This is a genomic window from Hwanghaeella grinnelliae, from assembly GCF_004005845.1.
GTDB classification, from domain to species: domain Bacteria; phylum Pseudomonadota; class Alphaproteobacteria; order UBA8366; family Aestuariispiraceae; genus Hwanghaeella; species Hwanghaeella grinnelliae.
Genome location: NZ_SADE01000001.1, coordinates 1,768,020 through 1,823,256 on the forward strand (window position 1 = coordinate 1,768,020; position 55,237 = coordinate 1,823,256).

The following is a 55,237-nucleotide window of genomic DNA, read 5'->3' on the forward strand; positions in this document are numbered from 1 at the left end:
GGTTGGACTGTTCAGGGCCGGTCGGAAATAGGCAATCATCCGTCCGTCCGGCCCGGCTTCCGCATTCTCGCCCCAAGGGGTCATGCCATGCAGGATGTGGCGGTGCGCCAGATAGGCCTCGCCAGGCTTGGCGTGGATTGTGATCCGTTCGCAGGTTTCAAAAACCTGTTTACGAATGCGTTGGTAGCCTTCGGTGATGTCGACCTCGCCCCATCGCTCCGGTGGCACGTCCAAAAAAGTGTCGCGGAACCAGTTCCCGAAGATGATGTGAGACCCTTCCCAGAGCGAGAAGGGGGCGGCATTCTCGGAATACTTCACAACGGGAATACCGAGGATGAAGGCGTGAAATTCCTTCAGCCGCCGTCGCCTTTCCGTGCCCTCGCGCAGTAATCCATCGACATGGGCGGCGTCCCGGTTCCGGCGGAAATCGAAGACCGCTTTCGACTCACCGTCCATCGGTTTTGGGTAACCGGGATAGCAGACAGATATCTGCGCCCGGTCCCAAGGCATGTCTGCCCCTAGATTGGCCATCCCCAATGCGTCACGGATGAAATCGACGGCTTGTCCCGAGATCGGCGGTCCGCCGGGCACCGCGCCAGTCGCATCGTTCGGCAAGGCGTTGACGCCTGCGAACCAGGTCCCGCCATAGCGGTACCACTCTGCAAAGGCGGGGTCGGTCACAGTCGCCCGCGCATGGGGGAGGGCGAAGTCGATCCAGTCCGCAAGGTGCTTGTCGTACGGGAACTTGCACCATCCTTTTTGACGAAAAGAGATCATGAATTCGGAAGGCGCCGTCACGGTTGGATCACCTGTAACCGGTCTGTGGTGTTTGCCTGCGCGGGCTGGGTCAGGCCGTGCTCAAGCCATTCTATAAAACGCGCAATCTTTCGGACGCGGCGGCGTTCCGGCAGGCACAGGATTTTGTAGGAGCGACCGGGCACGGTCACATCAGGCCGGAACGGGGCCAACAGGTCGCGCGCGACGAGATCGTCGGCGAGAACGTTGCTGAGAAGCGCAAGGCCCTGTCCGGCCACCGCGCATTGGACCACGTGATGCTCCTGTGCAAATTTTCGGATTGTGGTTCGCCCTTTGAACTGTGCCGCTTGCAACCATTCGTCGAGACGCACGGGCGCCAAATCCGGCTGTTCCCATTCGGTGCAAAGGATGGTGGCGTCGTCAATTCGTCCGTCCATCTCTGAAACCAGTTTTTCTGACCCAAACAGGCCGATGCGCTCATGCGGCAGCGTTTGTGCCAAAAGCGGTCCATCCCCGCCGCCATATCGGATGGCAAGGTCAATGCGCCTATCCCGCATCAAGTCGACCGGCGCGGTGCCGGTTTCAAGGCGAACTGTTATTTCCGGATGGGCCTTTTGAAAGTCTTCCAGTCTGGGGGCCAGCCACAATGCGCCGAAGGCCGGTGTGGTCGTCATCGTCAGGACGTTTTCCGAAACCCGGACATCCGCCAATGCATCGGAAATCTCCGTGAAGGCGATCGTCAAGCGTCCGGCCAATTGCTTGCCTGTGTCCGTCAATCGCACGGCGCGGGTTTCCCGCACGAAGAGTTGCAGATCCAGCGCTTCTTCCAAGCTGCGGATATGATGCGAAACGGCAGTCGGTGTGACCGAAAGTTCTTCGGCCGCTTGTTTGAAGCTTCCAAGGCGCGCGGCGGCCTCGAAGGCGCGCAGCGATATCAAGGATGGCATGGCGTGGATCATGTCGATTTATACATTCATAGAGATTGGCCTGGAAAGCCAAATATCCCCGATCATGGGCACTTTATGTTATCAATAAATAACAATGACTCATCTATAGATGATGAGGATGATTTTGTATTCCGACCCGTTTCGCCCCTAGTTCGACCCGCCATAACGCAACTAGCAATCCCGGATCGGAGACCCTTTCATGCCCACACTACTGCACATTGACGCAAGCGCCCGACCCGGGCGGTCGGATGAGACACCGCATGGTTCCCACAGCCGCCGGTTAAGCGCCGTCTTCGCGGATGCCTGGCGCGCCGCACGCCCGTCGGACACGGTCGTCTACCGCGATGTTGGTCAAAACCCGCCGGCCCCGGTAACGGGAAGATGGATCCACGCGGCCTTTACACCTGAAGGGGACCGTGAACCTTGGATGCGGGAAGAACTGGCCGAGAGCGATACGCTTGTCGACGAGTTGCTTGCCGCGGACGTGATCGTGGCGGCTGTGCCGATGTACAACTTCGGTGTTCCGGCCCAGTTCAAGGCCTATATCGACAACATCGTGCGTGTCGGGCGCACATTCGGTTTCGACAGGGGGCGCCCCGGCGTACCGTATTGGCCAATGGTTCCGGGCGGGAAGACCCTGATCACCCTGTCGTCACGCGGGGATTACGGTTATGGCCAAGGTCAGCCGCTGGAACACATGAACCACGTGGAACCCGGCATTCGAACTCCAATGGCGTATATCGGAATCACGGAAATGCACTCGATTGCCGTTGAATACGACGAATTCGCGGACGACCGTCTCAAGGCGTCACTTGAAGCCGCTGAAATCGAGATTTCCGATCTTGTCAGCAAACTTACCGGTAGGGCTGAAGCGGCCTGACCGTGATATCGGTGGCGTCCATTCCGGAGGGGGCTGATCACCGGGACGGCTATTTATTTGACGATCAATGCAACTGTTTCGGATTGCGTCTTGGCGGCGATGGCCTAACCTCGCTGCGTTTCGAAACGTTGCACAAGGGATTTTTCCATGCGTATCGCCGTCGGTGGATTTCAGCACGAGACCAATACATTCGCGCCGGTGAAGGCGGACTTTCAGGCATTCGAACGCGCTGACGCCTGGCCGCGCCTGATCGTCGGTGAGGAGATATGGGATGAGATCGAGGGTGTTCATATACCGATTGCCGGTGCTTGCGACGTTCTGAAAGCGGCTGGCGTGGATCTCGTGCCGCTGGCTTGGGCGTCTGCAACCCCAAGCGCGCATGTGACCGAAGATGCTTATGAGCGAATTGCCGGTTTGATGCTGGAACGCCTGCGGAGTGCGATGCCGGTCGACGCGGTCTATCTGGACCTGCATGGCGCTATGGTCTGCGAGCATCACGAAGACGGGGAGGGGGAATTACTGCGCCGGGTGCGTGAGGTTGTCGGCCCGGACAAGCCAATTACCATAAGCATGGACCTGCACGCCAATGTGACGCCTGAAATGGTCGAGCATGCCGACCTGATCGAGATCTACCGGAATTACCCTCACACGGACATGGCGGAAACCGGCGCGCGCGCCGCGCGGCACTTGCTGACGATTCTGGCGATGGGGACGAAACCCGCCAAGGCTTTCCGGCAAGCGGACTTCCTGATTCCGCTGCAATGGGGATGCACGTTTCACGACCCCGCCCAAACGCTCTATGAAAAGAACCTTCAGGACGGTCTGGAGAGTGGCGTTATGTCCCTGTCCTTCGCCTGTGGTTTTCCCTTGGCCGATATCCATCATTGCGGCCCATCCGTCGTGGCCTATGCGAACAACCAGAAGGACGCGGACGAAGCGGCGGATGTCATGATGGCCGCCGTTCAGGCAGCGGAACCGGACTTCGCGGGCAAGATCTATCTGCCGGATGAAGCGGTACGCCTCGGCCATAATGTGGGGAACGGGAAACCTTTGGTCGTGGCTGACAGCCAGGACAATCCGGGCGGCGGCGGTCCCGGTGATACGACCGGCATGCTGCGGGCGCTTTTGGAGGCGGGTCGGCAGGATGCGTTGATCGGCGTTTTCACCGATCCGGAAACAGCCGACAAAGCCCATGATACCGGAATTGGCGGGACCTTCACCGCGAAGATCGGTGGAAAATTGTTCCCCGGCGACGAGCCGGTGGAGGTGGAGGCAACGGTTCTTGCCCTGGGTGATGGTGTCTTCAAGGGCACCGGTCCGATGTGGGGCGGTGCGAAATTCCAGATGGGCAGAATGGCGTTGCTCGACTGCAAAGGCGTCCATGTCGCGATCATGTCCAATTCCATGCAGGCTGGTGACCAGTCGATGTTCCGGCATCTGGGTGCTGAGCCTTCGGACTACGACTTGGTGATCGTCAAAAGCTCCGTCCATTTCAGGGCGGACTTTCAACCCATTGCCCGGGATGTCTGGGTCGCCGCTGCGCCGGGCCCTGTCTATGCGGACCCCGGCGGTCTGGAGTTCAACAACCTTCGGGCCGGTGTCGCGACACGGCCGCGCATTTAACGGGGTGCAGGTGCGGCTGCGGTCCCTCGCGGGCCCTCAAACAGGGACGAATCCCTTTCCCTCATCTCCGCATTTCGGGCGGCGAAATCGCCCTTGCCACGCTCGATTGGTGAAAAATGGAAAAGGTGAAAAATCAAATTGCAGCGTCGCGGTAATGAGGGATGGAAAAACGCTGAATCTGACACGAACGGTTAACATTAATGATGAATATGCAAATTAATGCATATTTCGTGCATGGACTTTTGCGAGCCGTTCGCACTAGTTTGAGCCAACCGTACCGGGGGGTACGGGAGCATGGGCGGCACTCAAAGGCTCGACTTGGACTTCGTTATTCCGAATCGCCGTGCCGCCCATGCGCCTTGCTTCATTGAAAATCGAATCCGGCGGGGTCCTCGCCGCGTACCGACACTGTGCCGGCATCGGCGTCGAGGATTGCCATTTCTCCAAGCGGGACACTCAAGGCGTGCGGCCCGTGGCCACAGGGAAGTCCGCCCAAGATCGGCACGCCTAGCGCCATGAAGTGCTGGCGCAGCATTTCGATTTGGCTGCCCTCCCGTCCCGGGGGGCAATCGGTGAAACGGCCGATGGCCAATCCGGCAACGCCCTTCAGATGTCCTGCCTGGCGCAGCATTGTCAGAGGACGGTCCATCTGACCGGGATGCAGGCCGACGGCCTCGATCAATAAGATTGCACCGTTCAGAGGGGGCAGTGCCCAGCCGGCGGTTGTCGCGATCATATCCAGGTTTCCACCGATCAATGGCCCGCATGCCTTGCCGGAAGTCGTCAGCGCAGCTGTCGGGTCGTCGGCGGCGCTATGCAGGATAACCGGATCGCGGGACATTAGAATTCGCCGGAGAGACTCCGCGGCAGAGGGGCTAAGGCGCCCCGTCTCGTCCTCGGTAAGAGCACCATGGACACAGGGAACACCGGCATTCTTCCAAATACTGAGATGAAGTGCCGTGATGTCGCTGAAACCGATCAATGGCTTCGGATCACGACGGATGGCATCGAAATCGAGCAGGTGGGCTATCCTGTAGGAGCCCTTTCCGCCGCGTGTGGTAATGACGGCGCGCACCTTGGGGTCGCGAAAGGCGTCGTTCAGATCTGACAGTCTGTCGCCGTCGGTTCCAGCCAAGAAACCTTGCCGGTCGAAGGCGTGCGGCGCAATTTCGACAGACAGGCCCCAGCTCTGAAATGTTTGCCCTTGAACCGTCACGGCGTTCCTGTCCGGCGTGCTGGCAGGGGAAACGAAACGAACCGTATCGCCCTGTCGCAAGGGCGTGGTTTCGGCGATCAATGCAGGTCGTCTTCATCCGGATCGCCTAAGCGGTCCGGCAGATGGGTGTCGAGTTTAAGCCAGGGTAGACGGCTTTCGGTCCAGATATGCATCTGGGCGGCAAATTCCTCGGGATGGTCCAATGTCGCCAATGTGACGTCTATCGTGTCGGGATACTTTGAGGACCAGAAGCTGATCGGCGTGTGACAGGTGGGGCAGAAGCCGCGCTCCACCTCGGCTGACGATTTGTAGATCTCCAGCGGCGTGCCCAGCATCTCCAAGCCTTCCGTCGGCACGGTGAACCAGGTGACGGCGACGGCGCCGGCCGCACGGCGGCACATGCTGCAATGGCAATGGGCGATCTCGCCCTCTGAGGGCGTGGGGACGCGATAGCGCACGGCGCCGCAGAGGCAATGGCCGGTGCGATGGTTGTTTGTTTCTCCGCTCATCGATTGCCGCTCCGGACGGTCAAGAGAGCCGGCACCAGACCGGGGTGTGGTCGCTGGGCTTTTCCTTACCGCGCGGGGTCTTGTCGATCTCGCATTCCTCCAGCCGGTCGGCCGCCTGGGGCGACAGCAGGAAATGATCGATCCGAAGGCCTTCATCCTTCTGCCAGCGGCCCTGGACATAGTCCCAATAGGAATATTGATGCGCGGCGTTCGGGTGCAGCGCCTTCCAGGCTTCTGTCAGGCCCAGATTCAAAAGGGTGCGGAATTTGGCCCGGCTTTCCGGTTTGCACAAAGCGTCATCGACCCATTTATCGGGGTCGTAGACGTCATCGTCGGTCGGCACGATGTTGTAATCGCCGCCCAGCACGATGGGCTGTTCCGTCGGCAGCAGCGTATCGCGAACATGCGCGGCCAACCGGTCCATCCAGGCTAGTTTGTAAGGGTATTTCGGGCCGTCGACCGGGTTGCCGTTGGGCAAGTAGATTGACGCGACGCGGATGCCCTGCACCGTGCCTTCGATATAGCGGGCGTGATCGTCGTCATCGTCGCCGGGAAGACCGCGCTTCACGTCCTCGATCGGATGTTTCGAGAGGATCGCGACCCCGTTGTAAGTCTTCTGTCCCTCGACCGCCGCCTCATACCCAAGGCTCTTGAACTCCATGGCAGGGAAGTTCGCTTCCTCGCATTTCAACTCCTGCAGCAGGGCGACGTCTGGCTTGGCGTCCTCCAACCATTCCAGCACGCGGTCCAGCCGCGCCTTGACCGAGTTGACGTTGAAAGTCGCAATTTTCATGGGGCGTGCTCCGAAAATACAAAGGCCTGCCGGAAGGCAGGCCCAAGCATAAAGATAGGACGCGGAAATCTAAACCGCGAAAGACGTGCCGCAGCCGCAGGAGGAAGAAGCGTTGGGGTTGTTGATGGCGAAATAGGCGCCGACCAACTCGTCCTTGAAATCGACTTCCGACCCGGCCAGCAGGTTCATCGACATTTCGTCGGTCACCACACGCACGCCGTCCTTCTCGAAGGTCAGGTCATCCGGTGTCGTCTTGTCGTCGAATGAAAACCCGTATTGGAAACCGGAGCAGCCGCCGCCGGATACCGTGACACGCAGCATCAGGTCCTTGCCGCCTTCGGCTTCGATCATCGCGTTCAGTCGTTTTGCCGCGGCATCGGAGATATGCAGCACGCGGTCGGCGGCGGTCATGTCGAGGGCAAAGGGATCGGTACTCATGGTATTTTGCGTTGAATCCTGTTGGGTCATTGCGTCCTTCAAACTAGGACCTTAGCGGTCCTCTATCCAGGTTAATATGTAGGGTGCCGGGATTTCCTGTCAATTGCCGCCATAATAATGAGGGCGTTCCGGGCTTTCGTTGAATGCCTCTCGGTTGCGCCTGAACGCGCAAAGCGGTACCTAGCCGACCATGACACAGAAGAACGCACATGACCTGAATGCCCCCGAACTGAATGCCCCTGAACTGAATGCTCATCCAAGGGCGCCTTACGCCACTTTGTGGGAGGAGAGCAGGGGGCGTCTTTATCCCGAAGACCCATCCGCGACGCGGACGCCGTTTCAGCGCGACCGGGACCGGATCATCCATTGCGCGGCTTTTCGGCGTCTGATGCACAAGACGCAGGTTTTCGTCGCGCCGGAAATCGACCATGTGCGTACCCGGCTGACCCATTCCCTGGAAGTCTCACAGATCGCACGGTCCTTGGCGCGCACTTTCCATTTGGATGAGGACCTTGCCGAGGTTCTGGCGCTGTCCCACGATCTGGGCCATCCGCCCTTCGGACATTCGGGAGAGGATGCGCTGGACGATGTCATGGCGCCCTATGGCGGCTATGACCATAACGACCAATCGCTGCGCGTCGTCACCCTGCTGGAAAAGCGCTACCCGGATTTCGACGGGTTGAACCTGACTTGGGAAACCCTGGAAGGCCTCGTCAAACATAACGGTCCGTTGCTGGGCGGCGGGCCGCGCGCCGTGGCGTCGGAACAGGATCTGCCGCCGACGATCCGCGCCTATAACAAACGCCACGACCTGGCGCTGTCCGCCCATGCGGGTCTGGAGGCGCAAATGGCCGCCATTGCCGACGATGTGGCCTATAACCATCACGACATGGACGATGGGCTGCGGTCCGGCCTGTTCAGCATTGAGGAAGTGTCGGAGGCCGTCCCGCATGTCGGCGAAGCCTTTGTTCAGGTCAGGCGCGATTATGGAGATCTGGACCGCCGTGTTGCCATTTCCGAAGCGGTTCGCCGCCTGATCGGGGAAATGATCGGCGATATCGGCCGGGAAACGCGGTCCCGTCTGAACGATCTGGCCCCCAAGACGGTCCAGGATGTGCGCGATGCCGGATACACCATGGTTGCCTTTTCCGAGGCGATGGGGAAGAAGGAGGCCACCCTGAAGTCCTTCCTTTTCGAGCGTATGTATCGCAACGAGCGGGTCAACGCGGCGCGCGCCGCGGGCAAGGCCACCGTGCGCGGGTTGTTCGCGATTTTCATGAACGACCCGGAACAGATGCCGAAGGAATGGGGCGTTGGGGTCGAGGATATGGATGCGCCGCAACGGGCGCGGGTCATCGCCGATTACATCGCCGGAATGACCGACCGCTATGCGCGGCGGGAATGGAAGCGGATCGGCGGCGTCCTTTAGCAGGTTTTGGAACGAGGAATTTATGAGCGTATTCAAGGAACTGCTCGACGACCTTTCGGGCGCGTTGAGTGGATTGGTTGCCGATGGCGTCCTGCCGGCTGAGGCGGATCTGACGCGGGCCGGGATCGAACCGCCGCGCGATCCGTCCCATGGCGACGCCGCGACCAACGCGGCCATGGTGCTGTCCAAGCCTGCTGGCATGAAACCACGTGACCTGGCCGAGAAGATCGCCGACAAACTGCTCGCCTCGCCGCGGATCGCCTCCGTCGACATCGCCGGCCCCGGCTTCATCAATCTGCGCCTGAAGGACAGCGTCTGGCAGGACGAGATGCGGACCATCCTGAAAGCTGGCACCGCCTATGGCGGGACCGATATCGGCAAGGGGCAGAAGGTGAATGTCGAATACGTCTCGGCCAACCCGACCGGGCCGCTTCATATTGGACATGCCCGCGGCACGGTCATTGGCGACGCGCTCGCCTCTCTGCTTGCCAAAGCCGGCTTCGACGTCGCGCGGGAATATTACATCAACGATGCCGGCACCCAGGTCGATACGCTCGGCCGGTCCAGCTATCTGCGCTACCGCGAAGCGCTGGGCGAAGATATCGGCGAGATTCCGGAAGGCCTGTATCCGGGCGAATACCTGAAAGCGGTCGGCGAGGCGCTGAAACAGGAACACGGCGACAAATTGCTGGCGCTGTCAGAAGAGGAATGGCTGCCGATAACGCGCAAGGCCGCGATCGACGGCATGATGGACCTGATCAAGGCGGACCTCGCCGCGCTCGGCGTGCATCATGATGTCTTCACCTCAGAACGCGCGCTTGTCGAAGCGGGTAAAGTGGACGAGGTCCTGACGGTCCTGGAAGGTCGGGAGCTGATCTATACCGGTGTGCTGGAGCCGCCCAAGGGCAAGAAGCCGGAAGACTGGGAACCGCGGCCGCAGCGGCTGTTCAAGGCGACCCAATATGGTGACGACGTGGATCGTCCCTTGAAGAAATCGGACGGTAGCTGGACTTATTTCGCGTCCGACATCGCCAATCATCTGGATAAGTATCAGCGCGGGTTTACCCAGCAGATTGATATCTGGGGCGCGGACCACGGCGGCTATGTGAAGCGGATGAAGGCGGCAGTGAAGGCGGTCACGGCGGAAAAGGCCGATTTGGACGTAAAGCTGTGCCAGATCGTGCGTTTGATGGACAAGGGTGAGCCGGTTAAGATGTCCAAGCGGTCCGGATCGTTCGTCACCCTGCGCGATCTGGTCGATGCGGTCGGTAAGGATGTGGTTCGCTTCTTCCTGTTGACCCGCAAGAACGACGCGCAGATGGACTTCGACCTGACGGCGGTAACAGAACAATCCCGCGACAATCCGGTCTTCTATGTCCACTACGCCCATGCCCGCTGCCATTCGGTGATGAAAATGGCTGTTGAGGCCTTCCCAGGCGTCGATTTTTCCGACCAGGCGGTTGCAGGTGCGGACCTGTCCGTTCTGTCGGAAGAGGGCGAGCTTGCCCTGATGCGCCTGCTGGCCGAATGGCCGCGCACGGTGGAGGCGGCCGCGCTGTCGCATGAACCGCATCGGCTGGCTTATTACCTCTACGATCTGGCCGCTTCCTTCCATGCACTGTGGACAAAAGGTCGCGAAGATACACTGCTGCGCTTCGTTGTGCCGGGGGACGAATCACGTACCATGGCGAGGATGGCGTTGGTGGGCGCCGTGCGGACGGTGATCGCGTCCGGCCTGGATGTGTTCGGCGTGGAGCCGAGGGCGGAACTGCACTAACAAAGGCAGACGCACGCACGGGACGGATCTTTTCACGGATTTTCAGCACGTAGCCTGACCGCCACGAGCAGCCCCATATATGGGGTTACCCTGGATAGTGGTGGAGTGAGCCGGTGACTTCGGAACTGGATGCATTGGAAAAAGAACTTGCCGACCTGGAAGACGGCGGCAAAGACGGTGGAACGCCGAAGCGGAAGCTCGGAACGGCGCCGCTGGTCGTGGCGGTATTGGCCGTGTCCGCCTTAGGCGGGTTGATCTACTACGCCTATGACCAAGGCATCCGGGAAGGGACCGAGGTTGCGGCCCCGCTTTTGTCTCCGGAAGGTCCGGCCAAGGTGAAGCCGGAGGATCCGGGCGGCCTGGCCGTTCCCCATCGCGACAAGACGGTCTATGACGTTGTTCAGGGCGGGGCATCGGAATCCTCGCATGAAAAGGTCGAAACCCTGCTGCCCCCGCCGGAAGAACCCATGGTGCCGCCCGTGTCGCAGCCTGCGGCTGGCAACGGCGCGCCCGCGGGCGAACCTTTGGTGACCGCCACCAACAAGTTGAACGAAGCTGAAAAGCCGGCGGTGCCGAAGATTTCCCCACCGCCTTTGCCGGCGGAAGAGTTAGCCGCGCCTGAAGCCCCCGTGACGCTGAGCGAGCAGAGCGAAGAGAAAATCGAAGAGGCTCAAGAAGAGGTGAGTGAGGCAGCGCCGGCGGCACAGGAAACTGTTGCAGCGATCACACCGCCGCCTGCTGAGCCAAAGGCCGAGGCAGCCGCAAAACCAGTTGCCGAACCGACCAAAGTTGAAACCGCAGCCAAGACCGATACGGCTGCCGCCGGGACGGATGCGGCCATTTCCAAGAAATGGCGGGTCCAGGTTGGTGCTGTGCGAACGCAAGAAGCTGCGGTGCAGGAATGGTCCCGCCTTTCCCGTACAAACAAAGACTTGCTTGGCTCTCTTACCTTGCAGGTTCAAAAGGTGGAAGTGACGGGCAAAGGGACTTTCTTCCGAATTCGCGGCGGTCCGATGGCTGATCGATCCGCGGCGGAAAGGCTGTGCGGGAAACTCAAGGCGCAAAAGATTCCGTGTATCCCCGTTAGGCCCGATGCCTAAGGCGGGAATCGAGAGTGAGGGCTGATCGGAGAGTTTCCGCGGACTAGGCCCTTGTTCTGTTTCGCCCGATCGCAGGAAATCCAACCGGCTGGGACCTGGGCAGGCTTGCTAGGGCCGCGCCGGGAAGGTAAGTCGGGCTGACCATGAGCGACGAACTGACCAGCCCAGAAACCGGCCCCGAAACGCCTGAGGGAGAGACGCCTGAAGCGGCGTTGGAGCCTGTGCCCGAAACGGCGCCGAAATCCGATGACGGGTTCGAGAACGCGTCGCCGGACTACGTGATGACGGACGATGCGCTGGTTTTGGCCTTGGACGGGTTCGAGGGCCCGATTGACCTTTTGTTGACCTTGAGCCGCGAGCACAAGATCGACATCACCAAAATCTCCATTTTGGCCCTGGCCGAGCAATATCTGACCTTCATCAACCGGGCGCGGGAACTGAAGCTGGAGATCGCGGCCGACTACCTCGTAATGGCCGCTTGGCTCGCCTATTTAAAGTCGCGGCTGCTGCTGCCTGTTCAGGGCGATGACGAAGACGGTGAAGACCCGGCCGAACTGGCTGCCCGCCTTGCCTTTCAGTTGCAGCGGCTAGAGGCGATGCAGAATTCCGCCCAGGTTCTTCTGGACCGACCGCGTCTGGGACAGGATTTCTTTCCGCGCGGGATGCCGGAAAAGGTTAAGATAAATACGATAACAACTTGGAACGCCACGCTTTTCGACCTTCTCAAGGCTTATGGTAATGTGAAGCAGCGGGCGGATATCTCGACCCTTCGTATCACGCCGACAGCGCTGTATTCGATGGATCAGGCGGTTCAGCGCCTGCGCTCTATTTTAGGCAACATCCCTGAATGGTCGACATTGGAACAATATCTTCCCCCGGATCTGGGCGACCCGTTGGTGCGCCGGTCAGCCATGGCGGCGACGTTCGCGGCGACGCTGGAATTGGTGCGGGAAGGGCTGCTGGATGTTCAGCAAAGTGCCGTTTTCGCCCCAATCATGATCCGCAAAGCACCGTTGCAGCGCTTGCCGGAAGGCGGTTATGCCCCAGCTGCGGCCAATGATGCCGCTGGGGACGGGGCAATCATCGATATCGACGATGATCTGGATGATTTGGATGACTTGGACGGCCCAGATGAACTGGACGATCCAGACAAATTGGACGATGAGCCATTGCTCAAGGATGAGGACTGAGGACCCGGATGGACCGTTTTCAACAACTCCGCCTGCTGGAAGCCATACTGTTCGCCAGCACTGAGCCCGTAACCGTCAAACATCTGACGGGACGGATGCCGGAAGATGCCGACCTGAACGGCCTGCTGGAGGAGTTGCAGGGCATGTATGCGAACCGCGGCGTCACCTTGAACAAGGTTGGCGACGCCTATGCTTTCCGCACCGCCGCGGATATGGCCGAATTCATGACGGTAGAACGCGAAACCCCCAAAAAGCTCTCGCGTGCGGCGATCGAAACCATGGCGATCATTGCCTATAACCAACCGGTCACCCGGGCCGAGATTGAAGAAATTCGTGGTGTCGCCGTCAGCCGGGGGACGATCGACCTGCTTCTCGAAGCGGGATGGATCAAGCCCCGTGGGCGCAAGCAGGTGCCGGGACGCCCGGTAACCTGGGGAACGACGCCGTCTTTCCTGGATCAGTTCGGGCTGGAAGACCTTAAATCCTTGCCGGGCGTGCAGGAATTGAAGGCCGCCGGATTGCTGGACAGCCGACCCGGCGTCGGGGCGATTTCCATGCGTGAGAGCGATGCCGACCTGACGGATTCCGAAACCCTCGAGGAGGAGGAAATGGACCTCTTCGACGAGGAGACGGATTACGAGGCGGTGGAGACGGAAGACGCCATCGCTATCGACGAATAGGGGCCGACGAATAGGGGCCGACGAATAGGGCCAGACAAATAAGGGCCTAAGAATAGCAAGAACCGTACGCCGGCTTTCTTTGATCTTGTGATTGATTTTCAGCCGCAATAGACAAGATTGGTAGCGGCTCAACACCTTACCGGGCCGGGGATCGTGAATGACGGATATGTCGAACGTGATGGAAACCGGAAACGATCCGGAAGAAAGCGCCGAAAAACCGGCGCTGGAATTCCGGAATATCGTGCATGCCTACGGTTCCGTTGTGGCCGTAAAAGATCTGTCCCTTTCCATTGCGCCGTCTGAGACGGTGTGCCTGCTCGGCCCATCCGGCTGCGGTAAGACAACCGCCTTGCGGGTCGCGGCCGGATTGGAAACTCCTTCGACCGGCGAAGTCTGGATGGGGGACCGCCAATTGAATGGCGGCGCCCGTGACGTGCCGCCGGAAAACCGCCATATCGGCTTGGTTTTTCAGGACTATGCCCTGTTTCCGCATATGGACGTTTTCCAGAACGTGATGTTCGGCTTGGAGCGCATGGCGGAACGCGAACGGCGTGAGCGCGCCTTGGACGCGCTTTCCCTGGTCGGCATGGCTGATTATGCGGAAACCTATCCTCACACGCTGTCAGGCGGCCAGCAGCAGCGCGTCGCCCTGGCGCGGGCCCTGGCGCCGAAGCCGGCCGTTGTTTTGTTGGATGAGCCTTTTTCCGGCTTGGACGCACGGCTTCGCGATTCCGTTCGCGACAAGACCTTCCACGCGCTGCGGCAAAGCGGCGCGGCTGCACTGATGGTGACGCATGATGCAGAGGAAGCCATGTATATGGCCGACCGGATTGCGGTGATGAAAGAGGGACGTTTGGTTCAGGTCGGCGCGCCGCGAGAGCTGTATCAGCAACCAAACACGCCCTTCGTCGCTTCCTTCTTCGGCGAAGTGAACAGAATTCTGGGCGTGGTGCAGGGCGGTTCGGTCGAAACGGCGGTCGGGGTGTTGCCCGCGCCGGGCCTGAGCAATGGCGCGCCGGTGGAAGTATTGGTTCGTCCAGAGGCGTTGCGCCTGACGCCCGCGACCGTAGATTCAATCGGCCCCGGTTATGCAAAAGTGCTGAGCGCCCGGCTTCTGGGGCGGACCAGCCTGGTTCATCTGTGCACCTGCAAGACCACGGGCGAAGAGCTGCATTTGCATGCCCGCGTACCTGGATCCTACCTGCCGGTGGAGGAAACCATCCAAGCCATCGAACTTGATCAAAGTCAGGCCTTTGTTTTTCCGGGCGGAGCCGCTAAATAGGGCTTAAATCAAGAACGCGCCGATTTGTTAGCGGCGGGACACCTCCGACACGGGGCGCATCTGACATGGTGCGTGGATTTTGAGGACAAGGGAATGGGTGCATTTAGTATTTGGCATTGGCTGATCGTTCTGGCGGTTGTGCTGCTGTTGTTCGGCGGCCGAGGCAAGATTTCGCAGCTGATGGGGGATTTCGGTAAGGGGCTCAACGCGTTCAAAAAGAACGTGAAGGACCAGGCCGACGACGACACGGCAGAAGGTGAGTCCAAGCAGTTGAAGTCCGATGCCAACGCGGAGTCCTCGGACGAAAAAGTTAAGGACAAGGCCGCTAACGGCTGATCGGCCGTTTCGGCGCCGCCGCGGCGGTCGCGGCCGGCATTCGCTTAATCGCCCGCGGGCGGGGATCCCTCGATGTTCGACCTTGGCTGGAGTGAACTGCTGATGATCGCGGTGATAACCGTGATCGTCGTTGGTCCGCGGGAACTCCCGCGCGTCCTGCGCACCGTTATGCAGGGGATGAAGAAGCTGCGCAGTATTGCCGGCGAGTTTCAGTCCAGCATCGACGAGATGGCGCGGGATGCCGATCTCCACGACCTCAAGAAGAAACTCGAAGACACGTCCAAGAGCGATTGGGAAAAGGAAATCACTGATACGGTCGACCCGACCGGCGAAGTGGGGTCCATCCTGAAAGATACGAAATCCGACCTGGATAAGGAAAAGCAGGGATTGGATGACGCGGGAAAGCAGGCGCAGTTCTCCGCAAAGGACGCTCTGTCATCCCATAAAAAGTCCGACGAACCCGCCCCCAAGTCAGCCGAAAAAACTGTGGATAAACCCGCAGAGAAAACCGCTGAAACAGTTGCCGAGACGGTTTCGAAGGCGCCTGCGAAGTCCGCTTCCTCCAAGTCCGCGAAAACGGCATCGGCTAAAAAGTCCGGTACCGCTGCGAAGTCGAATTCCACCGGGGGCGACGCATGAGTAGCGCGGCTGAAAACGAAAAGGACGATCTGGACCAGTCCAAAGCGCCGCTGATGGATCATTTGATCGAGCTGCGGCAGCGCCTGATGTATTCGGTCGGCGGTTTATTGATCGGCTTTTTCGTCTGTTTCGCTTTTGCCGATAATATCTTCAACTTCCTGGTCGCGCCCCTGGCGGAAATCTGGAAGGAAGAAACCGGCCGTCGGTTCATCTATACCGCCCTGCACGAGAAATTCTTCACCGACATCAAGATCGGGTTCTTTGCCGCGTTCTGTCTGGCCTTCCCGGTGATCGCCGGGCAGATCTACATGTTCGTCGCGCCCGGGCTTTATAAGCACGAGAAGAAAGCTTTTCTGCCGTTCCTGTTCGCGACACCGATCCTGTTCTTCATCGGCGCCGCCTTCGTCTATTACCTAGTCCTTCCGGTTGCCTGGCAGTTCTTTATCGGCTTCGAACAACAGGCCGGTGAGGGGACGGTGGCGATTACCCTGGAGCCCAAGGTCAACGAATATCTGTCGCTTGTGATGCGCCTGATTTTTGCCTTTGGCATCAGCTTCGAATTGCCGGTCATCCTGTCATTGTTGTCGCGTGCGGGCATCGTCACGGCGAAAACATTGCGGGAAAAGCGCCGGTATTCGATTGTCATAGCCTTTGTTGCCGCCGCGGTTTTGACGCCGCCCGATCCGCTGAGCCAACTTGGCCTCGCGATTCCGATCATCCTGCTTTACGAGATTTCGATCTGGTGTTCCGTCTTTATCGAAAAGCAAAAGGCTGAGCGTGAAGCGATCCTGAATAAGGAAGCGGGCGTCGACGGAGACGATGATTAGGGTCGGCATATTGCTCTTGCCGTATCATTGGACTGCCTGACATTCTTTCTTCGACAGATTTTCTCAGCGCACCGAATGTCTTTTCGGATCGGTTTCCACGCGTATCGGTATTTTTTTTCGGATAATTTAGTTGCGTTTTTCCCACGTTGTGGGCGTGTTACCGGAATATTACTTGTCGGTGACAACTGTTAATGATAAGTGTTTATCCCAGGGAGATGTTCGAATGAATGCAGATGGTGTCAAAGGAGAGGGCGAGGAGAAAAGCGCGGACGATCCGGACATTTTCGAAGAAGACGGCCTGGAATCACTGGCCGATCTGATGAGTTTTCATATCCGGATCATGAATATGTGGATCAGCCGGTTTTTGGAGAAGCATTTCCAAGGCACCCCATTGGCCGGGGGAACCGGCAAGGTGACAGCCTTGATGATGACTCAAGGGCAGCCTGGGATAACAGCCTCGGAATTGGCGATCTTCACAGGCAAGGACGCCCCCGCAATGGCCCGATTGGTCGACCGTTTGATTGCGGATGGATTGATCGAACGCAGGCCGGATCCCGCATCCAAGCGCAGACAACTTCTCTTCACGACACCCAAGGGGGATGAAATGGTCGTCTTGATCAAGGACACCATTGCCAAGGAGCGGTCGGAAGTTTTTTGGATGCTGTCGGACGAGGAGCATGACCTTGCGGTCAAGGTGCTGCGCAAGTCGGCTGCGGCCTATGCCGCTCGCCGGGCCGGCAGCTCCAGCGACTGGGTTGCGCCCTGGGCGCGTTATTGATGCCTGCTTTTCATCCCCGCCAACATGTCTTCGGGAAAGTATTTCGGTTTCCGGAATTCCCACGTCGCAATTCGTAGCAAAAGGTGTTTTTGAATGCCCGGTCCCACAGTCGTACCCGTTCAGGGGGATCCTAAACTTCCAGACAGAGTCGATGTCGTTGTCATCGGCGGCGGTATCATCGGCACGTCCACCGCGTTGGAACTGCAAGAACGCGGTTTGAGAGTCGCCCTTTGTGAAAAAGGCGGGATTGGCCAAGAACAGAGCTCCCGCAATTGGGGGTGGGTGCGTATTTCGCGCCGGGATGTGCGCGAAATTCCCTTGATGGTCGAAGCGCTTCGTATCTGGCCGGGGCTGAATGACCGGACCCAGCGGGATACCGGGTATAAACGCGCAGGCATCGCCTTTGCCTGCAAGTCCGACGAGGAAGTCGAACAATACGCCGACTGGGCCGAGAACCTGAAGCCGTACCAGATCCAAAGCGGAGTCGTCGCACCCAGTAAGGTGGCCGAATTGATCCCCGGACTGAATTATCCGGTGAAGGGAGCACTCTATACCCCGATGGACGGCCGGGCCGAACCGCAGAAGGCAGCCCCTGCCATTGCTGAAGGGGCGCGGGCAAAAGGGGCGGCGGTGCTGACCGAATGTGCCGTTCGCGCGGTAGAGACCACCGCCGGGCGGGTGTCCGGCGTCGTTACAGAGCGTGGGACGATCGCCTGCAGTGCAGTGGTGCTGGCCGGAGGTGCCTGGTCGCGCTTGTTCAGTGGCAATTTGGGGATTGAACTGCCCCAGTTGAAGGTCATGAACACGGTTCTTAGGACAGAGCCGCTGGAGGGCGGACCCGAGGTTGCCTACTGGACCGAAAAGGTTGCTTTCCGGAAACGGCAGGACGGCGGCTACACGATTGCCGACGGCACCCGAAACATTGTCGATATCGTGCCGGATAGTTTCCGCTTGGCGATGAAGTTTTTCCCAGCGCTTTTGCACCAGTGGCGGGACTTGAGGCTGCGTGTCGGCCCGCGTTTCGGGGTTGAGGCCGGATATGCGCGGCAATGGCGGCCAGATGAGGTCACGCCTTTTGAGCAGACCCGTGTGCTTGACCCGGTGCCGCATCAAGGAACGGTTAAAAAGACGCTGGCCAGCGCCGCGGAGGTCGCGCCGATCTTCGCAAAGGCCAAAGTTGCGCAGACATGGGCCGGCCTGATCGACGTGACGCCCGATGCCGTGCCGGTGATTTCGGCTGTGGACGAGGTTCCTGGTTTTCACATCGCCACGGGCTTTTCCGGTCATGGTTTTGGGATCGGGCCGGGGGCCGGCCGATTGATGGCCGATATCGTTTCCGGCGCTACGCCTTGCGTGGATCCGCATGACTTCAGGCTGACGCGGTTCTTCGATGGATCGAAAATCGTGATCGATTCGGGGTTTTAGCCCGCCGCTTTTTTACGGGAGACAAGATGACCACCTTTTCGCCTTTCAATGAAACCTTGTGGCACGCCACGGCCATTCCGGCCCCGGCAATGACGCCCTTGGAGGGCGAAGTCTCAACCGATGTCTGCATTGTCGGCGGTGGGTATACCGGCATGACGACGGCGATCGAACTGCGCCGTCGCGGGGTTGAGGTCACGTTGCTGGAGGCTCAGGAAGCGGGTTTCGGCGGGTCCGGACGGAATGCCGGGCATTGTACGCCGACCTTCGTGTTGGCCTCCCTTGACGGGTTGCGACAGGCATTGGGACGGGAGCGGGGCGACAGGCTGATCGCGCGCCAGACCAAGGGCGCGGACATGGCCGCGGAATTCATCCGGGATTACCAGATCGACTGCGAATGGAAACAGAACGGTTTCTTTCAGGGCGCGCTGATGCCGTCCACCATGGAGGCGCTTGAACAAAAGGCCGAGAGTTATGCGGCCGCCGGTTGCCCGTCGAGCTTGATCGACGCGGCTGAGGCGGAGCGTTTGACCGGATCCACCCGCTTCTATGGAGGCTGGCTGTTGAAGTCCGGCGGACATTTGAACCCACTCAGCTATTCCCGGGGCCTGGCCCGGGCCTGCATTCAGGAGGGGGTACGGCTCTACACGGAATCTCGGATGATCGACGCGGTTCGGGAAGGGGCGAAATGGCGCCTGAAAACCGCCGAGGGCTCGGTCCTGTGCGATAAGTTCGTCATGGCCACCGGCGCCTATACAGATGGCGGCGGCATGCAGGTGGAAAAGACCTATAAGATTTGGCGCCCCTTGTTGGCGGCGACCAATCCGCTGCCGGCAGATGTCCGCAAACAGGTCGTTCCCTTCGACGGCACCATGCATGACGGCCGTGGGGACATCTTTGTCTACAAGTACAATCGAGAAGGCCGGCTGGTGGTCTCTATGTTCCCGCGCGGGAAGCGGGGGCACGACATGCCATTTACCCGTCAGATGTTGCTCGACAGGTTGCGCTGGCTGCACCCGCAAGTGCCGGAACACACCGTCTGGGATTATTACTGGATGGGCGAGTTGGACATGCAGAAGACGACCATTCCACGGCTCTACGCGTTGGGGCCTGGCGCGGTCGCTTGCACGGGGCTTTCCGGTCGGGGGGTGCCGACCGGCACCATGTTGGGCGGGATTCTGGCGGATTGGGCCCAAGACGTACCCGAGACAGAGCTGGCCCTCCCTGTGGAGAAACTCTCCAAGGCACCGCCTTATATGGCGATTGGGCCGCAGCTGATGCTGCACTGGTACGCGATCAAGGACAATTTGGCGGCCAAGCGACAAGGGGTAGAGCTGCCGCCGCATCCGTAAATCGAGCAATAAAAAATTTGAGTAAATTGCCAGAAAGGCAATGCGTTAACGGCTAATTAGCAAGGAGGCACATGATGTCCATTAAGTCTGTAATGAAGAAAACCGTGTTTGGGGCGGCGCTGCTTGCCGCGTCAGCGGTTGCCGCGCATGCGGAAGACGTAACTTTGAAGCTGGCTACCACGCTGTTGGAAAAGCAGCCGGCCTATCCGTATGTCACCCAGATGATCGAAGAGATCGAAGGGGCTGGCGTGGGGATCAAGGTTCAGTTTTTCCCGGCCGGTCAGCTCGGTTCCGGTGAAGAACTGCTTGAGGATGCCAAATTCGGCAACGTAGACATGGTTCATGCTGCGATCTACGCCCAGGCCGATCCGCGCTTGGAATTCACGGATCTGCCCTTCCTGATCACATCGCTGGACGATATCCAGACCGTCATCGGCAATCCGAATTCCGAATACAACAAAATCTTGGCGGAAATATTCCTTGATCACGGGTTGAAATATCTCGCAACGGTGGGCGAAGGATTGATCGGTGTCGTCGCGGCAAAGCAGCCAGCCAATCCGCATGGCATCGGTAACCAGGAAATGAACATCCGCGTTTGGAGTTCCAACATGGTCAAGTCCACCATGGAACTGCTGGGCTACAACACGACGACCATGAACTGGGCGGAGGTCTTCCCCGCGGTGCAGGCCGGCACGATTGACGGCGCGATCTGCTGCACGTCCGAATTGGCTTACACCTTGTTCGCGGAAAGCGATGTCGGGAATACCTTCATTCCTTACAACGCCTTCATCGAACGCAACGTCATCTACATGAACGGCGCGAAGTTTGCCCGGATGACCGCGGAGCAGCAGGAAGTCGTTCAGAAGGCGGCTCTGAAGGCAGCGACCGGGATCAACAACAATTCCTGGAACCTGAACGAAACCTACATCGCGAAGCTCAAGGAAAAGGGCTGGACCGTTGTTGAGTTCACGCCGGAACAGCGCGCCATGATCAAGGATAAGATCGTAGCGGAAGTCTGGCCGACAGTCGGCGAGTTGGTGGGTGAAGATATCCTCAACCGAATAACCAAATAAAAGGTCTATGTTGCCGGGGCGAGGCATTGGTCTTGTCCCGGCGATGCTTCGGCCGGTCAAGGCGGTTTCCTTGAACTTGCATGGGGGAGAAGACAGTGACTGAATTGGCAGACCGACTGCCACCCAGATTGGGTGCGATCGTGAAGGCGATGGTTGCGATAAAGCTGAATATTTCTGCAGCAGCGACCCTGGTTCTTCCCGCAACGTTTCTTTTGGTCGTTATCTTTCGATACATTTTACATTCTGATCTGTTCGCATACGAGGAATGGCTGCTGCCGGTTTCTTTCTGGCTTTATTTTCTGGCCAGCGGCGTAGGCAGTTATGAAGACAGTCAGATCCGCGCCGATATCCTGGAATCCTTTTTCAAGAGTCCGAGAGCCATATGGTGGCGGAAGGTCATCCTTTATTCTGTGGAATGCAGCATATCCTTGGTCATGGTCTATTGGGGATATCTGATGATCGAGAACGATGTCCTCTCCTATCCGTTCTGGCAAAAAACAATCGCGATGAAGATACCGTTCTTCGTTCCGCATCTCGGAATCTTCGTCGGACTTGTCTTCATGGCGTTCTATGGATTGCTTCACCTTTATGTCCTGCTGCGGTTCGGGCCGAAGGTGATCGAGGAAGACCTGTTGGCGAAAGCCCGGGATATGGAGGCAGTCTGATGTTGTTGGCTCTTGCTGTCGCGGTCATCGTCGTCCTTCTGCTTGCGGGCGTCGCCGTGCCCATGGCGTTCGGTGGCGTGTTGCTGCTTATCGCGCTAATGGGCGATCACAATATCGCAGCCTTCATGGCCACCGGTCATTGGAAAATGAACACGGTGATCATTCTGGTGATCCCGCTTTTCATCGTGGCCGGGGACCTGATGCAAAAGGGACGGATCGCTGCGCCGATCGTCGCTATTGCCGAATTACTCCTGGGCGGAATCAAGGGCGGTATGAGCGGCGCCTGTGTCCTGGCGAGTGCCATGTTCGGGGCGATTTCCGGTAGCGGTGCGGCGACCTTGACCTGCATCGGCTCCATCATGATGCCGCATCTTCGCAAGACGAAATACCCGGAAGGGTTTTCGGCGGCGCTGTTGGTCAGTGCCAGTCCCTTGGGGCTGTTGATCCCGCCGAGCGGCACACAGCTCGTTTATGCCTGGCTGACGCAGCAATCGGTGCTTAAGTGTTTCCTATCCGCCTTGGCCGCGGGCCTTGTCCTCACCGTGTTCCTGCTGATCGTAAACTTCGTGATGCTTCGCAAGGTTGACGGCGTCGGGTTGAAGAAGATCGAGGGCAACCCGATCGAGATTTTCGGCAAGACCAGTTTCAACGCACTTCCGGCGATTCTGATGCCGGTTATCATTCTGGGTGGCATTTATGGCGGTATTATGACGCCGACAGAAGCCGCCGGTGTGGCCGCGATGTATGCCATTCCTGTCGGGTTCTGGATCTACAAAGGGCTGACCTGGAAGGTGTTCTGGGAAACCCTGAAAGAATCCAGTGTCACCATCGGCGTGGTGATGGTCATGGTCTTCATGGTGCTGATCGTCAGCAAGTATCTGATCTTCGAAGACATCCCCCAACTGGCGAAGGACACGATCTACGCGGTCTCGGACAACCCGATTGTCATCCTGTTGATGATCAACGTGGTCATGATCGTGATCGGGATGCTCATGGACGATTTCAGCGGTCTGGTGTTGAGTGCCTCGTTGCTGACACCCATCGCCGAAAGTGCAGGGATGGACCCGATCCATTTTGCTGCCGTCCTGGGGGTGAATTTGGGCATGGGCAACATCACCCCACCGACTGCGCCGCTGCTGTTTCTTGGGTCCAGGGTCACAGGCGTTTCGGTTCAGGCGATGATGAAGCCGACCTTCATGTTCATCCTGTTCGCTTGGCTGCCAACATTGATCCTGATCACCTATATCCCGGAAATAGCGATGTTCCTGCCGAACCTCTTCCTTGGTTAGGATGGGCGAGGACAATGCCAGGCAAACAGGTAGTCGAAGGCCCCGCGTCGTGCGGGGTCTTCTTTTTTTTGGATGATATCGCTGTGGCTTTGCCAACGGTCCCGGTGGACCGCGCCGGAATCCTCGCTTATAAACGCGGCGTCTCGTTTAGGGCTTCTCACACAAACCGAAAAATTGGAACGGTTCGGCTATGCACGACCTGAAATTCATCCGCGATAACCCCAAGGATTTCGACAAGGCCATGGAAACGCGGGGCATGGGACCCATGTCCGCCGGCATTCTGGCCATGGATGAAGCGCGGCGGTCCGCCCAAACACGTCTTCAGGAATTGCTGGCGCGACGGAACGAAGCATCCAAGGCCGTCGGCATGAAGAAAAAGGCCGGCGAGGACGCTGACGATCTGATCGCGGAAGTCGCTGAGCTGAAATCGACCATCGCCGCCCTGGAAGCCGAGGAACGCCAAGCGGCGGAAGACCTGACCGGCATTCTGGAATCCCTGCCGAATATTCCGGCGGCCGACGTGCCGGTCGGCCCGGACGAGGACGCGAATGTCGAAATCCGCAAATGGGGCGAGCCAAAGGCGTTTTCCTTCGAACCAAAACAGCATTTCGATATCGGCGAAGAAAACGGTTTGATGGATTTTGAAACCGCCGCCCGGCTTTCCGGCGCTCGGTTTGTGGTGTTGAAAGGGCCATTGGCCCGGTTGGAGCGCGCCTTGGCGAACTTCATGCTGGACCGGCACACCTTGCAGAATGGCTATACCGAGATCGTACCCCCGGTGCTGGTCCGTGATGAAGCCATGTACGGAACCGGGCAGCTTCCGAAGTTCGCTGAGGATTTGTTCCGCACGGAAGAGGGGTTCTGGTTAATCCCAACCGCGGAAGTGCCGTTGACCAATCTGGCCAGCGATAGGATCGCAGAGGAAGCGGACCTGCCGCTGCGGTTCACCGCTTGGACACCTTGTTTCCGGTCCGAGGCCGGCGCCGCCGGTCGTGACACGCGCGGGATGATCCGTCAGCACCAGTTTTCAAAGGTTGAGATGGTCAGCATCACCCATCCGGACAAATCGGAAGAAGAATTGGAACGGATGACGGGCTGCGCCGAAGGCATCCTTCAGGCGCTTGACCTGCCGTACCGTGTCCTGGCGCTCTGCACCGGCGATATGGGCTTCGGTGCGCGCAAGACCTACGACCTGGAGGTCTGGCTGCCGGGGCAGGGACGGTACCGGGAAATCTCCAGCTGCTCCAATTGTTGGGATTTCCAGGCACGACGCATGAAAGGGCGTTTCCGCACCCCGGGCGAGAAGGGCACCAAATTTGTCCACACGCTGAACGGATCCGGGTTGGCAGTCGGCCGGACCTTGATAGCGGTTCTGGAAAACTACCAGAACGAAGACGGCAGCGTCACGGTTCCGGAAGCCCTGCGGCCCTACATGGGCGGTATTGATCGGATCGAGGTGGAGAGCGTGGCGTGACCGCGCCGCGTAAGACCGTCGATCTGGCGGATGCGCGGGTCCTGATTTCCAACGACGACGGCATCCGCGCCAAGGGGCTGGCGGTGTTGGAGCAGGTGGCGCGTCCCCTGGTGAAGGAAGTGCGGGTCGTGGCGCCCGAAGGCGGGCGCAGCGGCGCGTCACATATGATCACCTTTGCCGGCCATGTCCGCCTGAAGCGCGTCGGCGCAGCGGAACGCTATGTGACCGACGGCTCGCCCGCCGATGCGGCGATCCTGGGTTTGCAGAAGGTTTTCGGCGCGGATTTGCCCGATCTGGTATTGAGCGGCGTGAATCATGGCCTGAACATGGGCGATGATTTCTTCTCGTCTGGCACCATGGGGGTGGCGATTGAGGCTTGCTTGCAGAACATCCCGGCTATTTCCGTCAGCGCGTATCGCGGCGAGGTCGGGATCAACTGGGACACCGTAGAGAAGGTCCTGCCCGGCGTGCTGGAAAAACTGGCAGCATTCGGGTGGGTTCGGGATGTCTTCTACAACGTCAATATTCCGAATCGACCCTATTCTGATATCAAAGGGATAATGCCTGTCGGCCAAGGTCGGATGGACGATGCGTCGAGCTTCGTCGTCGCCCCAGGGGACGACCCCCGGCGGGTGGGAACTTATCGGTTGCGCCACAATGGGGGCGTCGGACTGCGTCCCATGAGTCAGGACGAGGGGGATTGCGATTACACGGCGATTCGGGACGGATATGTTACGGTGACGCCGGTCCGTGTTGAAATAACGGACAGAGACGTTTTGGAGCAGATGAGGGATGCGTTGACGTGATGCCTTCCACGATGACGGAAGACGACAATCTGTCACTGGACCCGCTTGTCCAGGACCGGGCAAAGCTGGCGCTGGGCCTGCGCCGGTCCGGCGTGCGCGACGCGCGTGTCCTGGATGCGATGGAGCGCGTCCCGCGTGAAATGTTCGTGCCGGACGGATTTCGGCGCCATGCCTATGATGATACGGCGCTTCCGATTGATCTGGGGCAGACGATCAGCCAGCCCTTGATCGTCGCCATGATGACCGAAGCCCTGGAACTTCACGACCGCGCCAAGGTTTTGGAGGTTGGCACCGGGTCCGGTTACCAAGCCATGGTGCTTAGTCTGCTGTGCCGCCGTGTTTATACGGTGGAACGGATTCGCGACCTGCTGAAACAGGCGGAGGAACGCTTCAAGGCGCTCGATCGGCACAATATCACAACCCGCCATGGCGACGGCTACAAGGGTTGGCCGGAACAAGCACCCTTCGAATGCATCATGGTGACCGCCGCCGCACCGGAAATTCCCCAGGCGCTGATAGATCAGTTGGCACCGGGCGGCAGGCTCGTCATTCCGGTTGGCGTGGACCCGGTTTCTCAACGGCTGGTCAAATTGCTGAAACACGAAGACGGCACGATCACGACGTCGGAACTGGCCGGCGTGCGTTTCGTGCCGCTGCTTGAAGGGACGCAATAAGGAACGTGGCCGGCCAGACCAGCAGGAATGCTTCGAATGCCAATGCGCCGGTTTTGACTGCGCTTCTTTTGCTGGTTTGTCTGTCAGTCCTGGCAGGCTGTTCGGACAGGGGCGCGCCGCGCATCCGTGTGTTTGACGGTCAAACGCCGCCTTCCAGAAATGCGGGCCCCGCTGCACAAGGCCCTGTCGCCGAGATCCAGGATGGGTCTTCCCACGTGGTCCGGGACGCCGAAACCCTCTATTCCATTGCGCGCGCCTATGGCGTCAGTACCCGCGATCTGATTTCCGCAAACGGTTTGAAACCGCCATACCTTTTGCTCAAGGGCCAGCGCCTGACCATTCCCGCGAGCCGTGTTCACCGCGTTCGGCCCGGTGAGACAGTTTATGGCATTTCACGGCAATATGGCGTCGATATGAGTCAACTGGTCCAACGCAACAATATCAGTCCTCCCTTTACCATCCGCGTCGGGCAGCGCTTGATCATTCCGGGCCGGGTCGTAGAAGCCCAAAGTGTTGCCGCTATACCAAGGCAATCGACGCCGGAACCGGAGCCGGTCGTGCGTTTTGAAACAAAATTGACGGATGAGGAACGCCGGAAGTTGGCGGAGGAGCCACTGGATGCGCCCTTGGCTGTCCAACCCAAGCGCCAGGCCCAAACGCCCCAACCTCAATCCCAACCGGCCCTGGCGCCGCTTGCTGGAGGGCCTCGGGCGCCCAGACAGGCCGGCGACCGACCCGCGGCGCCACAGGTCGCCGCCGAGCCGGTGCCACAACGTGGCTTCGCGGTATCGGCGGATGGTTTTCCACGACCGCGGATGAAACCCGAGGGGCTGTCGCAAGTAACCATCGCCGGGCCGAAAATCGTGCCGCGTCCGGAAGCGCGCAGTAAGGACACCTTCCTGTGGCCTGTGCAGGGCAGGGTCATTTCCAGATTCGGGCCCAAGGCGGGTGGGCTACACAACGACGGGGTCAATATCGCTGCCCCGCGGGGGACTTCTGTTCGTGCGGCTGAGAACGGTGTCGTTGTCTATGCAGGCTCCGAACTGAAAGGGTTCGGCAACATGGTATTGGTGAAACATGCGGACGGGTATGTGACCGCCTACGCCCATACGGCGGATGTGCTGGTAAAGCGTGGGGACCGCGTGCGGCGGGGGCAGGCCATTGCGCGGGTCGGCAGCACCGGCAATGTGGACCGGCCGCAACTTCATTTTGAAATCAGAAAAGGCCGCAAGGCCATTAATCCGCAGGGTCGCCTTGGCGCGTGATCGGGTAACTAAGAAATATGATCATTCTACTATACTATTTATCTAATTGTTTAGAATGATAAAATTTTATGAAAAGGCGTGCTGTTGAGATTTCATTAACTGGCTGAACCTAACATCGGGTGTCGTTTCTTTTGGAGTAAATCCAATCCTCTCCGGCCTTGCCGGGTCCATCCAGGAGCCCCCGATGTCCATTCTTAAGAAGGTCAATATTTCGACCAAGATTTATGGCGGTTTCGGCGCCATACTCCTCTTCCTATTGATCATCAGCGCAACCTCTTGGTGGAGTTTGGGGCAGTCTGGTTCGAAGGGCGAAAGTTACCGGGCTCTGGCGACCCAGACGGCGGAAATCAGCCGTGTCCAGGCCGACCTGATGAGAGCCCAATTGTTGGTCGAGCATTTCCTGAGCAATCCTTCCATGTCCGTCGTCATTAAGGTCGCTGCTGCCCGAAAACGGGTCGAAGAGCGAATGGAGGCTTTGGCCGCGATGGATTTACCCGATGAAAGTCGCGCGCAACTGGAATCGGTATCGGAAAATCTGAAGGCCTATTTCGATGCCTTCGTCGAAGTGACGAAACTGGACAAACAGCGGGTCAGCATCGTCGAGAAGGAGCTTTCCGTTCAGGACGGCAAAATGGAAACGCATATGGGGAAATTGGTTCGCACCGCGACCGATGAATACCTCGCCGACATCGCGGCCATGGGGGGAGAAGTCATGCGTCATGTCCTGCGCATGCGGAACTTCGTCGACCAGTTCCAGTTCCGTCCTGACAGCAAAGCGCTGCAGGCGCTGAAGGCGGAAAGCGCCTTGATGGACGAGAAACATGACGTCTTGGCGGAGAATATTTATGACGAGGGCCGGGTGGCCCTGTCGGACAAAGTGCTCACGCTTCATAAAGCCTATATGGGCGCGGCAGAACGTCTGTTTAAAACGGTCGAAATGCGTACGCGCCTGGTCGAAAAAACACTCAGCAAGCACGGTTCGAAGGCTCTGGCAGATATGGATGCCGTGGTGCAAACCAACGGCGACATTCAGGATAACCTGGGCGAGACCGCCCAATTGTCGAATTCAATCGGCATGACAATTTCCATCGTTGTTTCCGGGGTCAGCGTCGTTCTGGGAAGCGTTCTTGCCTGGTTGATCGGAGGCAGCATCTCCAAGCCGATCCGGGCCATCACGAGGGCGATGACGGGCCTGGCGGGCGGCGACCGCACGGTGGAAATCCCCGGTCAGGACCATCAGGACGAAATCGGGGACATGGCCGATGCTGTTCAGGTCTTCAAGGAGAACTTGATACGCAATGACGAATTGCAGGCTCAGCAGGAACAAGAGGCCCGCGGGCGGGAAGAACGGGCCAAGCGGATCGAAGAACTGACCCTGGGCTTCGACCGGAAGGTCGGTGAGGTGTTGGACGCCTTTTCCGGTTCCGCGGCGGAAACGGAAAAAACCTCTAACTCCATGAGTTCCATTGCAGACGATACAAATCGCAGGGCGACGACCGTTGCTGCGGCGGCGGGCCAGACATCGACCAATGTGCAGAGCGTGGCCGCCGCGACGGAACAGTTGTCCCACTCATCTTCTGAAATCGGCAGGCAGGTTTCGCAATCTGCTGAGATTGCGGGACGCGCGGTCGATCAGGCCCGGAAGACCGACCAAACGGTGCAGGGACTGTCGGAGGCCGCGAAGGAAATCGGCCAAGTGGTGCAATTGATCCAGGATATCGCCGAACAGACGAACCTGCTGGCGCTGAACGCGACGATTGAGGCGGCCCGGGCGGGTGAAGCCGGGAAAGGGTTTGCCGTGGTCGCCAACGAGGTCAAAAGCCTTGCAACGCAGACGGCAAAAGCGACCGGCGATATAGGGCGACATATCACTTCGATCCAAGGGGAGACGGAAGCCGCCGTTCTGGCGATCCAGGCGATTGCGAAAACGGTGGATGACATAAACCACACCACCTCCGCGATCGCGGCGGCGGTTGAGCAACAGGTCGCCGCAACCGGTGAAATTACCCGCAGTGTCGATCAAGCGGCTGCAGGCGCGCAGGAAGTCTCAACGAATATCAGCGAGGTGACGCGCGGCGCTGGGGAAACCGGTTCTGCGGCGGGTCAGATGACGGAAGTCGCCAGCCGAATGAAAACCAAAGCGGACGAGTTGCGGCACGAGGTTGAGAATTTCCTTAATGGTGTCCGGGCGGCTTAGCGCCCGGACACTGCCCGCCTCAACCCAACACAGTTCAGCCTAACCCGGTTTGGCGCAGGTTCGCTTAGGTAAGGGGCTTACCGAGACTGCCGGCGAGTTCCTGAATGAACTGCCATGCGACACGGCCCGAACGCGCGCCGCGCGTCACGGTCCATTCCACCGCGCGCGGTTTCCAATAGTCTTCCTCAACACCCAGGTCGTAGGCTTCCACATAGCCTGCGATCATGTCGAAATAGGTCTGCTGGTCACAGTTATGGAAGCCGAGCCATAGACCGAAGCGATCGCTAAGGGAGACTTTCTCTTCAACGGCTTCCGACGGGTTGATCGCGGTCGAGCGTTCATTCTCGATCATGTCGCGGGCCATCAGATGCCGGCGGTTGGACGTCGCGTAGAAGACGACGTTTTCCGGCCGCCCTTCAACCCCGCCTTCCAGAACCGCTTTAAGGGATTTATAGGCGGCGTCTTCTCCGTCGAAGGACAGGTCGTCGCAGAACAGGATCCAGCGGCGGTCGGTTCCGCGCAGAAGATCGAGCAGGATGGGCAGCGTAGGGATGTCTTCGCGATGGATTTCGACCAATCCCAGGCTGCCGGGCTTTTCATTGTTCACCGCCGCGTGGACCGCCTTTACCAGTGAGCTTTTTCCGCCCCCGCGCGCGCCCCAAAGCAGGGCATTGTTCGCCGGCAGACCGCGCGCGAAACGAGATGTGTTCTCCAGCAATTGGCCGCGCTGCAGTTCTATCCCCTTCAACAGGTAGATATCGACGCGGTTTACCTTCTTCACCGGCGACAGGCGGCTGCCATCTGCGTGCCAGACATAGGCGTCTGCACCGGCCAAGTCATCCTGCGTCGGCGCAGGCGGGCTCAGCCGTTCCAAGGCGGTTGCAATGCGCTCTATGAGCGGGAGGAGATCGGTGTTTTGCATCATATTTGTCATGGCGCGGGACGGTATTGCCTGGTCGTTCTAGCGTCAATGCAGATTGGAGGATGGCTCCTATGCGTTATGGGAAACGCTGGCTCCTTTACTCAGACCAATTTGTGGTACTGCCGAACACTCAGAGATTTAACGCAGCAATCGGTTTTGCATTGTGTGTTTTTCAAGCTTGCCGTTGAGATCGGTGCGGCCGGTTCGGGTCGATAAACCGGACCGGCGCCCGGGAAAGGGGGGAAGGATTGTGGGGGTGCTAATGCAGCGATAGAACAGACCAAAGCGAACCAAAATGCCCCACCCCCTAAAATAACTGTTGAAAAGCCCCTATATTGCACCGAAACGGGGGGTGAACCGGCGCAGGCTACGGGCGTTGCAAAAGCGGTCACCCTCGGTATAGTCCGGCGGTTCTCAATCGAGGCGGTGCAGCCGCGTCGGATTTCCATTTGATCGGGCGTCGCACCGGCCGTGGACCAGGGTATCCCCAGTAACACCCATGGGATTTCCAGGACCACGCATAGCATCGACGTCCTTGTAGGGAGGTTTTATGTACTTCATATCGACGGCATTCGCCCAGGACGGCGGCGCCATGGGCGGAATGGGCGGACTGGTTCAGTTCGTGCCGCTGATCGCCATCGTCGCGATCTTCTATTTCCTGCTCATCCGGCCGCAGCAAAAGCGGCAGAAAGAACACCAGGCCAAGATCAATTCCGCGCGCCGCGGTGATCAGGTCATGACCGGTGGCGGGATTTTCGGCAAGGTCACAAAAGTCATGGATGACGGTAAGCTGCAGGTCGAAATCGCCGAAGGCGTTCGCATCCGCGTTGCAGCCAGCACGTTGATGGATGTCATCAGCAAGACGGAACCGGCCAAGACGGGTAAGTCCGACAAGGCTGAAAAGTCCGACGACTCCAAGGGCGAAAAGTCCGAGTAATCTTTAACGGCGGTGGTCCGGTCGGTCGAAACAGGCCGGCGGCGGCCGCCGACTAAAGCGAAAGAGCTGCCGCAGCATGCTCCAGTTCCCACTATGGAAAAAGGCTCTCATCGGCATCATTTGTGCCATGGGTGTCCTGTACGCCGCCCCGAATTTCTTCCCCGAAGGCACGTTTGACGGCTTGCCGGCCTTTGCGCCCGGCAAAACGTTGAGCCTCGGCCTCGACCTGCAGGGCGGGTCGCATCTTCTTATGGAAGTCGAGACGGATGCTGTCGTAAAGGAGCGTCTGGAATCGACCGTCGATGGCATTCGCCGGATGCTGCGGGCCGAGCGTATCGGATATACCGGTCTCGGCGTTGAGGGTAGCTCGGTGGTCTTTGCCCTTCGTGACCAGACCCAGGCAGATCTCGCGGAAACGAAAACCCGCGATATCGACCGGACGCTCCGCGTTTCGCGCCTGGAAGACGGCCGTTTTTCCGTCACGTTTGACGAAGCGACGATGGCCGCGGCAAGGGTCCACGCGGTCGAACAATCGGTTGAGATCATTCGGCGGCGTATTGACGAGATGGGAACGAGGGAACCGATCATCCAGCGCCAGGGTGAAGATCGGATTCTGGTGCAGGTTCCGGGGTTCGATGACCCGGGTGCATTGATCGACATCATCGGTCAGACGGCCCAGATGACCTTCCATCTGCTGGATGAGCGCGCTGCCCCCGGGCAAGTGCCGGCGAGCGCACCTCCCGGCACGATGATCCTGCCGTCCAACGAAGAAGACGGTCCGCAGTTCTTGGTCGAACGGCGCGTCCGCGTCAGCGGCGAACGCCTCGTTGATGCCCAGCCCAGCTTTCAGAACAACCAACCGGTCGTTTCCTTCCGCTTCGACACGCTTGGTGGGCGGCAGTTCGGCGATGTGACGCAGGAAAATGCGGGCCGGTATCTTGCCATCGTCCTCGACGGAAAAGTCATCAGCGCACCGGTGATCCGCGAACCGATCCTGGGCGGCAGCGGCATTATCAGCGGCAGTTTCACGGTTCAGCAGGTCAACGACCTGGCCCTGCTGTTGCGGGCCGGCGCTTTGCCGGCGCCGATTTCCGTTCTTGAGCAACGGGCCATCGGGCCGGGCCTTGGGCAGGATTCCGTCGATGCCGGTAAGATTGCGAGCATCATCGGTCTGATCGCCGTCATGGCCTTCATGGTCATGAGTTACGGCCTGTTCGGCTTGATGGTCGACGTCGCATTGATCTTCAATATCGGCTTGATCATAGCGATCCTCTCCGGTTTGCAGGCTACTCTAACCCTTCCGGGGATCGCCGGGATCGTCCTGACGATCGGGATGGCGGTCGACGCCAATGTGCTGATCTTCGAGCGGATACGTGAGGAATTGGCAGGCGGGCGTTCTCCCTTCTCCGCCGTCGATGCCGGCTATAGACGGGCTTTGACCACCATCATCGACTCCAATTTGACGACTTTGATTGCCGCCGTGCTGCTGTTCGCCTTCGGGTCCGGACCGATCAAGGGCTTTGCGGTAACACTGTCGATCGGGATCGTTACGTCGATGTTCACGGCGATCATGGTTACCCGTTTCTTCGTCGTTAGCTGGTTGCGGTCCAAGCGGCCCGCCACATTGACGATATAGACCTTGCCGGAAAGGGCAGTCCGATGCGTTTGAAGATCGTTCCCGACAACACGAAGATCGATTTTATCGGTTACCACAAGCTGGCGATCGGGTTCTCCATTATTCTGGTCGTTGTCTCTCTGGGCCTTTTCGCTGTGCGCGGATTGAACCTGGGCATCGACTTTCTCGGCGGCATCATGCTGGAAGTGAAGACCGAGGGGCCGGCGGATATCGGGACTTTCCGGTCCGATCTGGGCAGTTTGGGGCTTGGTGACGTGGGCATTCAGGAGTTCGGTGAACCGGACGTTCTGCTCATCCGTGTCCAACGCCAGCCGGGCGGTGATGAAGCGCAGCAGGCAGCGATCAAGACGATCACCGAAACCCTGGGCGACCGGGTCGTCGAATACCGGCGCAATGAAGTGGTCGGCCCGACGGTTGGCGCGGAACTTCAGGAAGCCGCATTGATCGCGGTTTTGGCCGCCATCGGCGCCATCCTGGTCTATATCTGGTTCCGGTTCGAATGGCAGTATGGGGTAGGGGCCGTCATCGCGCTGTCCCACGACGTTATCGCGACCATCGGGTTGTTCGCGTTGTTCCAATTGGAATTCAACCTGTCGACGGTCGCGGCGATCCTGACCATTGCGGGTTATTCGATCAACGATACCGTGGTCGTCTATGACCGGGTGCGTGACAAGCTGCGCCGGTTCAAAAAGCTTCCGTTCGAGGAATTGTTCAACCTGGCGATCAACAAGACGCTGTCGCGGACGGTGATGACCAGTTTCACCACCCTGCTTGCCTTGCTCGCCCTGTTGTTTTTCGGTGGAGAAGTGATCCGCGATTTCGTTATCGCGATGATCTGGGGCATCGTTATTGGGACCTATTCTTCAATCGCCATTGCCGTGCCGCTGTTGCTGTATATGCGTCCGCGCCGGGGGGATGAGGATGAAGCCCCCACTGGGGAAGACGCCACATCGAAGGGGACAGCGCCCGAAGCGGGCTGACGCCAACTATTGGATATCACGCCGCTCATTCCCGAAGACAGGCAGGTCATCGATTCGTATGGACCGGGTCGGTTCCAGATTGCCGGTATAACCTATACCGGGCCGGTTTTGGTCTTTCCGAATGCGGTTCTAAGCTGGGATGTCGCGGAGAGTGACGACGTCTTTTCCGCTCTGGATCCCGCCACCCTTGGCGCTATTTCGGCGGCTAATCCAGCTATCGAGGTTCTGTTGCTGGGGACGGGGGCGAAGACCGAGTTCGTCAGGCCGTCGCTAAAGGCGTCGATCAAACAATCGATCGGGCTGACACCTGACGCCATGGAGACCGGTGCGGCCTGCCGTACATACAACATTCTGTTGGCCGAGGGCAGGCGCGTCGCCGCCGCTATGATGCCGGTTTAGCCATGCTTTGGTGCACGACGGCTATTTACTTACGGATAGTCGATGCCGCTGACGAAGTTGGCCAGATTCACGCAAAGTTTTTGTAATTCCCGGGCGGATTTCGCGCCTAGATGTTCGTTTCGCTGAATGCGTTGCGCCGCCGTTTCGGAAATCGCCGTAACCAGGGGCTGAAGTCGTTTCTGCCCGGCCGTCTCAAGACTGCCGGCGAGTTTCTGCACCGTCGTCAGGATGTCACTCTCCGACCGGGTCAATTCGTCCTCTATGCCGGCCGCGCCGCCTTCCTCAAGCAATTCGATCAGGTATGCCTGCCGCTCAACCAGATAGGTATTGAAGGTTAACAATGCGCGGTCCAGTGCTTCACGGTGCGCAACCGGATCGAAGTCCCCTGATTTCTTGGCCTTAAGTGTATTCGGTACCATGACCCGCCGGGTGAAGGTTTCTTCCCGTACGGCCTTCCTGCGGTCCGGGCCAATATATTGCGTTGTCACGACGAAGGGACGGTTGTTGTCGATCAGCCGGTCTAACCGCTTCTGCATTAAGTCGCTGCTGAAGGGGCGAACCAGGAAAGCATCGCAACCGGCACTGACGATGCTTTCGACACCTGCTCCTGTCGGGGCGGGGCCGGTCATCAGGTAAAAGCCGAATGGATCGTGGTCCGAAAGGTTTTGCCGCGCCTTTCTGATGGTCGTGGCAATGGATTTCAAATCCTTGGACGTGTCGAACATCACCAGATCGTAGAGTGACGTCTCCATTGCCCTCAGAGCCTCGGTGCGGTCCGTAGTCGTATCCACACGACTGAAACCGGACGAACGAAGTCCTGAGACCAGGGCCGCCCTAAGCGATGGATGATTTTCCAGCACGAAGGCGGCTAGTGAAACGGACATAGGGTCCGTATTAGGAGTTCTCTCCATACCCAATCAGACGCGTTCTGCGCCCTTCCCCCTCAACGTCTAGTTGCATCGTGCCTCTCTGCGAATCACTACTGCACTTAGACAGAAACCTGCCATAATGATTAGGTAGTAGAATCAAGAACTCAAACGAACGCAATAGATAATTAGTTTATTTATGCTTTTTTATTACTTCGAATACATAAAGTAACGGGTGTTAACGTACGAGTATTCACCCGTTGGTAGGAATCATTAGTTGAATCCATGGCGGAAAACTGCGGGTTCGGGAATCGGTGGGAAGCTCAAAAAAGAATTGTATTGCGGGTTTGAGTCGCCTTGGTCCGATTCCAAGAAATCACCAAATATCGGCAAGGGAATGCACCTGCACATGCAGTTTTTTATGTTTCGTTTTGCCAATGAACCAAGACGTGGCCGAGTAATCACCCAAAGAAAAACGCCCCGCACAGGCGGGGCGTTTCTCGTAAACCGGTGGTACTTGGATTAGCCGGCCAGATTCTGGTTCGCGAAGTCCCAGTTGACCAGGCTGTCCAGGAACGTCGCGATATAATCGGGGCGACGGTTCTGGTAGTCCAGGTAGTAGGCGTGTTCCCATACGTCGATCGTCAGCAGCGGCGTTTGGCCGTGCGCGATGGGGCTGTCGGCGTTGGCGGTCTTGGTGACCTTCAACTTGCCGCCGTCCAGGACGAGCCAAGCCCAGCCACTGCCGAACTGCGTGGTGGCAGCCGCCTTGAATTCTTCGACGAACTTGTCGTAGCCGCCGAGATCTTCATCGATCTTCGCGGCAATGGCGCCGGTCGGCGCTCCGCCACCGTTCGGGGTCATGGAATGCCAATAGAAAGTATGGTTCCAGACCTGCGCGGCGTTGTTGAAGATGCCCGCCTTTGAGGCGTCACCGGCAACGGCCTTCACGATTTCTTCCAGGCTCTTCCCGGCCAGATCCGTGTCTTTCACCAGATTGTTCAGATTGGTTACGTAGGTGTTGTGGTGTTTGCCGTAATGGAAACTCAGCGTATTCGCGGAGATATGCGGCTCAAGAGCGTCCTGCGCGTAAGGCAGGGCGGGAAGTTCGAATGCCATTGTGACCCGTCCTCTTCTGCTTGGTATTTGTTGGTTTGCCGTGTTTGTTCGTTGTGGCCAATTTCGAATGTCGCGAATAAGCGATCATGGCCGGCGCCACAAAGTATTGGTTCAGCCCGCCGGATTGCAAGGGGACAAAGCCGAATAACCTACCTATGGAGTCGTGTTTTTCCGTGACGTCAGGAATTTCGGTGTCAATTGTGCCGGTGACCGGAATATCGACGTTGCCCTGGCCGCTGTGATCGCGTTTTCTGCGGAACGGATGAAGGGGCGCTGGATGGGTATGCCGACAAAATCGGATTTGGATCATTGCCTCGACGTTACGCGGCGCGGGAAGTCGAATCTATGGTTCGTCGGGCGTGGCTTACCTGCGCGACGCCGATCGATGTTCGCATCCGCCTATGCTTCCATGCGGGTTGTGGACGACTATGTCGATGACGAGTTTCTCGTCCTGCCCGTTGAAGAGCGCGCGCAACGTCGAGCTGGCGCCCATGACCGGGTGTCGGGATGGCTGTCGTCGATGGAAGCCGCCGTGGCGGGTGAGGTTAGGGCGGGCGGAAGTGGCGGCTTGCCCGACCCGCGGATTGTTCGTGCGGTGAGTGATTGCTTCGCGGGGGCAGATATCGGCCCCGGTCCGTGGCGGCATCTTGCAAGGTCGATGCATCGCGATATCGATGAAGTGCCGTTTCGCAGCTGGGACGATTTCGTTGATTATTGCGAGGGCGCAACGGTCGCTCCCGCGAGTATTTTCCTCTATGTCGTCGCAGCGGATCTGGAAGACGCCCCTCAGGCAGGCCGCAAACTTCCGGCAGCTGCGCCCGATTGCGTCCGGGATATGGCGATTTTCTGTTACCTCGTGCATATCGCCCGGGACATTTTGAAGGATGCGGCAGCAGGTCCGGCGTTGTTGACGATACCGGAGGACATTCTGCAATCTCATGACCTGACCCGGACCGAGTTGTCCGTGGCGGCAAAGGAAGGGACGGATCGGCGACTATACGGCCTGGTTTCTGACTTGGTGGACCGGGCAGCGGACTATCGGCGCCGCGGGGAAGCATGGCGCGACAGACTGTTGCCCTTGCTCGGCCTTCGGGAGCGCGCGGCGTTTTCGGCCCTAATGTCTGTATATGGCGCCTTGCACGACAGGTTGTCGGACGATCCCGGATTTGCCTTGGAGCGTGACCCTAAACAGCGCGAAGAACTGCGCCGCGCCGCCCTGACGGCCGCGAATATCCAGGTCTGATGGGGGCGATCCGTGGGCGCCGAACAGGATATGGGCAAAAACCTCTCTTATTGCGGGGAAATGGTGTACCGGGAAGATCGGGAGCGCTTCCTATCCGCCATGACCGCACCGCCGGATCGGCGCGAAGCCTTATTCGCTCTGTATGCCTTCAACCATGAGATTTCCAAAACGGCCGGCGTGGTTTCCGAACCGATGTTGGGCCAGATCCGGCTGCAATGGTGGCGAGAAGCGATTGAGGAATGCTACGCGGGAACACCGCGCCGCCATGCTGTCGTAACCGCGCTGGCGGACGTTATTCAGGATGTTGATCCGACACGCTCCTTATTTGAGGCACTGATTGAGGGGCGGGAACAGGATTTGGACTTTCATCCGCCCGGCACTGTTGTCGATTTGGAACGTTATGCGGATCTGACTTCGGGTCGCTTGACCGAATTGGCCCTGGAACTCTGTCTGGCAGGGCAAGACGGGGCTTCCGGCGATTTGCGTCAGGCCGCCCGCAAGATCGGGACGGCTTGGGCGATGGTGGGGTTGATGCGTGCCTTGCCGTTTCATATGCGGGCCCGGCGGGGCATGTTGCCGCGCGAGCTTGCAGCAAGTCATGGTGTCGCCGCATCGGACCTGTCGGAAGGGCGGAATGTTCCGGGGATTGCCTTGGCCGTTGAAGAGGTCTGCGCCCAAGCATGCGCCTTGCTCGCCGACGCCCGTCGTGTTTCCACAAGGGGAATGCCGGTTGGGTCCATCTATGGTGCCTTGTCTATTGGGGTGATTGCCGACAGTCATCTCAAACAGCTTCGTAAGGTAAATTTTGATGTTTTTGATGTTCGGCTGGCCGCCCCGCCGGTCCTGCGCGGTTGGTCTTTGATGATACGATCGTTGCGAGGGCGATATTGAATGGGTGAGGTAACTTCGTATGCAGTTGCGAATTGCCGTTGAATCACTTGTTAAAATTTACAACCAATAGTATTTTAACTAAATTGATTCAGTGTACTTAAGCGATTCTTTGTGATAGTCAGACCGTGAGAGATTGGGAGAACCCAATAGGAGAGAAGAATGTCTGACGTATCTCTAACAGAGGCGCAACGCGCCTCTTTAACTGCATTGCAGCGCACGAATAGTGTCGCGGACCGTTCCTCGCAAAACCTGACAACCGGCCGTCGCGTGAACAACGTGAACGACGACCCGGTCGCGTTCTTCATTGCCCAGCAACTGTCCCAGGAAGGGGCAGCCTTCGCCCAGCGGCGTGAAGAGATCGACCAGGGGATCAGTTCCCTTCGGGTGACGAACGGCGCGATCGACACGATCGAACAGTTTTCACGCCAGCTTGAGGGCATTGCAGAGGCGGCCCGTTCCACGACGGACCCGAACCAATTGTCCCAATTGGAGCAGCAGTTTCAGCAAATTGGGCGGCAGATCGCCAATGTGGCGGGCGATGCCTCTTTCGGGGGGGTTAATCTGCTGACATCGACGAACAATCAGCTCAATGTTCAATTCAGCGACAATGAAGGCTCGGAACTCAATGTCCAGGGCGTAGACGTTCTGAACGGCGGCGGGTTCGAAGCCGGATCCTTCGTCGATGGCGAAATCCAGATTGACCAGTTGGGCGTCACCGGCGGTAGTTTCGCAAGCTTCCTGAGCAATCCGGAAGAAGTCGATGCCCTTATCGGCAATATCCGCAGCAGCATCGACAGCCTGCGCGGGCAGGCCCAGTCTTTCGGCTCCAATGTCGCGATCCTGCAGGAACGCGCCAGCTTCAACCAGAATGTCGCGAACGAGCTTCAGGCCGGCGCGGACAATCTGACTTTGGCCGATTTGAATGAGGAAGCGGCCAATCTGGTCGCGGCCCGCACGCGCACGCAGCTCGGCACCCAAACGCTGGGCATTTCCGGCGGCCAGCAATCCTCGATCCTGCAGATCCTGGAAGGTATCGGTTAAACCGACAGCGGATAGTATTCGCGTAAAAGGCCGGCGTCTTCGCCGGCCTTTTGCATTTCATGGCTTAGCCGTTAAGCGGCCAAACGAGCTTGCGCCAGCCATAGGTCCAGCGCGGCCAGCGCCCGCTGTGACATGGCAAGTTTGCGATCGCGGCCCTTGATTTTCTTCTTGCCGGCTGGTGGTTCCGGCGGTGGAAACAGGCCGAAATTGACGTTCATCGGCTGGAAGGTTTCCGCTTCCGCGCCACCGGTGATATGGTGGAGCAACGCACCCAAGGCGGTCGTCTCCGGTGGGGGCACGATTGTCTGACCAAGACGGTCCGCGGCGGCGAAACGGCCCGCCAGCAAGCCGATAGCGGCGCTTTCCACATAGCCTTCCACACCCGTTACCTGCCCGGCAAAGCGCAGGCGCGGCAGGGCCTTCAGCCGCAGGGCCGCATCCAGCAAGCGGGGTGAATTGATGAAGGTGTTCCGATGTATGCCGCCGAGGCGCGCGAATTCCGCCTTTTCCAATCCCGGTATCATGCGGAACACATCGCCCTGGGCGCCATATTTCAGCTTGGTCTGGAAGCCGACCATGTTCCACAACGTGCCCAGCGCATTGTCCTGCCGCAGTTGGACGACCGCGTGGGGGCGGGACCCGTCATGGGCATTGGTCAGGCCGACGGGCTTCATCGGTCCGAAGCGCAGGGTTTCCCGGCCCCGTTCCGCCATGACTTCGATCGGCAGGCAGCCCTCGAAATAGGGCGTTTCCTTCTCCCATTCGTGGAACTCGGTCTTCTCGCCATCAATTAAGGCGTCCAGAAAGGCGTTGTACTGGTCTTCGGTCATCGGACAGTTGATGTAGTCCTTGCCTTCGCCCTTGTCGTAGCGGGACTGGAACCACACCGTATCGAAATCGATACTGTCCTTGTGGATGATGGGAGCAATGGCATCGAAGAAGGACAGTTCCTCTTCGCCGCCCAGGCCCCGGATCACTTCGCTCAAGGCGGGGGATGTCAGCGGTCCAGTCGCGATGATTACGCTGTCCCAATCTTCAGGCGGCAGGGCATCGACCTCGCCACGTTCGATCGTGATCAACGGATGCTCGTTCAACGCGGCGGAGACTTTGTCGCTGAACTGGTGGCGGTCCACCGCCAATGCGCCGCCGGCGGGCAGCCGGGCATCGTCACCGCTTTTCAGGATCAGCGATCCGCAGCGGCGCATCTCTTCATGCAACAGGCCAACCGCGTTGTATTCGGCATCATCGGACCGGAAGGAGTTGGAACAGACGAGTTCCGCGAACCCGTCGGTTTCATGTGCATCGGTTTTTCGCACTGGGCGCATTTCATGCAGCACGACGGGAATACCGGCCGAGGCCAATTGCCAGGCCGCTTCTGATCCTGCCAAACCACCGCCAATGACATGCACGGGTTTCATCTCATTCTCCAACCGCCGGGTTCTGCTGATCCGGGGAAGCGACGTAGTACAGGCTGCGGGACCGTCAAGGCAAGTCGTCTGCTGTCATTGGGGATGGTCTTACACGGTGAGGAACGCCATATTTGGTGCCTAGGACCGTAGCAACATCAATCGAAGTAATGGTAAGCGCCATGCCGAACAGTGCAGCCGCCGAAGCGACCGGAAAAGCGGGAGGGAAAGAGGCGGCCTTGGTCAAGGATAGTCTGCATTTGCTGGGCATGGAAATCCTGCCGCTGCGGATGCCCGCTTTGAAACGGGCGCGGTTGGTGAAGAACAATCAGCTGCAAACCATGGTCGAACTGTTCCACGACGATACGGCGGGCAGCGGACAGGTCCTGACCGAGGAATTGCCGGGGTTCTTTCCGCAAGGCGGTGATGACTTCAAGGCGGATCTCATTCTGCTCAAGAAATTCGACGATGTTCCTAGTTTCGATGTGTATTCAACCCGAATAACGCTGAGGGAACTGAATATTCCGATCGATGATCACGAAGCCCTGCGTCTATCGGAAGCGAAGCGCGAAGAACTGACCGAACGGATGAAGACCTTTACCCACCCCTTGATCGGCCATGTCTATGGCGCCGAGGCGCAATCCGTGGACGATCTGCAGGGCATACTGGGGATGTTCAAGGACCCAGATCCAAAAACGGCTTTGGCGAATTTGCGTAAGATGGCGGACAGTTTGGGTATCGAGTTGATGGATATTCCGAAGTTCCTGGAAGACTACGGCGATATCTTCCTGTCGCTCGCCTTTTTCCGGGATATCCTGGACAAGACGGTGCCGACGATTCACCAGTACCTCGAATGGATGGCTGAGTTACGCGAGAGTTTCGTGGTCAAGCAGGATCGTGCTCAGGATAACATGTTGGCCAAGATTGAAGCGGATCTGACGGATATCACCGGATCGATTACCGGGCGTTTTGAAAGCTTCGACCGAAAGACGAACGACTTTTGGACGGATATCAACGCCGAGCGATTTCATGAGGTGCGCGAGTTGATTACGGCGCATCACCGCACGGTCGGTGGCGTGCTTTGCGGCCTTACCCTGAAGATGGAACACTGGAAGAAGAAGTTCAGGAATTCCGGTGCGGGCGGCCCACAGCAACGTCTGGAATTTACCCGCAGCGAGGTCCTGCCCGGCCTGGACTGGATCAAGGACCTGGAACGGCGCGGATCCCAGATCAACAAGTGACCCTGGATGCCTCACGGCCGTTTGTTTCGGATGTGGGGCAATGGCCGTGGACAGGTGGGAAACCCTGGTTTAACCCTGATCTCATCTGTGGTGAGTATTTCCCAATCGCAAAGGCAAGACCATGAGTGTTCAACGCGCCCCTGTCGCGACGGCCGCGAACGAAGTGACCCCTGTAAGACGGGGACGGGAGTTCCTGAATGTTCCCGGTCCGACGAACATACCCGGCCGCATCCTGAACGCGATGCACCGGCCGGCAGTCGACTTTTCGGGCCCTGAATTCATTGACATTGCGATGTCGTGTTTCCGCGACCTGAAATGGTTGTTCCGGACGGAAGGCGACGTCTTCATCTATGCCGCCAACGGTCATGCCGCCTGGGAAGCCGCGATGGTCAACACCTTGTCGGCTGGTGATACGATCCTGGTGCCCGAAACGGGCCATTTCTCAACCGGTTGGGGCGAAACCGCCGAATCCTTGGGCCTGAAGGTAAAGACCGTCGCCAGCGATTGGCGCCGGGCTATCGACCCGGCGGCCGTCGAACAGGCACTTCGTGCAGACGCGGATCACGCGATCAAAGCGGTGCTGATGGTCCATACGGACACCGCGACTGGCGTGACCAGCGATATCCGTGCCCTGCGCGCGGCGATCGATGCGGCCGGGCATCCGGCGCTGTTCATGGTCGATGCGATTGCGTCCTTGGCGACGACCGAACTGGAAATGGACGCGTGGAAAATCGATGTGGTCATCGGTGCGAGCCAAAAAGGACTGATGTGTCCGCCTGGCGTCGCCTTGGTCGCGGCCGGTGCCAGGGCGCTGGAAGCACATGCCACGTCTTCATTGCCCAAACGATATTGGGATTGGACCGCCCGGCGGGCAAAGGAACATTACCGTAAGTTCTGCGGAACAGCGCCGGAACATACGATTTTCGCGATGCGTGAAGCCTTGAATATGCTTCAGGAAGAAACCCTGGAAGGGGCATTCCGCCGCCACGAACGGCTGTCCGAAGCGGTGCGCTTGTGCGTCGGGCGATGGTGCGAAGGCGGCGCGCTGCAGTTCAACGCGGTTAATCCAGACGAGCGGTCCAACGCGGTTACGACAATTCTTCTGCCGCCCGGGGTCGATACGGATACCATGCGCGCGATGTGTAGGGACAATTTCAGCGTTGCGGTCGGCGGAGGCCTTGGCAAGCTGATCGGCAAGGCATTCCGGATCGGTCATATGGGCGACATGAACGAACCGATGATACTGGGCTGTCTCGCCGCGGTGGAAGCGGCCTTGAAGCGTTTGGACGTTCCAATCGGTTCAGGCGGGGTTCAAATCGCCATCGACTGGCTGGCTCAACCGCCGCGTTGAGCGGTCGTTTACCTCTTACACAACTTGAAAGGACGGGCGGTTGACCGAACCTGTCTCTATTTTATCCGTTGCCGAAGCCTTCCCGCCGCATCGACTGCGTCAGGCGGAGGTTGTCGGGCTTTGCCGCGATGTCTTCGCTGGGCGGCCCGAGATGTTCGCGCGATTGGAAGAGGCCTATGGCAATGCGGGCGTTGAAACCCGCAGCTCCTGCGTCCCCATCGAATGGTACAACGAACCGCATGGTTGGCCCGAACGCGCCGCATTGTTTCAGGAGAATGCCCTGGCCTTGCTGGAGGCGGCCGCGACCGAAGCACTGTCGCAAGCGGGACTGACGGCGCAGGATGTGGATACGGTTGTGGCCGTCAGCACCACCGGCATTGCGACACCCAGCCTGGATGCGCATTTGCTGAACAGCCTGGGTTTCCGGTCCGACATCAATCGACTGCCGATCTTCGGTCTGGGCTGTGTTGGCGGCGTCACCGGGTTAGCCCGAGCGGCCGACATGGCTAGGACGCGGCCCGGCCAAACGGTCCTGCTGTTGGTGGTGGAGCTTTGTGCGTTGACCTTCCGTCCACAGGAATTGACCAAGGCGAACATTATCGCCAGCGCTTTGTTCGGCGATGGGGCAGCGGCGATTGTGCTGCGCAGCGGCGAGGAAGCCGGCGCACCCGCGCGTTACTTGGGCAGTGCCGAGCATACTTGGCCCAACAGTTTGGACATTATGGGATGGCGGGTTGAGGACGACGGATTGGGGGTAATCTTCTCCCGCGATATTCCGTCCCTGGTGCGGCAGGACGTTCGGCCGGCGATGGAGCGGTTCCTGGAAAGTTTGGACACCGACTTGAGCGCGCTCGCGGGGATCGTCGCGCATCCGGGCGGGCGGAAGGTGCTGGAAGCGTATGAGGGCGCCCTCGATTTGGCGCCGGACGTGCTGCGCCATTCCCGCGCCGTTCTGAAGGATCAAGGAAACATGTCGGCGGTTACGGCGCTTTGCGTTTTGAACCGGGCGATCGGGGCGGGGGATACGGGGCTGCACGCGATGTTGGCGCTGGGGCCAGGGTTCACCGCCGGTTTCGGTTTAGTGGATTTGGGTTGATATGGTTGCCGCTGTCGCAATCGTTGTTCTGGTTATTCTTCAGCGGTTGATGGAACTTCGCATCGCCCGCCGTAACACCGCGGTCCTGATGGCGGAGGGGGCGGTCGAACATGGGGCAGGGCACTATCCCATAATCGTTCTGCTGCACACCGCATGGCTTGTTGCGATGCTTTGGGTCGCACTTCAAGGGCCGCCGATAAACTACTACTGGGTCGTGTTTTTCCTGGTGTTGCAGGCTGGCCGCGTCTGGGTTTTGAAGACGCTCGGCAAGTATTGGACGACACGGATCATCACCGTGCCGGATGCGCCGCTGATAACCGGCGGTCCGTTCCGCTTCGTGCGGCATCCGAATTATCTGGTGGTGACGCTGGAAATCATTGTGCTTCCGCTTGCTTTCAGTGAGTGGCGGCTGGCTGTCGTCTTCGGTCTGGCCAACTTGGCCATATTGGCTTGGCGCATCCGCGCCGAGGAGCGCGCAAATTCAGGCAGGCAACAGGCGTAATCCGCTTAAAGGTCAGCTTCGAAGCAATTGACGGCCCGACTCTGTCAGTTTGCAGACCAGCCAATCAGGTTTCAGCGGATTGTTGAACCAGGGTTCGGCCCATCCTTGCTCGATACAGGTGCGCACCGTGCGCTCGCTGATACGTTGGCCCTGCAAATCGAAGAGGGGTAGTTTGCCACCCGGTTGTTCCAGACCGCGCTGAAGATAGGCGACTTGGGCCTTACTGGGCCGGCCGTTCGCGCGTGTCTCGGAGGGTTTGACCTCCTTGAGCCGAATGACCTTGGTTTTTTCCGCCATGCTCATACCGCGCCCCGTCGCATAAATCCCCTGAAATAGTCCCGAATGGGACCTAGGCCATGGTAGTGCATAGGGCGCGCCCACCACAAGCCGATGATGCGCGGTCACAGGGCCGCTTGCAGTTCCTCGAACCTTTGAAGGAATTTCTGCTTTGCTTCGTCGGTCGAAAGCGGTGTCGGATCGAAGCGCTCAAAACCGGCAGGTGGTGCGCCGAAAAACTTACGAGCTTCGGTCTTCGAAAATCCGGCGACCCCGGTCGCTTCGATATAGGCCGAGGCATGATCTGCCTTTTTGATAAGCTTCGATAGCTGATCGGTGGTTTCCGCCGGCAAACCAAAGCGTAGATGGATCGCTGTCATTAAACGCTTTTCAACAAGCTTGTAATCATCGCCGATGACGGCCTTGAACGGACTGATCATATCGCCAACGACATATTCCGGCGCGTCATGGAGCAGGGCGGCGAGCAGGTCGCGTTCAGACGTTTCCGGTTTGATGATCCGCACCAGCGCTTCGACAAGCAGGGAGTGCTGGGCGACCGAGAATGCCCAGTCCCCAGTCGTCTGCCCGTTCCAACGCGCGACACGGGCAAGCCCATGGGCGATGTCCTCGATCTCGACATCCAGCGGCGACGGGTCGAGCAGATCAAGCCGCCTTCCGCTCAACATACGTTGCCAGGCGCGCGGTGCTTTCTTGGTGTTTTGGTTCACTGATTTGGCCATATCCGGGAAAGTGTCAGGCTAGGAAGGTTTCAGGTATCGGTCTTGGTGGGCATCGGTGGGCGTCGGATGCCCGTTATCGGGCCTTCGCCCTTCGACGCGATGCGATCGGCAGTGAAAGCAAGCGGCGCCATTGCAACCATCATGTCGCTGGCATTGGAATGAAGAAAGCGGTCCTGGTCGATCCAGATCCCGATATGACCTTTCCAGAAGACAAGATCGCCTCGACGCAGGCTGTTCTCGTCGCCGTCATAGTTGATCAAGGTACCGAACCGGTCGAATTGCATATCGGTGTCGCGGGGGCATTCAATGCCGCAGGCCTGCCAGGACAACTGTACCAATGCGCTGCAATCCAGCCCCAGGCTGCTGCGCCCGCCCCAAAGGTACGGCGCATTCATGAACTTCAGCGCGACGGCGATGGGGTCGTCTTCAAGTGTATCGATGGGGCGCAGATAGTCGGAATAGACATAGCCGCCACCGGCGAGTTCCGAGTATCGGCCACTCTCACCGGTCACGGTAAGGCGCGATCCCAAATGGATCGTCATGACCGGTGGGGCTTTCAGATCCGGGCGCGGAAAGACGAACCCGCGCAGGGCGGCCATGCGATGGGTGGCTGGCGGTCCGACCGGGCCGACAGACCCTGTCGGGATGTAGCCCACATAGTCGTCGCGTTTGCTCTTGATCCATGCCCAGCCATCGGTCCGGTCCAGGACGGTCACGTCTTCCCCGAACAGCAATTCCGTGTCGAGCGGCGCGCCCGGTCGCGGTTGACGGCGCAGGGGAGCGACAGCGGTTACGATGCGGCCTTCTTCGCCCGTCGTGTATCGTCTTGCCGCTACCTGTCCTTCAAGCGCGCTTTCGGCAAGGTCGTCGCGATAGGCATGCAGCCGTTTGTCCAGGGACATAATGATATATCGGACCTGTCGGCCCGCCTTCGGTTACCGTTTGACGGTATCCTTGATAAGGGGGCTTTCCGCCTGCCGCAACAGGTTGCACTCTGCGGGCTCTTCGCGGCGTGAAATATGAAGGACGATATCGAAATGGGGGAACAAGCATGAGCTTACCGGGGACCAAGAACCGCCGCAGGATTTTTCTAATGCGGCACGGAGAGGTCGACTACCGTGGCCCCGACGGCAAGCTGGTAAACCCCAAGCTGGTAACTTTAACCGAATACGGTATCGGGCAAGCCAAGGCCGCGTCGGCGATGATGTCCGGTGTTCAAATCGACAGAGCTGTCTGTTCCGGCCTTCCGCGTACACGGATGACCGCCGAACTGGTCTTGGACGGGCAAGGTGCGGCATTGGAAGAGGACCAGGGGTTTCTCGAAATACGCGGCGGCCGGGTTTCCAGCGTGCCGGAAGCAGACCGCGCCAAGACTTTCATCAAGACATTGGATCAAGCGCATCTGCCGGGCGCGCGCTTTGCCGGCGGCGATGAATTCGCCCCGTTTTATGACCGTGTGACCTGCGCTTTCCGTAATCTTGCTGTGGATGGGGCTTGGCGCCGGATGCTGTTGGTCGCCCATGACGGGGTCAATCGCGCCATCCTGTCCTGGGTGTCGGGCGCGGGCCTAGCCGGCCTTAAGGCATTCGAGCAGGATATGGGCTGCGTCAACATTGTCGATTTTGACGTGGAGGGTGGCGTGGTGACCGGCGCCTATATCAAAGCGACAAATATCACTCCTTACAATTACGTGAAAACAGGCCTTTATCAGACGAGTTTCGAGCAAGTGTTTAAGCCGATTTTCGGTGATACATGAAGGTTAGGGCATCGCGAGGCTGGACGCCGTCGTAATGCAGTCTGCCCATCCAGCACAATCCATGTTCTCAAACATGACATAGTCGCGCGCCGCGGCGGCCAGGCAGGCGACCAGCCAAAAAGGCGTTATCGCCAAGGCCAGCGGTCGCGGTAATCGCCGGCTGTAAACACCGTTGGTGAGGAGCGGGAACAGGCGCAGCATCAAAACGAAATCAAACGGCGTGAACAGTGCGATACCGGTTATCAAAAACAGGGCCGCATTGCCGATCTTTCCGAAAAAGGCGACCCGTTGCGCGATCATGAGGAGGGATACCTCGACGGCAAACACCGCCGTACCCCAATTGAGCACCACATCACACAGATCTTCGGTGGTCCCGCCGAAACCGAATGAGCGAATGAGCAATGCCAACGCAACGAGCAGGATTACGGCGGTCACGACGGTTTTGAACAGGCGTGTATTCCGCAGCGCGCCGAAGGTCTGCCGAATGTCGTCGGTTCGGTACTTGGGATGGCTTTGACCGGTCATGGTCTGTTTCGCATCCGGTCCGGGGCCCTACTTTCAGGCTCAGTCACGTCGGGAATGGCTGCAATGGCAAGTTAGTCGAACAGGGCGTCGATATCGGCCTGGCTGATCGACTTTTCGCTCTCCAATGCAGGACCGTTGAGCAGGGCTTCGTCGCCTTCGCGTTTGTTGGAAAGTTCCGAGCTCTTTTTGGCAAGCTCCTGAACTTCGTCCCGACCCCAAATCTCCAGCATCGCATCGACACGGGATTCGACGAATTGCATGGATCGTACGATTTTGGTGACGCGTTGGCCGGTGATGTCCTGAAAGGTGCAGGATTCCATGGTGTTCATGGATATCTGTTCCAACTCATCACAGAGCGGGCCTATTTCTTCCGGGTCCTTAACCTCACGCAGTTTGGCATTCACCGCGTCAATCTGCTCCATACCTTCTAGAATGGCATGGGTGGCGGTTTCGGTGGCCGCGATGATGGCGTCCAATTGTTCGGAAATCGACTGGAAGCGGGTCTTTTCGTCCTCCGCATCCGGTTGGATCATATGGGCGATTTCTTCGCGAAACCGCTGAATGTACTGGAACAGGCCGAGGACTTCGGCCCGCAGCTTTTCTTCATCGAAATCCGAAACGGATTTTGGCATCGGTCGACCTTTCCGGCGCGTTTCTCGCCCCAAATACCGGTAATGAACCAATATTCGGGGAGAGAAGTTTATATTTCGTTACCCGAATGCTTTAAATGTAATAAGTGTGAAGGTATCCCGAACGCCCGGCAGGGTTTGGATGCTTTCATTGACGAAGTGGCCGATATCTTCTTCGTCCTGCAGGTAGCATTTCATCATCAGATCGTAGTTGCCCGAGGTCGAATAGACTTCCGACACGCCCTCTACGTCGATGGCTTCGTCCGCGACCACATAGGCTTTGCCGAGTTCGCACTTCACCTGAATGAAAATCGTCTGCATGATATTCAGCCTAACTGGGTGATTGATTTGATCAGCAGTGTCCCGAACCAGACTTGGCCGTCAAGGGCCTGAAAGCCGGTGGTTCACAGATAACGACCGCGCTCCAGGATCTCCAAGGTATATTCCCGGTAGGTCATGCCCAGCGCCTTGGCCCGCCGCAACCGCCGCAACATGACTTCGCGGGGGGGCGTCTTCCAAGCCGCTTGATGGGCCTTTTTCCACAGCCAGGTCTTGTAACCTTGGAGAAGGACTGGGCCGCCATTATGCCCAATTCCGGCCGGCGCGATATCCGACCGTTCGGATTGGCCAGCTGGTGCGGCGGTGAAGGACGATATCCGGCTAGCCATTCCGGTTCCGCGGTAAGTTTAACGGCGCAGGAAGGCCGGCAATTGATCGCTTTGGCCGAAGGGCACCGTCATTTCGTCGAGTTCCCCGATATCGTGATGTTCGCCGCGGCCCCGTCGCGGTTTGCGGGGTTCTTTCTTGCCGCGGGAGCGATCGGGCTTGTTGCTCGCTTCCTTGTTCGGCGTTTCGCTTTCCGAGACGTCCCGGTCGGGGGACTGCTGAACGGTCTCTTCCGTATCGGCTGCTTTCTTGCTTGGCGCGGATTTGCTGGATTTGTCGGCGCCTCTGGAAGATCTGCTTCTGGACGGACGGCGCGGGCTGCGTTCCTCCGTCTCGGCCGGGTCTTCCGAAGAAGGCGCTGAACCGTCCATCTTGATTTCAGGAATGTCCTTGCCGACCATCTTCTTCACGGCGGCCCACAGCTTGTCGTCTTCCTTGGTCACCAAGGTGATCGATTTGCCGAGGCGTCCAGCGCGGCCGGTCCGGCCGATTCGATGAACATAGTCTTCCGAATTGTTTGGAACATCCACATTGAAAACATGGCTGACGGTCGAGATGTCCAAGCCACGGGCGGCGACATCCGAACAAATCAGGATGGTAACGTCACCGTTGCGGAATTTCTCCAGCCACTCCATGCGTTTGTATTGGTCCATATCGCCATGGAGCGCGCCCACCGGATAGCCGGCTTTCTGCAAACTTGTGAAAAGGTCGGCCACCTCGCGCTTTCTATTGCAGAAAATGAGCGCGTTCTTGAGTGCATCACCTTCGCGATCGATCAGATCCCGCAGCGTCTTGCGCTTGGAACGCGAGGAAACGGAAACGAAAGCCTGTTCGACGGTATCCGCGGTGGAAGAGGGCGGATCGACGGCCATTTCCTTCGGGTTCATCAGGAACTTGTCGGCAAGTTTTTTGATTTCCGGTGGCATCGTCGCGGAGAACATAAGCGTCTGCCGGATGACCGGCATCAGGCCGACAATGCGTTCAACATCAGGAATGAACCCCATGTCCAGCATCCGATCGGCTTCATCGATCACCAGAACCTTGGTGTCGGTCAGCATGACCTTGCCGCGTTCGCAATGGTCCAGCAGGCGTCCAGGCGTCGCAATCAGGACGTCGACGCCACGGTCGAGCAATTTTTCCTGCTCGTTGAACGAAACGCCGCCAATCAGCAGCGCCATCGTCAGCTTATTGTATTTGCCATAGGTGTCGAAATTCTCTGCCACCTGCGCGGCCAGTTCGCGCGTCGGTTCCAGGATGACCGTTCGCGGCATGCGCGCCCGGGCGCGACCCTGCGCCAGAATGTCGATCATCGGCAACGTAAAAGATGCGGTTTTTCCCGTCCCGGTCTGCGCGCAGCCCAAAATGTCGCGCCCCATCAGAACGTAGGGAATGGCTTTTTGTTGGATTGGTGTGGGCTTCGTGTAGCCCGCGTCAGCCACGGCGCGGAGGATGCCTTCGCCCAGGCCCAAATCGGCAAATGTCTCTGTCATGCTGTCCTTAAAGAGGGGGCGGCGCCTGCAACGAACGCAAGTCCCTATAAAAATCGGTCCCCAAGTATTGGCGGATCAAACCCGCTAGAAGTGTCGAGATCATAGTGTTGAAGTGCAGAATGTCAATGGTTCTGCGGGTTTGCGGGCTATGAATTGCGGAATCCATGCGTCACCGGCTAATTTTGTCGAACCCTCGATTGTGGAGATCGCAAACATGTTGCTGAAAGCCGAAGAATCCCAGGTCCTGATTATCGATATTCAGGGGCGGTTGATGCCGGCTATGGACGACCCGGATCACGTCATCGAACGGACTTCCGTTGTCGCCAGGGCGGCGCGTCGGCTCGGCATTCCGATCTCTGCCTCTCGCCAATATCCAAAAGGGTTGGGACCCTTGGTGCCTGAGGTCGAAGATCTGCTGGAAGACGGTGAAACGCTGGACAAGACTGCGTTCAGTTGTGCCGCCGATTCCGGTTTGGCGTCCCATATTGCCGGTAAGAAAAGGAAACAGTTGGTGATCTGCGGCGTCGAAACGCATGTTTGCGTGCTTCAGACCGCCTTCGGGTTTGCGGCCCAGGGATTGACGCCGTATGTGGTCGTCGATGCTTGTTCCAGCCGCAAGGTCGCGGACAAGTTCGTCGCGGTCGATCGGATGCGTGCGGCGGGTATCAGTATCGTCAATTCCGAGATGGTATGTTTCGAATGGATGGGGGACGCGGGATCGGAAGCCTTCAAGGACATCTCGAAACTGATCAAATAGTCCAAACGAACTAAACAATCGGGCCGTAAGAGCCCGTGTCGCGGGAAGGAAATGAGTGTTGGAAATTGATTTGGTACTGGTGCCCGGGCATCTGTGCAACGACGTGCTTTGGGACCGTCAGGTCGCCGGTTTGCGCGATATCGCCCATCCCATGATCGCCGACGTGACTGAGGACGACAGTCTTTCCGGCATGGCCGCCCGGCTGTTGCGTCAAGCGCCGCCGCGCTTCTCTCTGGCGGGGCTTTCGATGGGAGGTATGGTCTGCATGGAAGTGATGCGACAGGCGCCGGAACGCGTGGAACGGTTGGCCCTGCTCGATACAAATCCCGGTGCGGACAATGCGGAGCGCGCCGCCCAAAGGCGGAAGATGGTGGATCGCTTCAACGCAGGCGAAGTCGATGCCCTGGTTCAGGAATTCCTGGAACTTGTGGTGCCGCCATCTCGGTTGGGGGAAGAGGTGTTGATCCGCCCCATGCGGGCGATGATGAAAGCGGTTGCCGAAAAAGCTTTCCCTGCCCAGGTGAAAGCCTTGATTGAACGGCAGGACAGCCGCGCCGATCTTCCGGGTTACGCGCTGCCGGTTCGCCTTATCTGCGGACGCGAAGACAGGTTGACGCCTTTGACGTTTCACGAAGAGATGGCCGGCCTGATCCCGGGTGCGGAACTGACCGTAATTGAAAATTGCGCCCATATGTCGACCATGGAACGTCCCGCGGAAGTGAATGCCGCTTTGCGGGATTGGCTTGGTAAATCGGCGTAGCGCCGGTCAATACTCGCTGTCAGTAGCCAAGTATTTCGAATAGGCGGCGTGTCTCTTCGCGCTGGTTGTCGTCGTACAGTGGCAGGGGGCGCGGTAACAATTTTCGCGTTGTTTCAGCCAACATGCTTTGGAATGTAGGGTCGTCCGGCGTCTCCGGGCGCGCCATGCGGGCGCGGACCGAACTGACGAAGGCGTTCCGCTTGCAATAGACCATGACCATCATCATCCGGCCGTCATCGGCTGATTTCGCGTCGCCGGGCGGATTACCGCCGCAATAACCATATCCGTCATCCGTCGGTTTCATATCGAAAGCGATAATGACCTTCGTCTGCTTCGGTGTCAGGGGGCCCGGTTCCGCGGTGAAAGCGATGCGCGCGCCGCGATTCTTCCCGCGCATGGACAGGGCAATCCGCTGAGCCGGATCCAACGAGGGTTCGAACGGTGCATTGAAGACCTCCACGGCCATTTCCTTGTCACCGTTGTAGTACTGAAGTTCACCGAAGTCATAACCCGGATGATATCGTTCGCCATAAACCATGTAGGGCACCGGCGTGTTAACGCATCCGGTAAGCACCGCCAGCGCCAGGGCCATGGCCAGAAATTGCAGCCGGTTCATTGCGCCGGTCCTTTGCGGTTATCTTTGCCTGGGTGTGGTTTCATCGCCCGATAACAGGGGTCAGGATCCAACCTTCTTTTTTCGGCCGCGGTTTTCATTGAATGGGTCTTGCAGCGGAATCACCAGTTTGGTCGCCAGGGCCAGCATGCTCTTGAACGCCGGGTCGTCTACATTGCCGGTAGCCGGCATTTCGCCACGAACCGAACTCATGAACCTGTCATGCTTGCAATAGATCATCAGCATCCGCAGGTGTTCGTCATCCGGCTTGGCGTTGGGGGCAATCGGCCCGCCACCGCAATATTGGGCGCCGGAGTCCGATTCTCCGGTTCCGAAGGCGACAACGATTTTGGTTTCGTCGGGGGTATCCGGACCCGGCGTGGCGGTAAACGCGATCCGGGCGCCTTGATTTTTGCCGCGCATGGCGGATGCGATCCGCCGGTCCGCGTCAGGTTGGACGAATGGTTCGTTTACGACATCGACGGCCATCTGCTTGTCATTGTTATAGTATTGCAGATCCCCAAACTGATATTTGGGGGAAAACCGTTCACCATAGACTTTGTAGGGGGCGATCTCCGCCGCGCCGCCAAGGGCACAGGCACTCAATCCGGCTATTGCCAGTGCCAGTACCACAGATTTCATGGTCGTCATCCTTCGGCCTCCTAGGATGCGGACGGCGATTCCCCCGAACCGCCATGCCGATATTACCCCCGTAACGTCGTTTCGGGCGTCAGCTACTGCCGCTGCCTTGCCGCTTGGAGAAGTTTTCCGGCAGCAAATCATATGTCGCGCGCGCCAGAAGGCGTTCCAACGCTGGGTCATCCAAGCCGTTGACCGACCCTGCCGATGCCCGAAGGGAGGACTTGTCCTGCCCATTCACGCAGTAGGACATCAATACATATCCGTGATCACCTGCGTTGCCATTGCCGGCCTGTCCGCCGTCCAGATTGCACGCCGCAAGCCCTGTCAGGCTGCTGGGTGGATTGAAGACGACAACGACTTTTGTGTCCCCGCCCGCATAGTTGCGGTTGGCGGTGAACAGGATCGGCTTGCCTAAATTCTTGCCCCGCATCAGGGCGGCGATGCGGTCATCCGCCTGGGCATTGTCGAACGGGTTGTTATGAACTTCTACGTAGCTCGGTTTGCCCGCGTTGTAATATTGGACCACCGCGTAGTTGTAGTCGGCGGCCTGATACCGATTTTGAACGACAACACTGTCGCCAGTCGCACAACCGGCAAGCAGTGCGGAGGCGGCGGCCAGGCCGAGTAGCGATGATTTCATTTGGAAAGCTCCTTGCAGATCGGTCCGGCCTATCGGACTCGGGGTATTGACGGCGTAAACATGCCCGAGCGTGACGCCCGAACATACTCTGCCCCTCCTTGTCCCAATTTCCCTGCAACTATGTGCAGGGTTACGCTTTCTATGTAAGGAGAATTAGATGGGATTTGAATATCTTCCGATGTAACAATTTCTGACAAAATCGCGCGTTGTGTAGGTGAGGATTGATGAGTATCGAATTTCTTTTGACGTCTTTGGTTGTCGTTCTGTTACCCGGAACCGGCGTTCTTTATACGTTGGCGGTCGGGCTGGGGCAGGGGTTCCGGCCCAGTATCGCGGCCGCTTTTGGCTGCACGCTCGGTATTCTCCCAGCTGCCATTGCCAGTATCGTCGGTCTGGCAGCCATCCTGCATGCCAGTGCATTGGCATTTCAGATCATCAAATATCTGGGCGTTGCCTATCTTTTTTACATGGCCTGGAACATCGCGAGGGAAGGGGGCGCGCTTTCCGTGGATGCGGACCGCAAGCCGCAACTGGCGCTGAAGTTGATCCGCAACGGATTGCTCTTGAATGTGCTTAATCCAAAACTGTCGTTGTTCTTCCTGGCCTTCCTGCCGCAATTCGTGACCGCGGATGCGGCTAATCCGACACCGCAACTTGTCCTGTTGGCTCTGATTTTCATGGTGATGACCTTTGTGG

Annotated in this window: 58 protein-coding genes (2 of these 58 only partly in view); 37 read left to right on the forward strand and 21 right to left on the reverse strand. The window is 58.6% G+C overall.

Annotation, left to right across the window (positions count from 1 at the left end; genetic code table 11):
• Together EOI86_RS08210 and EOI86_RS08215 are read right to left on the reverse strand one after the other, a co-directional pair.
• A protein-coding gene (locus EOI86_RS08210; RefSeq protein WP_205032104.1) for a hypothetical protein crosses the window boundary here: on the reverse strand, nt 1–798 show its 5' portion. It extends 21 nt beyond the left edge of the window; only the first 798 of its 819 coding nucleotides appear in the window; it begins with the start codon at nt 796–798; its stop codon lies beyond the left edge, outside the window.
• Nucleotides 795–1,703, reverse strand: a complete 909-nt coding sequence (locus EOI86_RS08215; protein ID WP_161973747.1) for a LysR substrate-binding domain-containing protein — start codon at nt 1,701–1,703, stop codon at nt 795–797. The genes EOI86_RS08210 and EOI86_RS08215 overlap by 4 nt, the downstream gene beginning before the upstream one ends.
• A 199-nt stretch (nt 1,704–1,902) precedes the next feature.
• Between EOI86_RS08215 and EOI86_RS08220 the strand changes: the two genes are divergently transcribed.
• Both EOI86_RS08220 and EOI86_RS08225 read left to right on the forward strand, forming a co-directional pair.
• Nucleotides 1,903–2,583 carry an FMN-dependent NADH-azoreductase gene (locus EOI86_RS08220; RefSeq protein ID WP_127764590.1) on the forward strand — a complete coding sequence of 227 codons (681 nt, stop codon included), beginning with the start codon at nt 1,903–1,905 and terminating at the stop codon, nt 2,581–2,583.
• A gap of 147 nt (nt 2,584–2,730) precedes the next feature.
• Nucleotides 2,731–4,206: a M81 family metallopeptidase gene (locus EOI86_RS08225; protein ID WP_127764591.1), complete on the forward strand. Its 1,476-nt coding sequence runs from the start codon at nt 2,731–2,733 to the stop codon at nt 4,204–4,206.
• Between the two features lie 364 nt (nt 4,207–4,570).
• Here the strand turns inward: EOI86_RS08225 and EOI86_RS08230 are convergent, their stop codons facing one another.
• From EOI86_RS08230 to erpA, 4 genes are all read right to left on the reverse strand, one after another.
• The gene (locus tag EOI86_RS08230; RefSeq protein ID WP_205032105.1) at nt 4,571–5,503 is read right to left on the reverse strand and encodes a S66 peptidase family protein; all 933 of its coding nucleotides are present in this window, start codon (nt 5,501–5,503) and stop codon (nt 4,571–4,573) included.
• A complete protein-coding gene (locus tag EOI86_RS08235; RefSeq protein ID WP_127764592.1) occupies nt 5,500–5,931 on the reverse strand; it encodes a GFA family protein in 432 nt (143 codons plus the stop codon). The genes EOI86_RS08230 and EOI86_RS08235 overlap by 4 nt, the downstream gene beginning before the upstream one ends.
• 19 nt (nt 5,932–5,950) lie before the next feature.
• Nucleotides 5,951–6,724: an exodeoxyribonuclease III gene (locus EOI86_RS08240; protein WP_127764593.1), complete on the reverse strand. Its 774-nt coding sequence runs from the start codon at nt 6,722–6,724 to the stop codon at nt 5,951–5,953.
• A 69-nt stretch (nt 6,725–6,793) separates the two neighbouring features.
• On the reverse strand, nt 6,794–7,162 hold the full coding sequence (gene erpA, locus EOI86_RS08245) for an iron-sulfur cluster insertion protein ErpA (protein WP_240035592.1): 369 nt from the start codon (nt 7,160–7,162) through the stop codon (nt 6,794–6,796).
• A 190-nt stretch (nt 7,163–7,352) separates the two neighbouring features.
• Here erpA and EOI86_RS08250 point away from each other — a divergent pair, with 190 nt between their 5' ends.
• The 20 genes from EOI86_RS08250 to EOI86_RS08345 all read left to right on the forward strand — a co-directional run bounded on the left by EOI86_RS08250 (nt 7,353) and on the right by EOI86_RS08345 (nt 29,417).
• On the forward strand, nt 7,353–8,591 hold the full coding sequence (locus tag EOI86_RS08250; RefSeq protein WP_127764594.1) for a deoxyguanosinetriphosphate triphosphohydrolase: 1,239 nt from the start codon (nt 7,353–7,355) through the stop codon (nt 8,589–8,591).
• Nucleotides 8,592–8,613: 22 nt separating this feature from the next.
• Nucleotides 8,614–10,368 (forward strand): arginine--tRNA ligase, encoded by a 1,755-nt coding sequence (gene argS, locus EOI86_RS08255; RefSeq protein ID WP_127764595.1) that lies wholly within the window; start codon nt 8,614–8,616, stop codon nt 10,366–10,368.
• 113 nt (nt 10,369–10,481) lie between these two features.
• Nucleotides 10,482–11,468 (forward strand): SPOR domain-containing protein, encoded by a 987-nt coding sequence (locus tag EOI86_RS08260; RefSeq protein ID WP_127764596.1) that lies wholly within the window; start codon nt 10,482–10,484, stop codon nt 11,466–11,468.
• 143 nt (nt 11,469–11,611) lie between these two features.
• A complete protein-coding gene (locus tag EOI86_RS08265) occupies nt 11,612–12,658 on the forward strand; it encodes a segregation and condensation protein A (RefSeq protein WP_240035593.1) in 1,047 nt (348 codons plus the stop codon).
• A gap of 8 nt (nt 12,659–12,666) precedes the next feature.
• Nucleotides 12,667–13,338 (forward strand): SMC-Scp complex subunit ScpB, encoded by a 672-nt coding sequence (scpB, locus tag EOI86_RS08270; RefSeq protein WP_127764597.1) that lies wholly within the window; start codon nt 12,667–12,669, stop codon nt 13,336–13,338.
• A gap of 157 nt (nt 13,339–13,495) precedes the next feature.
• Nucleotides 13,496–14,620: an ABC transporter ATP-binding protein gene (locus EOI86_RS08275; RefSeq protein ID WP_127764598.1), complete on the forward strand. Its 1,125-nt coding sequence runs from the start codon at nt 13,496–13,498 to the stop codon at nt 14,618–14,620.
• A gap of 93 nt (nt 14,621–14,713) precedes the next feature.
• Complete coding sequence (locus tag EOI86_RS08280) at nt 14,714–14,956, forward strand: twin-arginine translocase TatA/TatE family subunit (RefSeq protein ID WP_127764599.1); 243 nt, start codon at nt 14,714–14,716, stop codon at nt 14,954–14,956.
• Between the two features lie 72 nt (nt 14,957–15,028).
• The gene (tatB, locus tag EOI86_RS08285; protein WP_127764600.1) at nt 15,029–15,595 is read left to right on the forward strand and encodes a Sec-independent protein translocase protein TatB; all 567 of its coding nucleotides are present in this window, start codon (nt 15,029–15,031) and stop codon (nt 15,593–15,595) included.
• Entirely contained in the window at nt 15,592–16,422 is an 831-nt protein-coding gene (gene tatC, locus EOI86_RS08290; RefSeq protein ID WP_127764601.1) for a twin-arginine translocase subunit TatC, read from the forward strand. The genes tatB and tatC overlap by 4 nt, the downstream gene beginning before the upstream one ends.
• Before the next feature lie 223 nt (nt 16,423–16,645).
• Nucleotides 16,646–17,200 carry a MarR family winged helix-turn-helix transcriptional regulator gene (locus tag EOI86_RS08295; protein WP_127764602.1) on the forward strand — a complete coding sequence of 185 codons (555 nt, stop codon included), beginning with the start codon at nt 16,646–16,648 and terminating at the stop codon, nt 17,198–17,200.
• 93 nt (nt 17,201–17,293) lie between these two features.
• Nucleotides 17,294–18,625 (forward strand): NAD(P)/FAD-dependent oxidoreductase, encoded by a 1,332-nt coding sequence (locus EOI86_RS08300; protein ID WP_127764603.1) that lies wholly within the window; start codon nt 17,294–17,296, stop codon nt 18,623–18,625.
• 26 nt (nt 18,626–18,651) lie between these two features.
• Complete coding sequence (locus EOI86_RS08305; protein WP_127764604.1) at nt 18,652–19,974, forward strand: NAD(P)/FAD-dependent oxidoreductase; 1,323 nt, start codon at nt 18,652–18,654, stop codon at nt 19,972–19,974.
• Nucleotides 19,975–20,045: 71 nt separating this feature from the next.
• Nucleotides 20,046–21,047 carry a TRAP transporter substrate-binding protein DctP gene (dctP, locus tag EOI86_RS08310; RefSeq protein ID WP_127764605.1) on the forward strand — a complete coding sequence of 334 codons (1,002 nt, stop codon included), beginning with the start codon at nt 20,046–20,048 and terminating at the stop codon, nt 21,045–21,047.
• A 95-nt stretch (nt 21,048–21,142) separates the two neighbouring features.
• Nucleotides 21,143–21,712, forward strand: a complete 570-nt coding sequence (locus EOI86_RS08315; protein ID WP_161973748.1) for a TRAP transporter small permease — start codon at nt 21,143–21,145, stop codon at nt 21,710–21,712.
• Nucleotides 21,712–23,001 carry a TRAP transporter large permease gene (locus tag EOI86_RS08320; protein WP_127764607.1) on the forward strand — a complete coding sequence of 430 codons (1,290 nt, stop codon included), beginning with the start codon at nt 21,712–21,714 and terminating at the stop codon, nt 22,999–23,001. The genes EOI86_RS08315 and EOI86_RS08320 overlap by 1 nt, the downstream gene beginning before the upstream one ends.
• Before the next feature lie 190 nt (nt 23,002–23,191).
• A complete protein-coding gene (serS, locus tag EOI86_RS08325; RefSeq protein WP_127764608.1) occupies nt 23,192–24,475 on the forward strand; it encodes a serine--tRNA ligase in 1,284 nt (427 codons plus the stop codon).
• Nucleotides 24,472–25,281 (forward strand): 5'/3'-nucleotidase SurE, encoded by an 810-nt coding sequence (gene surE / locus EOI86_RS08330; protein ID WP_127764609.1) that lies wholly within the window; start codon nt 24,472–24,474, stop codon nt 25,279–25,281. Before serS ends, surE begins: the two co-directional genes overlap by 4 nt.
• A complete protein-coding gene (locus EOI86_RS08335) occupies nt 25,281–25,955 on the forward strand; it encodes a protein-L-isoaspartate(D-aspartate) O-methyltransferase (RefSeq protein WP_240035626.1) in 675 nt (224 codons plus the stop codon). Before surE ends, EOI86_RS08335 begins: the two co-directional genes overlap by 1 nt.
• A gap of 215 nt (nt 25,956–26,170) precedes the next feature.
• Nucleotides 26,171–27,220 (forward strand): LysM peptidoglycan-binding domain-containing M23 family metallopeptidase, encoded by a 1,050-nt coding sequence (locus EOI86_RS08340; RefSeq protein ID WP_127764610.1) that lies wholly within the window; start codon nt 26,171–26,173, stop codon nt 27,218–27,220.
• Between the two features lie 184 nt (nt 27,221–27,404).
• Entirely contained in the window at nt 27,405–29,417 is a 2,013-nt protein-coding gene (locus tag EOI86_RS08345; RefSeq protein WP_127764611.1) for a HAMP domain-containing methyl-accepting chemotaxis protein, read from the forward strand.
• A 64-nt stretch (nt 29,418–29,481) separates the two neighbouring features.
• On the opposite strand, the gene EOI86_RS08350 is transcribed toward EOI86_RS08345, so the two are convergent.
• Complete coding sequence (locus EOI86_RS08350; RefSeq protein WP_127765190.1) at nt 29,482–30,339, reverse strand: ATP-binding protein; 858 nt, start codon at nt 30,337–30,339, stop codon at nt 29,482–29,484.
• Nucleotides 30,340–30,889: 550 nt separating this feature from the next.
• On the opposite strand from EOI86_RS08350, the gene yajC reads away from it, so the two are divergent.
• From yajC to EOI86_RS08370, 4 genes are all read left to right on the forward strand, one after another.
• A complete protein-coding gene (gene yajC / locus EOI86_RS08355) occupies nt 30,890–31,276 on the forward strand; it encodes a preprotein translocase subunit YajC (protein ID WP_127764612.1) in 387 nt (128 codons plus the stop codon).
• Between the two features lie 76 nt (nt 31,277–31,352).
• A complete protein-coding gene (gene secD / locus EOI86_RS08360) occupies nt 31,353–32,912 on the forward strand; it encodes a protein translocase subunit SecD (RefSeq protein ID WP_127764613.1) in 1,560 nt (519 codons plus the stop codon).
• Between the two features lie 23 nt (nt 32,913–32,935).
• A complete protein-coding gene (secF, locus tag EOI86_RS08365) occupies nt 32,936–33,892 on the forward strand; it encodes a protein translocase subunit SecF (RefSeq protein ID WP_127764614.1) in 957 nt (318 codons plus the stop codon).
• Between the two features lie 9 nt (nt 33,893–33,901).
• Complete coding sequence (locus tag EOI86_RS08370) at nt 33,902–34,291, forward strand: Mth938-like domain-containing protein (protein WP_127764615.1); 390 nt, start codon at nt 33,902–33,904, stop codon at nt 34,289–34,291.
• Nucleotides 34,292–34,320: 29 nt separating this feature from the next.
• Here EOI86_RS08370 and EOI86_RS08375 read toward each other — a convergent pair whose 3' ends face one another.
• Entirely contained in the window at nt 34,321–35,082 is a 762-nt protein-coding gene (locus EOI86_RS08375; protein ID WP_161973749.1) for a DNA-binding transcriptional response regulator, read from the reverse strand.
• 597 nt (nt 35,083–35,679) lie between these two features.
• Entirely contained in the window at nt 35,680–36,276 is a 597-nt protein-coding gene (locus EOI86_RS08380; protein WP_127764617.1) for a superoxide dismutase, read from the reverse strand.
• A 163-nt stretch (nt 36,277–36,439) separates the two neighbouring features.
• Between EOI86_RS08380 and EOI86_RS08385 the strand changes: the two genes are divergently transcribed.
• The 3 genes from EOI86_RS08385 to EOI86_RS08395 all read left to right on the forward strand — a co-directional run bounded on the left by EOI86_RS08385 (nt 36,440) and on the right by EOI86_RS08395 (nt 39,451).
• Entirely contained in the window at nt 36,440–37,519 is a 1,080-nt protein-coding gene (locus EOI86_RS08385) for a squalene/phytoene synthase family protein (protein WP_127764618.1), read from the forward strand.
• A 12-nt stretch (nt 37,520–37,531) separates the two neighbouring features.
• A complete protein-coding gene (locus tag EOI86_RS08390; protein ID WP_127764619.1) occupies nt 37,532–38,410 on the forward strand; it encodes a phytoene/squalene synthase family protein in 879 nt (292 codons plus the stop codon).
• Between the two features lie 159 nt (nt 38,411–38,569).
• Nucleotides 38,570–39,451 carry a flagellin N-terminal helical domain-containing protein gene (locus EOI86_RS08395; RefSeq protein WP_127764620.1) on the forward strand — a complete coding sequence of 294 codons (882 nt, stop codon included), beginning with the start codon at nt 38,570–38,572 and terminating at the stop codon, nt 39,449–39,451.
• Between the two features lie 71 nt (nt 39,452–39,522).
• Here EOI86_RS08395 and trmFO read toward each other — a convergent pair whose 3' ends face one another.
• Nucleotides 39,523–40,869, reverse strand: coding sequence for a methylenetetrahydrofolate--tRNA-(uracil(54)-C(5))-methyltransferase (FADH(2)-oxidizing) TrmFO (trmFO, locus tag EOI86_RS08400; protein ID WP_127764621.1), 1,347 nt, complete (start codon nt 40,867–40,869; stop codon nt 39,523–39,525).
• 170 nt (nt 40,870–41,039) lie between these two features.
• Between trmFO and EOI86_RS08405 the strand changes: the two genes are divergently transcribed.
• The 4 genes from EOI86_RS08405 (at nt 41,040) to EOI86_RS08420 (ending at nt 45,047) form a co-directional block, all read left to right on the forward strand.
• On the forward strand, nt 41,040–42,098 hold the full coding sequence (locus EOI86_RS08405; protein ID WP_240035595.1) for a hypothetical protein: 1,059 nt from the start codon (nt 41,040–41,042) through the stop codon (nt 42,096–42,098).
• 121 nt (nt 42,099–42,219) lie between these two features.
• Entirely contained in the window at nt 42,220–43,449 is a 1,230-nt protein-coding gene (locus EOI86_RS08410) for a pyridoxal-phosphate-dependent aminotransferase family protein (protein ID WP_127764622.1), read from the forward strand.
• 40 nt (nt 43,450–43,489) lie between these two features.
• Nucleotides 43,490–44,545 (forward strand): type III polyketide synthase, encoded by a 1,056-nt coding sequence (locus EOI86_RS08415; RefSeq protein ID WP_127764623.1) that lies wholly within the window; start codon nt 43,490–43,492, stop codon nt 44,543–44,545.
• 1 nt (nt 44,546) lies between these two features.
• Entirely contained in the window at nt 44,547–45,047 is a 501-nt protein-coding gene (locus EOI86_RS08420; protein ID WP_127764624.1) for an isoprenylcysteine carboxyl methyltransferase family protein, read from the forward strand.
• Between the two features lie 12 nt (nt 45,048–45,059).
• Here EOI86_RS08420 and EOI86_RS08425 read toward each other — a convergent pair whose 3' ends face one another.
• From EOI86_RS08425 to EOI86_RS08435, 3 genes are all read right to left on the reverse strand, one after another.
• Nucleotides 45,060–45,350: a hypothetical protein gene (locus EOI86_RS08425; protein ID WP_338033040.1), complete on the reverse strand. Its 291-nt coding sequence runs from the start codon at nt 45,348–45,350 to the stop codon at nt 45,060–45,062.
• A 98-nt stretch (nt 45,351–45,448) separates the two neighbouring features.
• Nucleotides 45,449–46,051 carry a YfbR-like 5'-deoxynucleotidase gene (locus EOI86_RS08430; RefSeq protein WP_240035596.1) on the reverse strand — a complete coding sequence of 201 codons (603 nt, stop codon included), beginning with the start codon at nt 46,049–46,051 and terminating at the stop codon, nt 45,449–45,451.
• Nucleotides 46,052–46,092: 41 nt separating this feature from the next.
• Nucleotides 46,093–46,965, reverse strand: a complete 873-nt coding sequence (locus tag EOI86_RS08435) for a C40 family peptidase (protein WP_127764626.1) — start codon at nt 46,963–46,965, stop codon at nt 46,093–46,095.
• A 149-nt stretch (nt 46,966–47,114) separates the two neighbouring features.
• Here EOI86_RS08435 and EOI86_RS08440 point away from each other — a divergent pair, with 149 nt between their 5' ends.
• Nucleotides 47,115–47,819, forward strand: coding sequence for a histidine phosphatase family protein (locus tag EOI86_RS08440; RefSeq protein ID WP_127764627.1), 705 nt, complete (start codon nt 47,115–47,117; stop codon nt 47,817–47,819).
• A 3-nt stretch (nt 47,820–47,822) separates the two neighbouring features.
• Here the strand turns inward: EOI86_RS08440 and EOI86_RS08445 are convergent, their stop codons facing one another.
• The 5 genes from EOI86_RS08445 to EOI86_RS08465 form a co-directional block, all read right to left on the reverse strand.
• On the reverse strand, nt 47,823–48,344 hold the full coding sequence (locus EOI86_RS08445) for a hypothetical protein (protein ID WP_127764628.1): 522 nt from the start codon (nt 48,342–48,344) through the stop codon (nt 47,823–47,825).
• A gap of 71 nt (nt 48,345–48,415) precedes the next feature.
• Nucleotides 48,416–48,976, reverse strand: a complete 561-nt coding sequence (locus EOI86_RS08450; RefSeq protein WP_127764629.1) for a protein phosphatase CheZ — start codon at nt 48,974–48,976, stop codon at nt 48,416–48,418.
• 78 nt (nt 48,977–49,054) lie between these two features.
• Nucleotides 49,055–49,294: an Lrp/AsnC ligand binding domain-containing protein gene (locus tag EOI86_RS08455; protein WP_127764630.1), complete on the reverse strand. Its 240-nt coding sequence runs from the start codon at nt 49,292–49,294 to the stop codon at nt 49,055–49,057.
• 83 nt (nt 49,295–49,377) lie between these two features.
• Nucleotides 49,378–49,641, reverse strand: coding sequence for a hypothetical protein (locus EOI86_RS24600; protein ID WP_127764631.1), 264 nt, complete (start codon nt 49,639–49,641; stop codon nt 49,378–49,380).
• 18 nt (nt 49,642–49,659) lie between these two features.
• Entirely contained in the window at nt 49,660–51,129 is a 1,470-nt protein-coding gene (locus tag EOI86_RS08465; RefSeq protein ID WP_127764632.1) for a DEAD/DEAH box helicase, read from the reverse strand.
• A 214-nt stretch (nt 51,130–51,343) separates the two neighbouring features.
• Here EOI86_RS08465 and EOI86_RS08470 point away from each other — a divergent pair, with 214 nt between their 5' ends.
• Together EOI86_RS08470 and EOI86_RS08475 are read left to right on the forward strand one after the other, a co-directional pair.
• Nucleotides 51,344–51,886 (forward strand): hydrolase, encoded by a 543-nt coding sequence (locus EOI86_RS08470; RefSeq protein WP_127764633.1) that lies wholly within the window; start codon nt 51,344–51,346, stop codon nt 51,884–51,886.
• 55 nt (nt 51,887–51,941) lie between these two features.
• Nucleotides 51,942–52,646: an alpha/beta fold hydrolase gene (locus EOI86_RS08475; protein ID WP_127764634.1), complete on the forward strand. Its 705-nt coding sequence runs from the start codon at nt 51,942–51,944 to the stop codon at nt 52,644–52,646.
• Between the two features lie 19 nt (nt 52,647–52,665).
• Here EOI86_RS08475 and EOI86_RS08480 read toward each other — a convergent pair whose 3' ends face one another.
• The 3 genes from EOI86_RS08480 to EOI86_RS08490 form a co-directional block, all read right to left on the reverse strand.
• Nucleotides 52,666–53,262, reverse strand: a complete 597-nt coding sequence (locus EOI86_RS08480) for a hypothetical protein (RefSeq protein ID WP_127764635.1) — start codon at nt 53,260–53,262, stop codon at nt 52,666–52,668.
• Nucleotides 53,263–53,322: 60 nt separating this feature from the next.
• Nucleotides 53,323–53,901: a hypothetical protein gene (locus tag EOI86_RS08485; protein WP_127764636.1), complete on the reverse strand. Its 579-nt coding sequence runs from the start codon at nt 53,899–53,901 to the stop codon at nt 53,323–53,325.
• A gap of 88 nt (nt 53,902–53,989) precedes the next feature.
• Nucleotides 53,990–54,541, reverse strand: coding sequence for a hypothetical protein (locus EOI86_RS08490; RefSeq protein ID WP_127764637.1), 552 nt, complete (start codon nt 54,539–54,541; stop codon nt 53,990–53,992).
• 224 nt (nt 54,542–54,765) lie between these two features.
• Here EOI86_RS08490 and EOI86_RS08495 point away from each other — a divergent pair, with 224 nt between their 5' ends.
• Nucleotides 54,766–55,237, forward strand: partial view of a LysE family translocator gene (locus tag EOI86_RS08495; RefSeq protein ID WP_127764638.1) — the 5' portion only. 140 nt of this gene lie beyond the right edge of the window; only the first 472 of its 612 coding nucleotides appear in the window; the start codon lies at nt 54,766–54,768; the stop codon falls past the right edge of the window.

What these genes read in the sequence shown, in the direction of transcription:
- EOI86_RS08470 (WP_127764633.1), top strand. Translation starts at nt 51,344, where the DNA reads ATGTTGCTGAAAGCCGAAGAATCCCAGGTCCTGATTATCGATATTCAG.
- EOI86_RS08220 (WP_127764590.1), top strand. Translation starts at nt 1,903, where the DNA reads ATGCCCACACTACTGCACATTGACGCAAGCGCCCGACCCGGGCGGTCG.
- EOI86_RS08380 (WP_127764617.1), bottom strand. Translation starts at nt 36,276, where the DNA reads ATGGCATTCGAACTTCCCGCCCTGCCTTACGCGCAGGACGCTCTTGAG.
- EOI86_RS08350 (WP_127765190.1), bottom strand. Translation starts at nt 30,339, where the DNA reads ATGCAAAACACCGATCTCCTCCCGCTCATAGAGCGCATTGCAACCGCC.
- secF (WP_127764614.1), top strand. Translation starts at nt 32,936, where the DNA reads ATGCGTTTGAAGATCGTTCCCGACAACACGAAGATCGATTTTATCGGT.
- EOI86_RS08250 (WP_127764594.1), top strand. Translation starts at nt 7,353, where the DNA reads ATGACACAGAAGAACGCACATGACCTGAATGCCCCCGAACTGAATGCC.
- EOI86_RS08320 (WP_127764607.1), top strand. Translation starts at nt 21,712, where the DNA reads ATGTTGTTGGCTCTTGCTGTCGCGGTCATCGTCGTCCTTCTGCTTGCG.
- EOI86_RS08405 (WP_240035595.1), top strand. Translation starts at nt 41,040, where the DNA reads ATGCCGAACAGTGCAGCCGCCGAAGCGACCGGAAAAGCGGGAGGGAAA.
- EOI86_RS08225 (WP_127764591.1), top strand. Translation starts at nt 2,731, where the DNA reads ATGCGTATCGCCGTCGGTGGATTTCAGCACGAGACCAATACATTCGCG.
- EOI86_RS08420 (WP_127764624.1), top strand. Translation starts at nt 44,547, where the DNA reads ATGGTTGCCGCTGTCGCAATCGTTGTTCTGGTTATTCTTCAGCGGTTG.
- erpA (WP_240035592.1), bottom strand. Translation starts at nt 7,162, where the DNA reads ATGAGTACCGATCCCTTTGCCCTCGACATGACCGCCGCCGACCGCGTG.
- yajC (WP_127764612.1), top strand. Translation starts at nt 30,890, where the DNA reads ATGTACTTCATATCGACGGCATTCGCCCAGGACGGCGGCGCCATGGGC.
- serS (WP_127764608.1), top strand. Translation starts at nt 23,192, where the DNA reads ATGCACGACCTGAAATTCATCCGCGATAACCCCAAGGATTTCGACAAG.
- EOI86_RS24600 (WP_127764631.1), bottom strand. Translation starts at nt 49,641, where the DNA reads ATGGCTAGCCGGATATCGTCCTTCACCGCCGCACCAGCTGGCCAATCC.
- dctP (WP_127764605.1), top strand. Translation starts at nt 20,046, where the DNA reads ATGATGTCCATTAAGTCTGTAATGAAGAAAACCGTGTTTGGGGCGGCG.
- trmFO (WP_127764621.1), bottom strand. Translation starts at nt 40,869, where the DNA reads ATGAAACCCGTGCATGTCATTGGCGGTGGTTTGGCAGGATCAGAAGCG.
- EOI86_RS08445 (WP_127764628.1), bottom strand. Translation starts at nt 48,344, where the DNA reads ATGACCGGTCAAAGCCATCCCAAGTACCGAACCGACGACATTCGGCAG.
- EOI86_RS08490 (WP_127764637.1), bottom strand. Translation starts at nt 54,541, where the DNA reads ATGAAATCATCGCTACTCGGCCTGGCCGCCGCCTCCGCACTGCTTGCC.
- EOI86_RS08240 (WP_127764593.1), bottom strand. Translation starts at nt 6,724, where the DNA reads ATGAAAATTGCGACTTTCAACGTCAACTCGGTCAAGGCGCGGCTGGAC.
- EOI86_RS08395 (WP_127764620.1), top strand. Translation starts at nt 38,570, where the DNA reads ATGTCTGACGTATCTCTAACAGAGGCGCAACGCGCCTCTTTAACTGCA.
- EOI86_RS08455 (WP_127764630.1), bottom strand. Translation starts at nt 49,294, where the DNA reads ATGCAGACGATTTTCATTCAGGTGAAGTGCGAACTCGGCAAAGCCTAT.
- EOI86_RS08215 (WP_161973747.1), bottom strand. Translation starts at nt 1,703, where the DNA reads ATGCCATCCTTGATATCGCTGCGCGCCTTCGAGGCCGCCGCGCGCCTT.
- EOI86_RS08480 (WP_127764635.1), bottom strand. Translation starts at nt 53,262, where the DNA reads ATGAACCGGCTGCAATTTCTGGCCATGGCCCTGGCGCTGGCGGTGCTT.
- secD (WP_127764613.1), top strand. Translation starts at nt 31,353, where the DNA reads ATGCTCCAGTTCCCACTATGGAAAAAGGCTCTCATCGGCATCATTTGT.
- EOI86_RS08280 (WP_127764599.1), top strand. Translation starts at nt 14,714, where the DNA reads ATGGGTGCATTTAGTATTTGGCATTGGCTGATCGTTCTGGCGGTTGTG.
- EOI86_RS08450 (WP_127764629.1), bottom strand. Translation starts at nt 48,976, where the DNA reads ATGCCAAAATCCGTTTCGGATTTCGATGAAGAAAAGCTGCGGGCCGAA.
- EOI86_RS08295 (WP_127764602.1), top strand. Translation starts at nt 16,646, where the DNA reads ATGAATGCAGATGGTGTCAAAGGAGAGGGCGAGGAGAAAAGCGCGGAC.
- EOI86_RS08345 (WP_127764611.1), top strand. Translation starts at nt 27,405, where the DNA reads ATGTCCATTCTTAAGAAGGTCAATATTTCGACCAAGATTTATGGCGGT.
- EOI86_RS08300 (WP_127764603.1), top strand. Translation starts at nt 17,294, where the DNA reads ATGCCCGGTCCCACAGTCGTACCCGTTCAGGGGGATCCTAAACTTCCA.
- EOI86_RS08440 (WP_127764627.1), top strand. Translation starts at nt 47,115, where the DNA reads ATGAGCTTACCGGGGACCAAGAACCGCCGCAGGATTTTTCTAATGCGG.
- EOI86_RS08235 (WP_127764592.1), bottom strand. Translation starts at nt 5,931, where the DNA reads ATGAGCGGAGAAACAAACAACCATCGCACCGGCCATTGCCTCTGCGGC.
- tatC (WP_127764601.1), top strand. Translation starts at nt 15,592, where the DNA reads ATGAGTAGCGCGGCTGAAAACGAAAAGGACGATCTGGACCAGTCCAAA.
- EOI86_RS08335 (WP_240035626.1), top strand. Translation starts at nt 25,281, where the DNA reads ATGCCTTCCACGATGACGGAAGACGACAATCTGTCACTGGACCCGCTT.
- EOI86_RS08485 (WP_127764636.1), bottom strand. Translation starts at nt 53,901, where the DNA reads ATGAAATCTGTGGTACTGGCACTGGCAATAGCCGGATTGAGTGCCTGT.
- EOI86_RS08435 (WP_127764626.1), bottom strand. Translation starts at nt 46,965, where the DNA reads ATGTCCCTGGACAAACGGCTGCATGCCTATCGCGACGACCTTGCCGAA.
- EOI86_RS08265 (WP_240035593.1), top strand. Translation starts at nt 11,612, where the DNA reads ATGAGCGACGAACTGACCAGCCCAGAAACCGGCCCCGAAACGCCTGAG.
- argS (WP_127764595.1), top strand. Translation starts at nt 8,614, where the DNA reads ATGAGCGTATTCAAGGAACTGCTCGACGACCTTTCGGGCGCGTTGAGT.
- tatB (WP_127764600.1), top strand. Translation starts at nt 15,029, where the DNA reads ATGTTCGACCTTGGCTGGAGTGAACTGCTGATGATCGCGGTGATAACC.
- scpB (WP_127764597.1), top strand. Translation starts at nt 12,667, where the DNA reads ATGGACCGTTTTCAACAACTCCGCCTGCTGGAAGCCATACTGTTCGCC.
- EOI86_RS08410 (WP_127764622.1), top strand. Translation starts at nt 42,220, where the DNA reads ATGAGTGTTCAACGCGCCCCTGTCGCGACGGCCGCGAACGAAGTGACC.
- EOI86_RS08465 (WP_127764632.1), bottom strand. Translation starts at nt 51,129, where the DNA reads ATGACAGAGACATTTGCCGATTTGGGCCTGGGCGAAGGCATCCTCCGC.
- EOI86_RS08275 (WP_127764598.1), top strand. Translation starts at nt 13,496, where the DNA reads ATGACGGATATGTCGAACGTGATGGAAACCGGAAACGATCCGGAAGAA.
- EOI86_RS08425 (WP_338033040.1), bottom strand. Translation starts at nt 45,350, where the DNA reads ATGAGCATGGCGGAAAAAACCAAGGTCATTCGGCTCAAGGAGGTCAAA.
- EOI86_RS08305 (WP_127764604.1), top strand. Translation starts at nt 18,652, where the DNA reads ATGACCACCTTTTCGCCTTTCAATGAAACCTTGTGGCACGCCACGGCC.